We start from the raw sequence: 57671 nt of genomic DNA, 5'->3' as shown, positions 1-57671 counted from the left end.
AAAAGCCCGTACGCCACAAGGGCATACGGGCTTTTCAAGCACGCGATTATGGAGATGCGCTTATTTTTTAAGCTCTTCCACCAACTGCGGCACAACCTCAAACAGATCGCCCACAATACCGTAATCCGCCACCTGAAAGATGGGGGCTTCGGGGTCTTTGTTCACGGCTACGATCACGCGGCTGTCCTTCATGCCTGCCAGATGCTGGATTGCGCCGGAAATACCAAACGCCATGTACAGTTCCGGTGCCACGATCTTGCCGGTCTGGCCGACCTGCAATTCGTTGGGCACAAAACCGGAATCGACTGCAGCGCGGGACGCACCAACAGCAGCACCCAGCACATCGGCCAGCGGGTCCAGCGCGTGGAACTTTTCCTCACTACCCATGCCACGACCGCCGGACACCACAACGCGTGCCGATTCCAGATCAGGGCGGGCGGAGTCAGACAGCTGAACGGCCTCAAAGCGGGACACGTCAGGGCTATCTACCGCTGCAACAGCCTCAACCGGGGCGCTGCCACCTTCGGCCGGGGCAGCATCAAACGATGCACTGCGCACGGTCAGGACTTTTTTGGCGTCGGAGGAACGCACGGTCGCCAGTGCGTTGCCAGCGTAAATCGGGCGCACAAAGGTTTGCGCGTCCACAATGCTCACCACATCGGGGATGGGCTGCACGTCCAGCAGGGCAGCTGCACGCGGCAGCACGTTCTTGCCCGTGGCACCCGCAGCGGCCACGATATGGTCGTAGCTGCCAGCAAGGGAGACAAGCAGGGCTGCCAGAGGCTCGGCCAGTTCATGCGCATAGCGGGCATCTGCCGCATGCAGCACCTTGGACACGCCTGCAATCTGGCTTGCAGCCTGTGCCAGAGCGGCATCCCCGGCGACCAGCACATGCACATCACCCAGACGGGTTGCGGCGGTTACAGCAGAAAGGGCTGCCTTCCTGATCTGGCCGCCTTCATGATCCAGAAGAACAAGAGCGGTCATGTTCAGATCACCTTTGCTTCGTTACGCAGTTTTTCTACCAGCTCTGTTGCAGAGCCAACCTTGATCCCCGCCTTACGTTCTGCGGGTTCCGCAACGGAAACAACCGTCAGGCGCGGGGCCATGTCCACACCAAGGTCAGCGGCAGGAATGGTTTCCAGCGGCTTTTTCTTGGCTTTCATGATGTTGGGCAGGGAGGCGTAGCGCGGCTCGTTCAAGCGCAGGTCGGCCGTGATAATGGCTGGCAGGGTAAGGGAGACCTGCTCCGTGCCGCCATCAATTTCACGGCTGACATTCACGCGGCCATCGACCACATCAACCTTGCTGGCAAAGGTGCCCTGACCCCAGCCCAGCAGGCCGGCCAGCATCTGGCCCGTTGCATTCATGTCATCATCAATGGCCTGTTTGCCCAGCACAACCAGCGAGGGGCCTTCTTTTTCGACCAGTGTTTTGAGCACCTTGGCAACAGCCAGAGGTTCGGGGCTTTCATCGGTCAGCACCAGAATGGCCCGGTCAGCGCCCATGGCCATGGCGGTACGCAGGGTGTCCTGCGCCTGCTGCACACCAATGGACACAACCACGACTTCCGAAGCAGCGCCTTTTTCACGCAGGCGCACGGCTTCTTCCACCGCAATTTCGTCAAACGGATTCATGGACATCTTGACGCCAGCGGTTTCCACTCCGCTGCCATCCGCCTTGACGCGCGGTTTGATGTTGTAATCAACAACCCGCTTTACAGGTACGAGTATCTTCATGACTTCTTTCGCTTGCAGACGCAGGATGGTTCGGACGGTTCTTTATCGTACTTTGACCGAAATTCACATACCAGCCGGATAATTCGGCCCACCACCTCCTTCGGGCGTGGTCCAGTCTATATTCTGGGTGGGGTCCTTAATGTCACACGTTTTGCAATGTACGCAGTTCTGGGCATTGATTTGCAGATGTGGTGCTGTCTGCTCATCCGCCACTTCGTACACACCTGCCGGGCAATAACGCGCCTCTGGTGCGTGGAACACATCCCAGTTGACCGTTTTCCACAAGGACGGATTTTTAAGCCGCAGATGCACCGGCTGATCCTCCTCATGGTTGGTGGCTGACAGGAAGACGGAAGACAGACGATCAAACGTCAGCTTGCCATCGGGCTTGGGGTAAAACGGCTTTGCGCACAGATCAGCCGCGCGCAGTGTTTCGTTATCCTGATGTTTGAAGTGGAGCGTCCATGGGGCGCGTCCACGCAGCACCATGGCATCCAGCCCCGCGTACACCGCGCCACCCATAGCTCCAAAACGGGCAAAGGCGGGGCGAATGTTGCGTGCGGTGCGCAGTTCCTGCCACAGCCAGGACTGCCGGACCTTCTGCGTATAGGAGCCCGGCTCTACGCGGTCGGTTTTCATGGCATCCACCACGGCTTCCGCCGCCAGCATGCCCGACTTCATGGATGTATGCGTGCCCTTGATTTTTGGCACATTCAAAAACCCTGCCGAATCCCCGATCAGCGCACCACCGGGAAAGGTCAGGCGCGGAATGGACTGCAAACCACCCTCGGACAGGGCACGCGCACCGTAGGAAATACGCCGCCCCCCTTCCAGATGCTGGCGGAAAGCCGGATGCAGCTTGACGCGCTGCATTTCCTCAAACGGGGAGAGCCATGTGTTGGCGTAATCCAGCCCGATGACAAAGCCATAGGACACAAGGTTTTCGCCAAAATGGTACAGCCACGCGCCACCATACGTACCGTTGTCCAGCGGCCAGCCAAAGCTGTGCTGCACCAGACCGGGGCGATGGTTTTCTGCCGGGATTTCCCACACTTCCTTAATGCCTAGGCCGTAGGTCTGCGGGTCCGCATCCTTGCGCAGGTCGTAATGGGCCATGACCTGCTTGGTCAGGGAGCCACGGCAGCCTTCTGCAAACAGGGTGTAGCGCCCACGCAGTTCCATGCCGGGCTGGTAGTTGGGGCCGGGTTTGCCGTCACGCCCCACACCCATATCCCCCGTGGCCACACCCACCACGCGGTTGCGTTCGATCAGCACTTCAGCCCCGGCAAAACCGGGGTAGATTTCCACCCCCAGTTCCTCGGCCTGCACGGCCAGCCAGCGGCAGACCTCGCCCAGACTGACAATGTAATTCCCGTGGTTGGCCATGTGCGGCATGACCTTGTCGAGCATGGGCACCCGAATACTGCCTGTTTCGGTCAGGTAGAACATATCTTCCGCCGTTACAGGCGTATCCAGCGGCGCACCGCGTTCGCGCCAGTCGGGCAGCAGTTCGGCCAGTGCGCGCGGCTCGATCACGGCGCCGGATACAATATGCGCCCCGATCTCGCTCCCTTTTTCAATCAGGCAGACACTGGTTTGCGGCGAAAGCTGGCGCAGGCGAATGGCGGCAGCCAGTCCGGCGGGACCACCGCCAACAATGACAACATCGAACTCCATCGACTCACGCACAGGTTCACTCATTCCCGTTTTATCCCCGTTGAAATTTCTGTAGCTTTCCTAAACCCGATTTGTCACAGAATTGCAAAAAACGGGCACCCCGGCCCGTTTTGCGCCTTTTCCGCCAAACAGGAAAGGTCAGGCCCGGGCCATACGCGGTCCAAAGGCCAGTTCGTGCACGGCACGCCAGTTTTTATCGACAAAATTGACGATCAGGGTCCGCCGTGTACCCCGGATCGGGCGCTGCACAAAGCCATGCCATGTCTTGTCTGAAGGGATGAACAACACCCCCGAATTGAACACGCCAGATGCACGGGCAACAGATTCGCCCTGCGGTGTCATCAGGTCCGTGCCCCATTGCTGCGCGTCCTCCCCTGTAGAAAGGGAGATAAGCAGGGTCAGTTTTTTGGCCCCGATGTCGGTATGGGGTTCAAGCCAGAATCCATCCGTATCCAGACACAGTTCCAGCCTGAGGGCGGCCTCATCCAATGGGCTGCCGCATATGGCTTCAAACGTCTGGCGCATGGGGTCGCTATCCAGCAGCGTGGCCATACGGTCCAGCCGGGCATCCCTTGCGCGCACGGCCGGGTCCACAAAAACGCGGAAGGCATTGCGCGTTTCCCGCCGCCCGCCAACATCCCCCGCGATGGCGCTCTCCCCCGGGTTCCAGTCCACAAGGGCGTCGCAGGCAGGGGGTTCCAGAACGTTTTCAAGCATCCAGTGCGCGAACGGATATGTGGCCGCGGGTGTGTGGCGCAACCTGTCCGGCAGGGTAAAAGACCCGGTCTGGCCGGGCAAAGGAGCATCAGGACGCATGTTGTCCGATCCTTCCGATAAAACAGAAATATGCTGGAGAACCAGAGGTGCCGGGCTTTTTGCAGCATTGCCTCTGCGGTTCAGAAGCTGTTCTTCCATGCGCCAAAACAACCCGATGATCAAGTTGCATGGCAGAAATGCCAATTTGAACGGCCTGCCTTACAGCGCGCCAGAAAAACGGGGAGCAGGCGCTTTGCCTGTGCTTGCAGCGGCCAGCTCTTTCTGCCGCGTGTCAAAAACAGCGGCGACATTCCGCAAAAACGGACGCCCTTTTTCTGTCACCTCTATACGGCTGTCAGCGCGGGTAATCAGCCCATCCCGCTCGAACAGATGCAGGCTGGCCAGCTCCTCCACAAATCCATCCATACCCGGGTTATCGGGAATGTGGTTTGAGCGCAGGTCCACCGCCAGATCGCACATAATACGTTCGATAATGGCCCCGCGGTAGCGGTCCTCCGCTGTGCAGGCCACCCCACGCATAACCGGCAGTTCCGCCGAATCGGCCAGTGCGCGGGCATAGGTTGCAACGGTAGGAATATTCTGGGCAAACCCGGCGGGGGTCATGGAAATGGCCGAAGCCCCCATACCCAGCAGCACCGGGCAGGAATCCGTTGTGTAACCCTGAAAATTGCGGTGCAGAGTGCCGGCATTGGCAGCTTTGGCCAAGGCATCATCCGGCAGGGCGTAATGGTCCAGCCCAATGGCCTGATACCCGGCCGCCTGCAACACGGCATCAATCTGCGCACGCTGGGCCAGCCGCTCCGAAGAGGACGGTAGCGCGCTTTCAGGAATAAGCTTCTGGCGCTTCTGCTTCCACGGAATGTGGGCATAACCAAACACGGCCAGCCGGTCGGGGCGGAGCAGGGCAATCTGGCGGGCCGTCTCACCCACGCTTTCTACCGTCTGGTAGGGCAGGCCGTAAATCAGGTCGATATTAACGCCCGTAACGCCCGCGGCGCGTACCTGCTCAATACAGCTTTTGGTCTGCGCAAAGGACTGGTGACGACCGCAGGCTTCCTGCACCTTTTCGTCCAGGTCCTGCACGCCAAGACTGATGCGGTTGAACCCAAGATCACCCAGGAGTGCCGGATAACCTTCGGGCACATGGCGGGGGTCCATTTCCATCGCCAGTTCGGCATCATCGGAAAAACGGAAGAACGTGCGTACGGCACGCATAAGCTGCCGGAGCGAGGCCGGCGGCAATGTGGTGGGCGTACCACCGCCAAACTGGAGATGATGCACAACGCGCTGCTCGCCCGTTAGGGCTACAACCCGGCGCATTTCCTCGCGCAGCAGGTCACCATAGGCCACGCGCCCGTCCTCATGCCGCATGACTGAGGTATTGCACCCACAGAACCGGCAGAGTTCATCACAGAATGGAACATGAAAATACAGAGAAACAGGCAGGTCTGCTGGCAGCGTACGCAGCCAGCTTTCCACGTCCTGAGCCCCGACCGCATCCGAAAAACTCGCAGCGGTCGGGTAACTGGTATAGCGCGGCAGATTCCCGCCGTAGCGGGAAATCAGGTCAGAGACGGGATCCGCGCTCATCAGCTTAGATCAGAAGCGGTATGCAATACCGGCGGACACCACGGTGGGGTCCAGGGATTCATGAGCACGAACCTTGAGGGTTTCGGCTTTGTTTTCAGCCCATGCGTGCATACGAACGAACATCTGCTTGACGTCGGCGTTGAAGAACCAGTTGCCGACCAGCTGATAGTCGAAACCAACGTTCACAGCCGGGCCACCGGTGAAACCACCATTCAGTTTGGTCAGCCCAAGCTGGCCCGACCCACGTGCGTTATGGAACCACATAGCCGTTGCACCCACACCCACATACGGGTTGAAGCGCTTGTGCGGACGGAAATGCCAAGCGAAGGTCAGAGTGGGGGGCAGCACCCAAGCGGAACCAACGTCCGTTACCTGCCGGCCGCTCACACCAGCAAGCGCGCCACCAACTGCGTTCACACGGTGGTGCGTGCTGGTTGCAATCAGGTCAACAGACAGGTTGTCGGTGATGAAGTATTCAACCGTCAGTTCCGGCATAGCCTGGTTGGTGGTGGACAGGTGCGTGCCGTTCATGTGACCAACGCCAGCGACCTTCACGCTGCTGTCACGGTCCTGCGGCAGAACGCCAACGCCGGACAGACGCACCATGAAGTCACCCTTGCCCAGACCGATTTTGGTGCTGGCGCAGGTTTCAAAGATACCGCAGTGGCCAGAGGGCTTCTGCGCGTCCGGGATGTGGTTCATGACCGGGGCATTGACGTAAGCAGCATTGGGGGTTGCTGTCTGCGCCTGTGCCGCACCGGTCAGGGCGGCCACACCAGCCACTGTGGCTGTCAGAAAGGAACGGAACTTGACCATTGTGTTTTGTCTCTTCCACTGCACTGTAATTCTGTGCCGGAAAGACCACGCCATCGCTCATGCAACCTTGATTTAGATCAAGTCTGGCGCATACTGGTCAAAGATGAGTCAAAACTGTGTCATTTTAACCACAGACCCCGGTTTCGACTTTTTTGCAGTTCTGGCCTGCAATTAAAATAATCCCTTGGCATGATTGATTTATGTCAACAAAAGCTCAATGCTGCGGGGCGACCTTTTACGGCCCCAACCGTTATAACAGACCGCAACCGGTTAATACTAAACGGTTTTCTGGATTTATCGCATGACATCTTCTCCCCAGACATCTGCCTTCGCGCCCGCTGGCGGGGCAGTTCATACCCCCAAAGCGGATATGGATGTCATGCGTTGCCTTGTGTGTGACATCCGGAACAAAAGCCTGTGCAGCAGCATGGATGAGGAAGGACTGGCCGCACTGGCCCACTCCTCCCGCCAGTTACTGCTGCCGCCGGGCACAACAATTGTTGAAGAAGGGGAGCCTGCACTGGCGTTTTTCAATGTCACGCGTGGCACGGTCAAACTCTTCAAATCCCTCCCCGATGGACGCAGGCAGATTACGGGCTTTGCCGATGCAGGCCAGTTTTTGGGCCTGAGCACAGCGCAGACATACTCTTTTGGGGCAGAAACGGTGGATAATGTGCGGCTGTGCCGCTTCCTCCGCCCCCAGCTTGAGGCATTGCTGAGCGATTACCCAACATTTGAGCGCCGCCTGTTAGCCGCCGTAACCGACAAACTGGCCGAAGCGCAGGAACAGATGCTGCTGCTGGGCCGCAAAACCGCGCGCGAAAAAGTTGCCACCTTTCTGCTCGACCGGATGCGCGCCTTCCACCAGACCGCAAACCGACGGCAGGAGGCGGAAAACATGGCTTCTGTCCCCATGACACGGGTGGATATTGCCGATTATCTGGGCCTGACCATTGAAACCGTAAGCCGGACCATTAGCGCTTTCCGCCGCAGCATGCTGATTGCCAGCGCGGAAAACCATCGCATCCGCATTCTTTCGGTTGCGACTCTGCTCAATATCGCCTCGGGGCAGAAAGCGGACTGAGCGGGCCGCCTAACCTCATAGGATTAAAGTCTTAAAAAAAGGCCGACTCCACAGGAGCCGGCCTTTTTTGGCTGATAACTCAGGACAAGTCTGCCTCAGTTATCATCATCATCACCGCTACCAGCACCGTTATCCGCTGGCAGGCCTGCGGTACTGCCATCGGGCGAAATGGCAATGAACAGGGATTGCCCGTCCCGCAGAATACGCAGCAGCACCGGTTTTTTGGCCGCCATAGCCGTTTTGACCAGACTGACGGCCGCCTTGGGCATATCCACCTGCTGGCCACCAACAGACTGAATGACATCCCCCGGACGAATCCCGGCCTGATCCGCAGGAGAACCTGCCTCCACATCGCTCACCACAACGCCGTGCGTATCCTGCGGCAGACCAAGCTGCTGGCGCGTATCGCGGTTAAGCGGGGCAAGAGCCACACCCAGATGCTGCCCGCCTGCGGTACTCGCCGTTTTGCCCGCATCCCCCGTAGCACTGGCAAGATTGCCAATTTTAGTGGTGGCGGTCTGTGCCTTACCTGCACGCACAAAGCCGATTGTTACCTGCGTGCCCGGCGCCACTGCCGCCACACGCACGGCCAGATCATGCGGGGAGGCAATTTTCTGACCGTTAAAGTCGGTAATCACGTCCTCCGCCTTGAGACCCGCTTTTTCGGCCGGGCTGTCCTGGCTGACACTGGCCACCAGCGCACCTGCGGGCGGCGTACCCGCAACAGCGGGGGCAGGCAGGTTAAGCGCGCTGGCCATAACGGGGGAAATAACCTGAGCATTTACGCCAAGGTAGCCGCGCACCACATGGCCGGTCTTGCGCAACTGGTCCACAACGCTGCGCACCGTATCGGACGGAATGGCAAAACCAATACCAATCGACCCCCCGCCAGAGGGGGAGAGAATGGCGGTGTTGACCCCCACCACCTTGCCGTCCTGCGTAAAGAGCGGGCCACCGGAGTTGCCGCGGTTAATGGGGGCATCCACCTGAATGAAGTTGTCGTATGGGCCTTCGTTGATGTCACGCCCACGGGCGGAGACAATACCAGCCGTAACCGTGCCACCCAGACCGTAGGGGTTGCCAACGGCAATCACCCATTCCCCAGGCTGTACGTCATCGGACTCGCCGAGTTCAATAAAGGGCAGTTTTTGTGTGGGCGTAACCTTGAGCAAAGCCAGATCGGTCTTGCCATCGCGGCCGACCACCTTGGCAGGCAGGGTTGTGCCGTCATCCAGTGTGACGCTGACCTTGGTTGCCCCTTTGACCACATGGTTGTTGGTCACCACGTACCCATCGGCCGAGATGACAAAGCCAGACCCGCGCGCCTCAATCAGCTGCTTGGAGGGCTGGGGCATCATCTGGAACGGGAAAGGGAACGGAAAAGGCCCGCCACCCATGCCACCGCCTTCACCTTCCATGGTGTCGGAGCGGATCATGGAGGTAATGGACACCACCGCCGGTTTGACCTGTTTGACCAGCTCCACAAAATCGGGAATCCGCTGGGCAGGGCCGCTGGGCTTGATCATGCTGGACGTATCCGCCCAGGACACACCGCCAGCCCACGGCCCGGCGGCGGAAACCAGCATGCAGCCAGCCAGCAGAGCCTTGGTCCAGTTGCGGCGACCGCCACGCGTGCAAACGTTTGTCACAGATTTTTCCGACATCACGATCTTGACTGTTCCTTGTTGTACCCAAGCAGGACTCGTTTCGGGTGACCACGGCCTGCTCTGGCGGCCACCTGCACCAGACGGCTGCCAAAACCTGCATCACCTTACGCCCTGTAAGCTAACATGGTTTCCTTTTCGGAAAAAAAAAGCCTTTAACCCACCCTACCCACAGGGTTTTATGCAGGGGGCAGAGGCTCCTCGCCCCGCAGGGTCCGGAAAAAGCTTTTCAGCAACTCTCCGGCCTCACACTCACGCACGCCGCCTATAATTTCCGGGCGGTGCAGGGCCTCGGCCCGGTAAGGCAGGCGGGGGCCGTGTTCCACCGCTCCGCCCTTGGGGTCATACGCCCCAAAAACCAGCCGCCCTACCCGAAAATGCGCCATGGCCGCCGCACACATCGGGCACGGCTCCAAAGACACAACCAGAGTGCAGTCCGCCAGCCTGCGGCCCTGCCGCTGGTGCACGGCGGCACGCATGACCAGCATTTCCGCATGGGCAGAGGGGTCTTGCAGTTCTTCCACCCGGTTACCGGCTTGTGCCAGCACCGTGCCTTGCGCATCCAGCAGCACGGCACCCACTGGCACCTCCCCCCGTGTGGCGGCCATACGGGCCTGCTGCAAGGCCAGCTCCATACCCGACTCCCTGCCGGAATGGAGGGGCGTATCACGCACCATTGCAGCGCCTTTCATGGCTGGGTATCCGCATGTCTGAGCAGGTCGGGGGCTGCACCATCATATTCTTCTTGCAAACCTCACCATAACTTTGTCATCCTGCCTTAAAGTCGCCATTATCCGTGCACAGCGCAATGCACTTTGCGTGCGGTGCGGATTATGGCCTGACCGTCTCTCAACTCTTGGCTGGAAAGGTCGGAACCATGCATTCTCTGTCTTTCATTCTGGCCGCGGCTGCAATGGGGTTTGGTCTTGCTGTTGCAGACAGGCTCCCCGGCGAATCCTCCCCCCCTGCCACCAGGCCGGTTGTGAGCAGTCATATGATGCCCCATAGCATTCCGGTGTTTCTGACCCGCTAGAAGCGGCTCCAAAGCACCAGCCCCGGCACGGGGCAGACGGGAAAAGATGCAAAATTTACGCACCTGTGGCACCTGACACGAAGCAGTTCCAGTTTTCCAACGGCTTTTTGTGCAGGACCACAGGCTTATGGCAGCAGAGCGCCCCGTTATTGGCATTACCCTTGATCTGGAAGACGGCGGCGCGGAGCGTTACTCCCGCTTTGCGTGGTGCGCCCTGCGCGAGAATTATCTGAGCGCCGTAGCCACCGCAGGTGGCCTGCCGGTAGCCCTTCCCCTGTTCCCGCAACTGGGGCTGGAATACGTGGCCAAGCTGGACGGGCTGCTCATAACCGGTGGCGCGTTTGATATTGATCCCCTGCTTTATGGTGCGTCCGAGCGCCACCCCAGCGTAACCCTGCGCCCGCGCCGCACGCGGGCCGAAAGCGCCCTGCTGGCCGCCGCGTTGCAGCGCAACATACCCGTGCTGGGCATATGCGGGGGCATGCAGTTAATTGCCGTAAACCTTGGTGCAACGCTCATCCAGCATCTGCCCGACACAAACCCCACAACCTTGCCACATGAGCAGCCCAACCCGCGGGATGAGGCAAGCCACGGCGTGGACATCCAGCCCGACACCCTTCTGGCCCGCATAACCGGCGGGGCCACACGCATTGCCGTTAATTCCGCCCACCATCAGGCCGTTGGCACCCCCGGACGCGGGCGGGTGAATGCCATTGCCGAAGATGGCGTGATAGAAGGCATAGAAGACCCGGACCACCGTTTTTGCCTTGGGGTGCAATGGCACCCGGAATTTGGCATAGACCCGGCAGACAGAACACTTTTCAAGGCCTTCGTACAGGCAGCAGGAGAACAGGCGTGACACAGGAAGCGCGGGGAGAACGCATTGCAAAATGGCTGGCCCGTTCAGGGGTAGCCAGCCGGCGCGATGCAGAGCGCATGATTGAGGAAGGGCGCGTGCGGCTGAACAGTCAGGCTGTTACGCACCCGGCAACCTTTGTCACCGATGGCGATATTGTTCTGGTGGACAACCAGCCGGTTGCAACCCCGGAGCGCACAAGGCTGTGGCGCTACCACAAGCCCGACGGGCTGGTAACAACCCACAAGGACCCCGAAGGACGGCCAACCGTTTTTTCCTCCCTGCCAGAAGGCATGCCCCGCGTGATCAGCGTCGGGCGGCTTGACCTGAACAGCGAGGGGCTGTTGCTGCTGACCAATGATGGTGAACTGGCCCGCAGGCTGGAACTGCCCTCCAACGGCTGGCTGCGGCGCTACCGCGTGCGCGTGTTTGGTGTGGTGGACGAGGCGCGGCTGGCCTCCCTCGCCCATGGCTGCGTGTTTGAAGGCGTGCGTTACGGCCCCATTATTGCAGCCCTCGACTCGCGCAAGGGCGATAACGCGTGGCTCACTGTCTCGCTCAAGGAAGGCAAGAACCGCGAGATCCGTAAGGTTATGGCCGGGCTTAACCTGCATGTCAGCCGCCTGATCCGCACCAGCTACGGGCCGTTCCCCCTTGGCACGCTGCAAAAAGGTGAGCTGGAGGAAATTCCGCCCCGCGTCCTGCGTGACCAGTTGCCCAAAGCGCCGGAAAAAACCGCCCAGCAGACCGCCCCTGCCCGCCACAAGGTCCGCTGATGGTGCGCATTATTGCCGGGGCACGCAAAGGCCGGGTGCTGGCCGCACCCTCTGGCGGCACCACACGCCCCACGGCAGACCGTGTGCGCCAAGCTCTGTTTGACGTACTGGCCCATGCTCCGTGGGGTGGAGCGGCCCTGCTGGAAGGTGCCCATGTGCTGGACGCCTTTGCAGGCACGGGCGCTCTGGGGCTGGAAGCTTTGTCCCGCGGGGCGGAAAGAGCCGTTTTTTTTGAAACCGACCGTCAGGCCCTCACCGCCCTGCGCGCCAATATCCATGCCTGCGGGTGGGAAGAACGCTGCACGGTGTACCCGCGGGATGTCACCGTTCCACCAGCCGCCCGCGCAACGCCTGCAACCTTGGTGTTCCTGGACCCACCTTACCACAAGCACCTGCCCGGCACGGCCCTGGCCGCCCTGAAAGCCAGAGGCTGGATTGCCCCCAACGCCATAGCCGTGATTGAAACCGAGCGCGACGAACCCCTGCCTTTTGCAAATGACGCCGAAGACGCCCCCGCCTGCCCGCACGAACTGCTGGCAGAACGCCAGCACGGTGCCGCGCGCCTGTCCATCTGGCGGCTGGCGTAAAGTATGGCGTGAGCCACCCGCACAATAGGTGGACCACGCCCCCCGTGCTGCGCTACACAGACCGGAACAAAACGAACTCACAGGTTACAGAAGGCGAAGAGAACCATGGCTGGAAGCGTTAACAAGGTCATTCTGGTCGGCAATCTGGGCAAAGACCCGGAAGTCCGCTCCAGCCAGAGCGGGCAGAAAATCGTGTCCTTCTCCCTCGCTACCAGCGACACATGGAACGACCGCGCTTCGGGCGAAAAGCGCGAGCGGACCGAATGGCACCGCGTTGTCATTTTTAACGACCGGCTGGCCGACGTTGCCGAACGCTTCCTGCGCAAAGGCCGCAAGGTGTACCTTGAAGGCGCATTGCAGACCCGCAAATGGACCGATCAGGGTGGGCAGGAACGCTACACGACCGAAGTGGTTGTGGACCGCTTCCGTGGCGAACTGGTTCTGCTGGACAGCCGCAACGGTGGTGAAGGCGAAGGTGGCGGCGGCTTTGGCGGGGGTGGCTTTGGTGGCGGCAATGGTGGCAGCAGCTACGGCGGCTACAACACCGGCGGTGGCTCGGACTATGGCAATGGCGGTAACGGCGGCGCATCCTCCCGCCTGCCTGCCCCGCAGCGTGGTGGTGGCGGTGGCGCACCGTCTGGCGGCTGGGATGCTTCCGGCGGTGGTGATCTGGATGATGAAATCCCGTTCTAATCGGGCAACATACGCCAGAGTGTCTGCAAGGGGTCGTGTGCGCACGGCCCCTTTTTTATGCGTGGAGGTAAGGGCCTCCCCCGCGCTGGGCCAGTTGTTGCGCCAAAGCAAAAACCTGTGTGGCAGGGGTAGCGCGCCACATATCGGATTTTATTGAAATTTTAATAATCGGATGTTTTCTGTTTATTACTTTTTCCGAATATCAGTTTTTCTTTTATCTTACTGACCGACCCTCCTGCTTTTCTTCTGGCATCTGTGCATAAAATTCTTGGCGCACGGGCATGATGCCGCTATAAGCCGCGTCATTCTTTCAAGGCAGGTTTCCTGTCATTGCAAAGGCTGACGACTGACATGATTACTTTACCGCCAGATTATCGCCCGTCAGAAGAAGAAGAGTTCATGAACCCTCTTCAGACGGAATACTTCCGGCAGAAACTGCTCAAATGGCGCGCTGACCTTTTGAAAGAGGCGGGGGATACCCTGGCCAGCCTTTCCGAAGGTGGCATTCATGAAGCCGATATTACCGACCGCGCAAGCGTGGAAACGGACCGTGCCCTTGAACTGCGCACCCGTGACCGTGCCCGCAAGCTGATTGGCAAGATCAACCTTGCTCTCCAGCGGGTTGAAAACGGCAGCTATGGCTACTGCGAGGAAACCGGTGAGCCCATCGGCCTGAAGCGTCTGGAGGCCCGCCCGATCGCTACCTTGTCCATTGAGGCGCAGGAACAGCACGAGCGTATGGAAAAAACGCATAGGGACGATTAATTTTCGTCTTTTTTTGTTCACCCCACTCTTGCGGTGGTGCGCCCAAAAGGCTAGAACCCCGCAAGCAGTGCTGCTGTAGCTCAGTGGTAGAGCACTCCCTTGGTAAGGGAGAGGTCGACAGTTCAATCCTGTCCAGCAGCACCAGCAACTCCCCCACGCATATGGCATGGTTTTTTTTCAGGCTTCCGAGCGACCTGAAAGAAAAGTAGCCCGCCTGCCCCTCACGGGGTTTGGGTATTCCCCCCTCCCATACAAAAAAGGCCCCGCACTCTGGCGGAGCCTTTTGCAGACATACTCCAATCAGGCAAAGCCCAAAGTGGCTCAGCCGCGCGGGGGGCCTTTATTGGGGCCACCCCCACCGCCGGGACCACCCTGACCGCCGCCATGGCCACCACCGGGCGAACCACCCCCGGATGGACCACCGCCACCTTGTGCACCGCCACCGGGGCGCTGGCCGCCACCGCCGGGGCCACCTCCCCCCGGACGACCGGGACGACCGCCACCATCCGGGCGACCACCCCCGCCGGGGCGGGACCAGCCCCCTCCATTATTATTGCCACCACCGGGGCGGCCAGGCCCCATACCCGGCCTGCCCATGGGTGGGCGCGGTGCAGGGCGGGACCAGCCACCACCAGCATACCCACCGCCATATCCGTAATAGTCATCATACCGTATGCTGGAACCAGCATAGCCATACGGATAGTACGGGCGTGGCCGTGGGCCGGGGCCACCAGGGCCTGCACACCCTGCCAGAACGGTTAAAGAACCCAATGCTGCCAGAGCGCACACAAGACGTTTCATAACATTGTCTCTCCTGCTGGTGGCTTGGCGTTCAGGACCCTACCTTCACCAGCACATGATGTTTTTTGCCAGCAGAAAGCCTGATGGCGCCATCTACACTATCGTGCTCCACAATCAGGCGATTTTCATCCGCTATCACGGCATTGTTGAGGCGCGCGCCCCCGCCCCGTACCAAACGCCGGGCCTCGCCATTGGTTTTGGCAAGCCCTGCCTCCACCAGCAGGCGGAAAACGGGAATCCCTGCGGCAAGGTCAGGCTGGGCCACTTCATGCACAGGCAGGTCAGCGGCTGTCAGCGCACCTTCCTCAAAGGTCTGGCGGGCGGCTTCGGCTGCGGCCAGAGCGGCCTCGCGCCCGTGGCACAGGGCTGTGGCTTCGGTCGCCAGCACCTTTTTGGCTTCGTTAATCTGCGCGCCCGGCAGGCTCTCAAGCCGTGCACATTCCTCAAGCGGCAGGTCCGTGAACAGGCGCAGGAAGCGCCCGACATCGGCATCCTCGGTGTTGCGCCAGAACTGCCAGTAATCAAACACAGGCAGACGTTTTTCGGACAGCCACACAGCTCCACTGGCCGTTTTGCCCATTTTTGCGCCGGAGGAGGTGGTAAGCAGCGGAGTGGTCAGCCCCATGACGGATTTCTGATCCGTCCTGCGCACCAGTTCCACGCCAGAGATAATGTTGCCCCACTGGTCGGAGCCGCCAAGTTGCAGCACCAGCCCGTATTTGCGGCTGAGTTCGCGGAAGTCATAGGACTGGAGAATCGAGTAGTTGAACTCCAGAAAAGTCAGCCCCTGCTCACGTTCCAGACGATTCTTGACGGAATCGAAGGCCAGCATGCGGTTAATGGAAAAATGCACCCCCACATCGCGCAGCAGGTCAATATAGGCCAGCTTGTCCAGCCAGTCGGCATTATTGACCAGCAGGGCATCCGAAGGGCCCGTGCCAAAGGTCAGGAACTGGCGCAGACACCCTTCTATGCCGGCAAGGTTGGTCTGGATGATGTCATCCGTCATCAGCCGCCGCGCTTCCTCCCTGAAGGAAGGGTCGCCAATACGGGCAGTGCCGCCGCCCACAAGGGCGATGGGGCGGTGGCCATGCTTTTGCAGCAGGCGCAGCATCATAATCTGGATCAGCCCGCCCACATGCAGGCTGTCTGCCGTGGGGTCAAAGCCGATATAAGCCGAGATGGACTCCCGTTCCATAAGTGCGTCCAGTGCCTGCGCATCCGTGCACTGGAAAATGAAACCGCGTGCCGCGGCCTCGCGCATGAAAGAACTCCGAAATCCGCTCTCGACCATTTTCCTGTCCCTATCCTTCGGCCCGCATCAGGCGGGCAGAACCCAAGGCACACGCTCTAGCATGAGAGGGCGCGCAACAGGAACAGCCCACCGCAGGCCATAACCAACTGGTGCAGCCCTTACGCCGTGCCGCCCACGGTCAGCCCGGTCATTTTAAGGGTGGGTTGCCCAACACCTACCGGCACGCCCTGCCCGGCCTTGCCGCAGGTGCCAATGCCGGGGTCTAACTCCAGATTGCCCCCGATCATGGAAACCTGGGTCATGGCCTCTGCCCCGCTGCCAATGAGCGTTGCCCCCTTGACCGGGGCCGTAACGCGCCCGTTTTCGATCAGATACGCTTCGGAGGCAGCAAACACGAACTTGCCCGACGTAATATCCACCTGCCCGCCACCAAAATGCACGGCATACAGCCCACGCTTGACCGAGCGGATCATCTCCTCCGTGGTGGCGTTGCCTTCGAGCATAATGGTGTTGGTCATGCGTGGCAGGGGCATATGCGCATAGGACTGGCGGCGGCCATTCCCCGTAGGGGCAACCCCCATGAGCCGTGCGTTCAGCCGGTCCTGCAAATAGCCTTTGAGAATACCATCCTCAATCAGCACCGTGCGGCCTGTGGGTGTGCCTTCATCATCTATGGTCAGGCTGCCACGGCGGTCCGGCATGGAGCCGTCATCTATGACCGTCACCCCGGGGGAGGCCACGCGGGTGCCAATACGCCCGGCAAAAACGGATGTTCCCTTGCGGTTAAAATCGCCTTCCAGCCCGTGGCCTACGGCTTCGTGCAGCAGAATGCCGGGCCAGCCAGCACCCAGCACCACTTCCATTTCCCCTGCCGGGGCGGCCTGTGCCTCCAGCGCCACCAGCGCCTGACGCAGGGCCTCGTCCACCGCACCCTGCCATGTTTCCTCATTCAGAAGGCGGTTAATCTCATAACGTCCGCCAAGGCCGTGGCTCCCGCTCTCGCGCTTGCCATCATGCTCCACCACAACCGACACATTCAGCCGCACCAGTGGCCGCAGGTCGGCCACGCGCGCGCCATCGGCACGGATGATCTGCACGGCCTGCCACTCGCCCGAGAGCGAGGCCATAACCTGCACCACGCGCCTGTCCTTGCCCCGCGCGTAGGCATCCATGCTGGAAAGCAGACCGGACCGGGCGGCAAAATCCGTATCCCCCAGCGGGTTGGCATCCGTATAGAGCCGCTGGTTGGTGGGGCGTGGTGGGGGGGCCATAACCCCCGAGCGGCCCGCACGCACCGCACCCACAGCACCGGCCGCACGCAGCAGGGAGGAGCGGCTCATCTCATCCGAATGGGCAAAGCCTGTCTCTTCCCCCAGCACCGCGCGCAGGCCAAAGCCCGTGCTGGTGTTGAAGGAGGCGGAGCGGATAACCCCGTCATCCAGTGCTATGGATTCGCTCTCACGGTATTCAAGGAACAGTTCGCCATCGTCCATGCCGTCCAGCGCCGTGCGGGTCAGCTTTTCGGCGTCATCCCGGCTAAGCTGGGCCTGCTCCTGAGCAAAAAACAGCTGGTCTGTGGCGGCCAGCGCCCCGGCGTGTGAGGGAGAGAAAGACATGGACCAAAGCCCTCCGTCTGGGAAATATCCGTCTGGGAATAACGGCTGCCCGCACGGCCAGCCACCTGTTTGACCTGAATGCCAGAAACCGCGGTGTTCAGATACCCGGCAACTCGTTTACCGTGACCACCCGCCAGCCCGTATCCAGCCGCTCCAGAATGGTCAGGGAGAGGTTCTGGACCGAAAAATGCAGCGCGGTTTCGGCGTGTATGCGCAGCGCATGCGCCAGAGCCGCACGAATAACCCCACCATGGGCCACGGCCACAATGTTGCGCCCTGCATGTGTTCTGGCCAGCCGGTCCAGCAGGCGGCCAACACGGCTGCATACCTCAATCACGCTCTCCCCCTCCGGGGGGCAGTCACTGGCGGCAACGGGCCAGAACGGGTGGGGGGGCAAGGTCAGGTGCGCAGGCAGGGCCTTGTATTCCAGCCCCTGCCATGTGCCCAGATTCTGCTCGATCAGGTCCAGCTCCACAGTGAGCGGGCGGGGGCCGTACCCGGCCTCCTCAATCGCCTGTGCGGTACGCCGTGTGCGAGAGAGCGGGCTTATGAACCACTGTGCGTCCTGCGGCAGACGCTGGGCCAGCGCACGGTACATGGGCTTCTGGGCAATCAGGCTGTCGGGGCAGAGCGGCACGTCCATGCTGCCATACATGCGCATACGGGCGTTTTCTTCCACCAGAGCATGGCGGATCAGCCAGAAGCGGGTAATACCGGTTGGAAGTTCAGGCCCATCCAGAAAATGGTCCTGAGAAGAGGATGAGGCTTTTTCGGCAATCATGTGTTCGCTCATGCCTCTGTTGTGGAATCAGCTTTGCCCGAGCGCAAGAGCAGAAATGCCCAGCCTGCCCAAAGCAGGGGCCTGCCCGGGCATACACCCACCGCCGGACAGGCTGGCACGGGCGGCATGCGGGTGGCACGGTGGCTGTGCATGGGCAAGGTCCGCCCAATACCGCAGGATCAGGCCCAGCTTGGCCAGCATCCACGCTACGGGGTGGTCTGCCGTGGAGGCCCCTTTTGCCACGGCGGGGGCAGCCGCATAGCTCCATCCCGTGCCCGAAATATGCCGTGCAGAGGCCGAAACACGGAGCGCGCCCATGCCTGCCTCAACACCCTGCGCCGTGGTCAGGGCAACCGGTTGCCCCACATGGCAGGGCAGGGCCGCAAGGGCACGTTCCTCCCCCCGCAGGTCCATGGGCAGGTAGGGGGTCAGATCCGCCAGCAGCCAGCCATGCACCAGCCTGGCCTGTGCAAAATCCAGCGCACAACCATCGTGCATTACAGTAAAGGCAAAAATGCCCGGCAGGCTGTCCCACGCATCTGCCTCCGGCTGGGTGGACAACGCCACCGAGGGCAGCAGGCGCACAAACGGGCAGGCACGCAGCGCCGCCGTGGCCCCCAGCATGAACTGCTGCAACCGCTCTGCCTTTTGCGCATCCGGCACGGCGGCAAATGCCTCCATTTCGGCCCGTGCTCCACTCCAGCGCACGAACAGGCCCGTGTTCAGGCCCGCAGGCAGGGTGCGGCAGGCAGGCAGGTCCGGCCATTCAGCCCGCGAGGCATATGCCGCAAGACCGGCGGGCAGGCTGGCTGTGCCGTGCAGGCGGCCCAGCCAGCTATCGGGCAGGAACAGTGCGCCACTAAACGGTGGGCCGGTAAAAAACTTGGACCCCGTAACCATAACCGCCCAGCCCCACGCCACGTACTGGCGCACAAGCTCTGGCCGCAGGCGGGCCTGACAGGCATCCACCAGCACATCCACCTGACCGGGGTATTGCGCACACAGGGCGCGCACCCTGCTGGCGGGCAACACAAGCTGCCCGGTTTTGGAAACATGCAGCATGTAAAGCAGCACGCGCCGCCCCGCCCCAACCGCGCGGGCTACATGCTGCTGGCAGGCGGCAAACAGGGCGTTATCGGGCACACGCTCCGCGTTGCTGCCACGCAGCTCCAGTGCAACATGCTCCGCATCCCGCATAAACCCGTCTATGGGCATGCCCTTCTGCACAGCCAGCCCCCGCGCGGTGCGGTGGGCAAAATGGCGGCCACAGGTCGCCAGCGGCACGCCGCTCCCGGTTTCTTCCACACCGGGGACGATGGTTGTCAGCGGTGTGTTCAACAACCCCATGACCGCCGTGGCGGCCAGAGCGCAGTCGGTCCCTGATGGCGCGAGCACAACCCGCCCGGCTCCATCCAGATGGTAAAACCCCGCCAGAAAGGTCTTGGCTTCTTCCACAACGGCTTCGGCTCCCTGCCCTTCCACCGCAAGGCGGATCAGCCGGGTAGCCGCCTGATGCATGGCCCGTGCCGCGGGCAGTGTTGGGGTGGATGCGGTGGAGGAGGAAAAATCCAGCTCCCCATACCGGGGGAGAGGCTGGCACCCATACCGGTTAAGGCCGGTTTGCGCACCGGGGTCCAGCCGTTCGTCCCCTCCGCTTACAACCAGCCATTCCGCAGGTTGCAACACCGGCCATGCGGCACAGGCCCATGCCTGCAGGGCGGGCACATCCACCCCATGCGGGCGCAAGGCGGGAGCTACAAAAAAAGCCAGTTCCGGAAAGCACTGTGCAAGCTGGGTGGCATCGGGCGCTGTGCTCCCCGCCAGACCATGCCCCCATGTACATGGCATGGGTACGGCCCCACCGGGGGGGCAGAATGGCCCCGTCTGCCAGGCACAGGCCGTAACCCTTGCCGCAGCCAGCAGCAGGCGCGCCATGCACTGCCCATTGCCCCCCTCCGCCAGACCTGCCCCCGCAGGCGGGCAACAGGCACGCACAAGGGCGGACAGTTCCAGTGCAAACCGGGCGTAAAACCATGCCTGAGCAGGCTCAACCGGTTCGGCAGAGCAGGCAATGCTCCCATCGGGCTGAACACAGACAGGCCGCCCGGAACCGGGTTGTTGCAGAACAAAACAGGGTGCCAGCATATGCCGCAGGAAGGGGGAGGACTGCATAGCCTGCAAAACACTGGTCAAATTACTTGCATCCATTCACACGGCACACCCTGGAGCGGAAGATAAACAAGGAACAGACATCCGCCATGATACTGGCCTGTGCACGCGACAATCCCTTACCCAGACCACCACAGCCCCGCCCCAGACTGCCCGGCCCCATGCGGCATACACCCCACACAGGCCAAGGCGCAAAGTGCCAGCCGTATCCGCACAATGGGTATGAGCTGCCTAATATTGTCGATCCCCCGCCGCGGAACAAGCCGTACACACCCCATACGCCCATGCCTGCCACGCCGGGTGGCCATGCTCCCACCTGTGGGCATGCCTCTTTAACATGGGTTCAACACCGCCCGCCTCTGGCCGCAATCTTGTGCAAAGGATGCGGTTCGCAATACGCGGCAGGGCTGCTAAGAAGAAAGCAGTCACCCTTTACAACCACCCGCGCACACGATTCCTGCCCAATGCAGGGAGCAGGCGCGGCCTCTGGAGTCAGGACCGGCACCCTTGGCGCGCACAAGCCCTTTAAATACCACCAGTTCCCCCGCCCCCCACAAAAGTACCCTGCGCCTGCGCATGGAGGAAGGGGGCGGCATTGCGCTCTGCATTCTGGCCTGTGCCCTGCTGGCAGCCCTGCTGACCTACAACCCGACCGACCCCTCCTTTAACACCGCCACCAACCAGCCCCCTACCAACCTGCTGGGCATAACCGGCGCGTTTGTAGCCGATACGCTGTTACAGGGAATCGGGCTGGGGGCCACGGTACCGGTGCTTATTCTGCTGGCATGGGGGTGGCGCTTTATGGGTCACCGCCTGCTTGGGCATGAAACATGGATGGTCTTTGGCATGCGGGTGGCTGCCATTTTATGCCTGCTCCCCGTAGCCGGGGCCCTGCTTGCCGCCATTCCGCTGCTGTTTACTGCCCTGCCCAACATGGAATGGCCCACACAGGCCGGTATTGGCGGGGGTGTCGGGCATTCCATTGCCCAGACCTCCATTGCCGCAGGCATGGCCGCCATAGGGCCTGCGGGGGGCATGGTTATCTGGCTGCTGGGCGGGTTGCTTGCCGGGCTTCTGCTTGCCCTTGGCACCGGCCTGCGGCGTGATGAATGGTATGCCATCTGGCGGGCATTTGTGTTTGTTGTGTGCCTGCCGGGCAGGCTGGGCAGGCGGTTTGTCCGCTACTATGCCAGCCACAAGCCACACCCCGCCGCCCCGGCAGCCAGCGCACAGCCCAGCGCCTACACCGCACAGGCCGCACAGCCTGCGGCAGACGCATTTTATGGCAGCACCCTGCCCTCCGGCCCGCTGTTTGATGATGAAGAGGACGAGCACGACCTCGCCCCCTATCACGCTCCGCAGCCCGCCACCCACCATGCCACAGGCACGGCACTGGTGCTGCACGGCACGCAGGACAACAGCCAGCACAGCCCGCATGCCCTTACCCCCGCACCACTGGATGCACCGCCGGGCACCCCTGCACGGGCAACGGCCATAACCCCTCTGCCAGCCACAAAGGCCGAACCCGCCTTTACCCTGCCCACCGCCACAACACCGCACCCCGCACCGGAAAAACCCGCCAAAAGCGGGTTGCTGGGCCGCCTGTTCTCCGGTGCAAGCCAGCCCGAAAGCACGCACGCCACCCCCGAACGCAGCACTCCCACCCGCAAAGGCGGGTGGGAACTCCCCCCCATGAGCCTGCTGCGCGCAGCCCCCAGCAACGCCCATACCGGCCCCTCGCCCGAGTTGCTCAACGCCACCGCCCGCATGCTGGAGCAGGTTCTGGCCGATTACGGCGTGCAGGGCCGCATTGTGGGCATGAGTGCAGGCCCCGTGGTCACACTGTATGAACTGGAACCCGCACCGGGTATCCGCTCGGCCCGCATTATCGGGCTGGCGGACGATGTGGCGCGCTCGCTATCCGTGCTGAGCGTACGCATTGCCACCGTGCCGGGCCGCAACGTGATGGGGATTGAAGTTCCCAACCAGACGCGTGAGACGGTTTACCTGTCCGAACTGCTCAACCAGCCCACATGGCGGGAAGATACAGGCCAGCTCCCTCTGGCACTGGGCAAGGATATTGCGGGCGAACCCATGTTCTCCGACCTTGCACGCATGCCCCACCTGCTGGTGGCGGGCACCACCGGCTCAGGCAAATCGGTTGGCGTGAACGCCATGATCCTCTCCCTGCTCTACCGGCATTCGCCCGATGAATGCAGGCTGATCATGATTGACCCCAAGGTGCTCGAACTCTCCATTTACGATGGCATCCCCCACCTGCTCACCCCGGTTGTGACCGAGCCCCCCAAGGCGGTTAACGCGCTCAAATGGGTTGTGCGGGAAATGGACCGCCGCTACCGCACCATGGCCCACCTGCAGGTGCGCAACATTGCAGGCTACAACGCCCGTGCGGCCGAAGCCCGGGCAGACGGAGAGGTAGTCGTCCGCCGCGTACAGACCGGCTTTGACCCCGAGACCGGCAATCCGGTGTTTGAAGAACAGTCCGTCGCTCTGGACCCCATGCCCTATATTGTGGTCATTATTGACGAAATGGCCGACCTGATGATGACCGCAGGCAAGGAGATTGACGCCTGCGTGCAACGTCTGGCCCAGAAGGCGCGCGCGGCGGGGATTCATGTCATCATGGCAACGCAGCGCCCTTCGGTGGATGTGATTACCGGCACCATCAAGGCCAACTTCCCCACCCGTATTTCGTTTCAGGTGATCAGCAAGTTCGACAGCCGCACCATTCTGGGCGAGCAGGGGGCCGAGCAGCTTCTGGGGCAGGGGGACATGCTGTTCATGCAAGGTGGTGGGCGCATTACCCGCGTGCACGGCCCGTTTGTGGCCGACAGCGAAGTGGAGCAGGTTGTCAACTTCCTCAAGGAACAGGGCGAGCCGATTTATGATGAGGACGTTCTGGCCGAACCCATGGAGGAAGGTTCCTCCTCCAGCGCTGGCAGCCGTGCCAGCGGGAACGAAAACGCCGAAGCCGACATGTACAGCGAGGCGGTAAGCATTGTCACGCGTGAGGGCAAGGCATCCACCTCCTTCATCCAGCGCCACCTGTCCATTGGCTACAACCGCGCGGCCAAGCTGATTGAGCAGATGGAAAAGGAAGGAATTATCAGCCGGGCAGACAATGTCGGCCGCCGCAAGGTGCTGATCGGCTCCAACCGCGAAGAAGACTAAAACCCCGTATGTCTGCCCCCCTGCCCCCCCTGCTCTACCAGAGCAGCCATGTGGTTATTCTTGACAAACCCGCGGGCCTGCCCGTGCACACCGGCCCCGGTGGGGGTGCCTGTGTGGAGGACTGGTTCCCTCAGCTTTCCCGCCGCAAGGATGGCCCATGGCTTGCCCACCGGCTGGATGCGGATACATCGGGCTGCCTTGCCATAGCCCTGCGCAAACAGCCCCTGCTGGCCATGCAGGAAGCCTTTGCCAACAAAACCGCACGCAAAACCTACTGGGCTGTGGTGGATGGTGGACCACAGGCACCCACCGGGCGGATTGACCTGCCACTGCTTAAAACCAGCACCAGAGCGGGCTGGTCCGTGCAGGTAGCGGACAAGGGGGCTCCTGCGGCCACCACATGGCGGGTTCTGGGCCGGGACGGGCAGACAAGCTGGCTGGAACTGGAGCTGGAAACAGGGCGCACCCATCAGGCCCGTGTCCATTGTGCCGCCATGGGCTGGCCCATTGTGGGGGACGCGCTTTACGGCAAGCCCCACGCGGCCGGGCTGCACCTGCTGGCCAGAAGCCTGTACCTACCCATTGATAACGGTGTTACCGTAACCGCACCCCCACGCGCGGGCATGCGCCCCGCCCTGCACGCCTGCGGCTGGCGCGCAACCGAACAGGGCTAAAAAACCCACTCCACGGCACACCGCCCCTTAAGGCTGCCCGAGTGCTCCTGTATCGGGCCAGACCTGCACAAGCCTTGCATGCAGGTTGTGGCGTCTGGTGCGGAGCACTGCACTATCAAACATCTGTGCCCGCACACGCCCGGCCTGCCCCATGCGGCTGCGCAGTTCGGTATCGGACATCAGGCGGTCAAGCGCCTCCACCATGGAGGGCAGGTCATCGGGGTTGGCGTAAAGTGCTGCCTGCCCGGCCACATCGGGCAGCCCCCCTTTGCGTGATGTCACCAACGCGGCCCCACAGCCCATGGCCTCCAGTGCGGCCATGCCAAAAGGTTCGGCCCACCGGCTGGGCACGGCCACAATGGCCGCGTGACTCATGGCCTGCAAAACCTGCGCATGGGGCTGGTAGCCTACCATCTTCACCCCCGCAGCCTGAGCCTGCGCCTGTATTCTGCTCAGGAATTCGGTTTGGGGGGACATACAGCCAAACCTGTCTGCCCCTATAATTTGCGCCTGCCATGTGGGGTAGCGGGGCAGCAGGGTGGCGCAGGCCTGCACAAAGGCATCCACCCCCTTGTCTGCCACAACGCGGCCAGCAAACAGCACAAGATTGTCCCTTACAGGGGCGGGGGCTGGCAATGCCGCAAGGTCCAGCCCATTGGGCAGCACGCTAACCTGCGCCTGCACGCCCTGCTCCAGAAAACGGTTCCGCAACCACTCGGACACCACAACAACAGCCACCCTGCGGGCCAGCAACATGCGCTTACGGGCCGTTTTGATCAGGCGCATACTGCACGGGTCATTGTGCAGTACCAGCACCAGCGGCAGGTGGGGAAAGCGCCGGCTTATGGCCCACGCCAGATCCGGGCGGTTATGCACCTCCACCAGATCGGGGCGCAGCCTGCGAACCAGCCGCACCACGCCCGCCCGGTAACGCCCCGCATGGCTGAACGGGAACAGAACAGGCGGCACGGGCGCAAAAGGCACATCATCATACGGGCTGGTTGCGGGGGGGCTGCCCGCCACCACTTCGCCCGCCCCGGCCATGCGGTGCACCAGCAGGGCTATGGCCCCGGCCTCATCAGGGGCAAAACATTCACGCGGGGGCAGAACAGTCAGCACCTGCAAGGGGGGAGTGGACACTGCGGGGGAACCACCCACTCCGTTGCCCTGCTGCGGGTTGCGCACGCTCATGCCTGCTGCCCTGCTGCCCGCCATGGTGTGTTCAGGCCAGGGTTTCGTATATATCCAGTTGCCATTCCACCGGCTCACGCGCAGCAGCAGCGTACCATTCCACCATCAGCGGGTGCTGGCGCACGGCCTGCATGTAAGCCTGCGCCGTGCTGGAAAGCCCCGGCACATCGTAGGACAGAAAACGGCAGACAACAGGGGCAAACATGGCATCCGCATTCCCCATGCCCGACCCGCACAGGAACGGCCCGCCGCGGCCGGCCCCTTCGGTCCAGATGGCGTTAATGCGCGCTATATCCTTGTGCACATCTTCGGCCAGAGGCGCAGCCAACGGGCGATTACGGCCCAGATTCATGGGCAGGGCAGAACGCACGGCCCTGAAGCCGGAGTGCATTTCCGCCGCTACCGAGCGCGCCCATGCCCGCACTGCCCGGTCCTCCGGCCATAAAAAGGCGTGGTGCTCGGCACAGTATTCAGCAATGGAGAGCGAGTCCCACACCACGGCTCCCCTGTGTTCCAGATACGGTACGCACCCGTTGGGCGAGAGGGTTTTAAGGGCTGCGGTCTGCCCTGCGCCGGCCAGCGGCACAACTTCCACCCCCACATCCAGCCCGGCCAGACGCACACACAGCCAGCCGCGCAGGGACCATGACGAATAACGCTGTGTACCAATAACCAGACGACCTTCCGCCATGTGCGTGCTCTCCTGTTCTGTTTAAGCCGTAGCCTGCTGGTCCGTCCGGCGGATAAACCCGCCGCCCAGAATGCGGCTCCCCTGATAAAACACACAGGCCTGACCGGGGGCGGGCATGGCGGGTTCGTCCAGCAGCACGGTTGCGCCATCGGGGGTTGGGACCACACGGGCCGTGCGCGGCTCTTCACGCGCACGCATCTGCACCTTGCAGACAAGGCCTTCGGCCGGGGGGTCCAGCAGCCAGTTGACATCCCGCACGGACAGGGAGCTGACAAACGCATGCGCACGCGGGCCAATAATAACACGCTTGCGGCCCGGCTCCACGCCCACCACCATCTGGCGTTCGCCCTGCAGGCGGGCGGCATTCCCCAGCCGTTTGCTCTGGCCCACGGTAAAGCGCATCACGCCCTCATGCGCGCCCACAACATGGCCGGACTGGTCCACAATCTCGCCCGGACCAGCCATTTCGGGGTGCATGCGCTCCACCAGATCCACGTAGGAACCATCGCTGACAAAGCACAGGTCCTGGCTGTCTGGCTTGCCTGCCACAACAAGCCCGTACCGCTCGGCCTCGCGCCGTACGGCGGCCTTGTCTGGCATGTCCCCCAGAGGGAAGCGCAAAAAATCAAGCTGGTCGCGTGTTGTGGCAAACAGGAACCAGCTCTGGTCACGCGCCTCGTCCACCGGGCGGTGCAGTTCCGCACCCTGCGGGCCTTCCACACGGCGAACATAATGGCCGGTGGCCATGGCATCGGCCCCGATTTCCTTCGCCAGTCCCAACAGGTCGGTAAACTTGACGCCCTGATTGCACGCAACACAGGGGACCGGGGTTTCCCCCGCCGCATAGGCATCGGCAAAGCGCTCGATCACGCTATCCTGAAACCGGCGTTCCGCATCAATCACATAATGCGGGAATCCCAGACGGTCGGCCACGGCGCGGGCGTCGCGGATATCCTGCCCCGCACAGCACGCGCCCTTTTTGGCCGCCCCTCTGGAATCGTAAAGCTGAAGGGTCGCGCCCACAACCTCGTGCCCTTCTTCCAAAAGGCGGGCAGCCACCACGGAACTATCCACCCCTCCGGACATGGCAACAAGAATACGCATGGGCGGGCTTTCCTTCCCTTTTTGCTATCAGGCCTTGCTGGGCAGGCGCACGACCAGACCATCAAGGGCTTCGGTCATGACAATCTGGCAGCCAAGGCGCGAGGTTTTTTCCAGCCCGAACGCAAGGTCGAGCATGTCTTCTTCATCATCGGTCGGGGCATCCAACCGGTCCGCCCATGCGGGGTCCACCACAACGTGGCAGGTCGCGCAGGCCAGCGATCCCTCGCACGCGCCCTCAAGGTCCACATCGTGCTTATGGGCAATTTCCAGCACGGACAGGCCAACCGGGGCATCGACCGTGCGTTCTGTTCCGTCCTGCTCAACAAACGTCATCTGGGGCATTGGTTTTCATCCTGCCAAAAAATATCATGGCGGCGGCGGCCTGTATGGTCCGGGCCTTAGGCTGCGGGCATGGGCCGCCGGGGTGTGGCCCGCACCTGCAGGGCAGCCTGTGCCAGACTGTCCGCCGCGCGTTCTGCTTCGGCGGTGGAGGTAAAACGTCCGGGGGACAGACGCAAGCTTCTTCCTGCTTCATCAAAGCTCAGCCCCATGGCCTCCAGCACGTAGGAGGGGGCCAGTTCGGCCGAAGAGCAGGCCGAACCAAGGGAAACCTCAAGCCCGGGCATAACCGCCAGAACCTCTGCCGCGCGCAGGTCAGGCGGCAGGCGCAGGCTGAAAATACCCGGCAGGCGCGCAGCCTCCTGCGCATTGACCACACATCCGGGCAACTGCGGCCCCAGACGGGCCAGAAACACCGCCTGCACGTCGGCCAGATGTGCACCATCACGCGCCATATCCATGCTGGCAATCTGGCAGGCTTCCCCAAATCCTGCCAGCAAAAAGCCCGGCAGGGTGCCAGAACGCAGCCCCCGTTCCTGCCCACCACCAGAGAACAGGGGGGTCAGGCGCACACGCGGGCGGCGGCGTACAAACAGTGCCCCCGCCCCCTTTGGCCCATACAGCTTATGGCTGGAAATGGAGGCCAGAGCCACGGGCAGGGCATGCAGGTCCAGCGCAATTTTACCTGCCGCCTGCGCCAGATCGGTATGCAGCAGCGCCCCCGCCTGCGCGACCAGCGCACCCAGCGTGGCAAGGTCCTGCAGAACCCCGGTTTCGTTATTAGCCGCGGCAATGGACACAACAGCCGTGGGGGCCTCTGCCAAAGCGCGGGCCAGCACCTCCGGCTCCACCTGCCCAAGGGAGTTAACCGGCAGAACAACCGGCTCAAACCCTTCATGCACCAGATCCGCCACACTTTGCAGCACGCATTTATGCTCGGTCGCGACAGTTATAACCCGGCGGCGCGGGCTGCCCTGTGCCGCCAGATGCCGTGCCGCTCCCTTGATGGCAAGGTTATTGGACTCGGTCGCCCCCGAGGTAAAAACAATCTCACGCGCCTCCGCCCCCAACAGGGTGGCAACCTGCGCGCGGGCATGTTCCACCATATGGGCCGCCCGGGTGCCGCTGGCATGGGTGGTGCTATGCGGGTTGCCGTTTTCCTCCGCCAGAGCGCGCAGCAGAACCGCCTGCACACGCGGGTCGCATGGCGTGGTTGCCGCGTGGTCAAAATACAATGCCGCCATACCCGGCCCCCTATTGCGCCAGAGCCAGACCAGCCCCGGCCGCCATGCGTGCGTAACTTTGCACAAACCGCTCCACATCCGCCTCCCGCACGTTCCATGGCAGGGACACGCGTATGGCCTGCCCCGCCTGTTCCCCCAGCCCCATGGCCTCCAGCACATGGGAGAACGCTACCTTGCCCGATGAACAGGCCGAACCTGCGGAAACACAAAGCCCGTCCAGGTCCAGCCGCATAAGCTGCCCCTGCGCGCGCCGACCGGGGAGCACAAGGGATGCTGTATTGCCCAGCCGTGGAGCCCCTGCGCCACACACCAAAGCTCCTGCGGCCTGTGCAGCCTGCTCCAGCCGGTTGCGCAGGGGGGCCAGATCACGCGGGTTGTCCAGAGCATCACACAACGCTGCGGCAAGACCTGCTATGGCGGGCAGGGGCTGGGTGCCCCCCCTGCGGCCCTGCTCCTGCCCGCCGCCTTCAAACACCGGGGCCAGTGGCCTTGGGGCTGGGCCGCGCAACAGCAGGGCACCAGCCCCTTTTGGCCCACCCATTTTGTGACCGGAGCAGGCGAGACTATCCGCCCCCAACTCTTCCACATTCACAGCCATGCGGCCTGCGGCCTGCACGGCATCCACATGCAGATGTGCACCATGCTGGCGGCACAGGCGGGCAACCTCGGCCATGGGGTGGAGCACGCCTGTTTCGTTATTAGCCAGCATGAGGCAGACAAAGGCGGGAGCGCCCGGTGCACTCAGGGCTGCCTCCAGCAGGTCCAGACGGACCTGCCCGTGGCTGTCCACCTCCAGCCATGCCCGGTCTGCCCCATCGGGCACACCCTTGCGCACAGCATCATGCTCGGTGCGACCAACCAGAAAACGCCGCCCCTGCCCAAACCCGTGCATGGCCAGCACATTGGCTTCCGTGCCGCCAGAGGTGAACACGCAGTTGAGCGGAGCCACACCAAGCCGGTGCGCTACCGTGTTGCGCGCCTCCTCCAGCACGGCGCGTGCGCGCCGCCCCGCATGGTGCACGGAAGATGGATTCCCCGTAAGGTCCGCCGCCTCCAGCATGGCCGCACGCGCCTGGGGCCGCAGGGGTTCGGTCGCGTTGGCATCCAGATAGACGGGTTGAGGAAAATCCTTTGCCCTATCGTCTGTTTTATCATTCATGCTTTTTTTCTACCCGTAACCATACCAGAACTGCGCTTTTTGCAGGCCGTGCAGTACGGCCATTGTCACGATTTATGTGGAAATTCTGGCCCCCAAGCCGCTATAGAGTGCCGTATGGTCAGCACCACAGGGCACAATGGAGACGGCAGGCTGGAAACGGGTTTTCCCGCATGCGCAGCATTCACGGACAACAGCCCGCACGATTATGCCTGCGTTTTGCGCAAGGTCAACGCCGGAGTGTGCCGCACACCCTTTTCTGGTCGTGGGACGGACACCATGTGTCTGTAATGCGCTCCTTTTTCCGTTTTCCCCCAGAAACGGAAAAGGGAGACAGGCTGACTGAGAGTTAAAGTTTGCGGGCCTTTGGTCTGCCCGCATGCTCCGACCCGGAACGTGGCATCGTTCCCCGCCGGGGCAATTATCAAACCCGGAAGCGTCATGCCCGCGGACGCCCTTCCCAGATCAAGCGGAACCTACATGCCTGAGGTTATGTTTGCCGGCCCGGATGGACGTCTTGAAGGACGTTATCACCACTCAAACGAGCCCAACGCCCCGCTTGCCCTCGTGCTGCACCCCCACCCGCTGCACGGCGGCACCATGAACAACCGGATTACATACGCCCTGTACCGCACGTTCGAGAACATGGGCTTTTCCGTCATGCGCTACAATTCCCGTGGGGTTGGCCGCTCGCAGGGGCGGTTTGACGGGGGCATTGGCGAAATTTCCGATGCCGCAGCAGCCCTTGACTGGATGCAGATGATCAACCCCAACGCCAGCGGTCTGTGGATTGCCGGGTATTCGTTCGGGGCGTTCGTGGGCATGCAGCTGCTGATGCGCCGGCCAGAAATTACCGGCTGGATCAGCATTGCGCCGCCAGCCGCCCATTATGACTTCGGCTTTCTGGCCCCCTGCCCGTGCGGCGGGCTGATGATTGCCGGTGGCAAGGATGACATGGCCCCCGAGCCCGCCATCCACAAACTGGTTGATAAGCTGAACACCCAGAAAGGTGTTGCAGTGGACTACCGTGTTTACCCCGAAGCAGATCATATTTTTGCCAAACAGGCAGACAAGATTACCGCTGCGGTGGAAGACCACGTAACCCGCGCCATGAGCCAGCAGCACATGGCACTGGCCGCAGACTAACACCTGCGCGGTAACCGGGTGTGGGCTGTAACAGCAGGCCGCACCCACAACCCCCTACCCGCTGCATAACCTGCGACGGATAGGGGCCAACCGCCCCCTTGCGGGGTGGTCAGTCCTCCGTCCGGCGGGGGTGTGCCAGTTCGCGCACAACACCATGCAGGGTGCGCAGTTCCTGCTCTGTAACTTCCCCACGCGTAAAAAAGTGACGCAGGTTGCGGACCATACCGGGGCGTTTTTGCGCGTTCCGCAAAAAACCGCATCCATCCAGCTCACGCACAAGATGGCTCATAAAGTTCTCAAGCTCACCTTTGGTGGCTACGTGGGTCTCGTTGGTCATGAGCGTGCGGGGGGGTGTTGCGTCTGCCGCCATCCACCATTCATACGCCATGATCATGACCGCCTGCGCCAGATTGAGCGACATGAAGGTCGGGTTAAGCGGGTAGCGGATCAGCGCGTCCGCGCGTGCCATGTCCTCGTTATCCAGCCCGGCGCGTTCGGGGCCGAACATCAGCCCGACCTTGAGCCCGCGCTGGGTTGCCGCACGCAGTTCCGCCGCACCGCCACGCGCGGTCATGACCGTTTTTACAATATGGCGTGGCCGTGGGCAGGTGGCGTACACATGGTGCAGGTCGGCTATGGCGTCATCCACACTGTCATGCACCGTGGCGGCTTCCAGAATCCGGTCTGCACCCGAGGCCGTACGCCATGCCCGGTCCTGCGGCCAGCCATCACGCGGGCTGACAAGGCGCAGGTGAAACAGGCCACCATTGGCCATGGCACGGGCCGTGGTGCCAATGTTCTCGGCCATTTGCGGCCTGACCAGAATAACAACAGGTGTGTTGCCCAAAGGCTCCAGCGGTGCCCCGCCGTCCCGCCCGGTCATGCGCGCCTCCAGTTTGTGCCGTCTTTTGTATCTTCAAGCACAATACCCTGTGCCTGCAACTGGTCGCGCAGGGCATCGGCCCTTGCAAAATCCCGCGCTTTTTTGGCGGCCAGCCGCTCCGTTATCAGGTTTTCAATCGCGGCATCTTCCTCGGCAGAAGACTCTCCACGGAACCACTGCGCCGGGTCCCCCTGCAACAGACCCATTAACGCCCCACCGGCTTTGAGCGCGCCTGCGGCCTCGCGGTCCCCGCCCATGGCCTGGTTAGCCAGCACATGCAGTTCGGCAATGGCCTTGGGGGTATTCAGGTCTTCCTCCAGTGCGGCCAGTACGGTTTGCGGCACAGGAGCTGCGGGCACATCCGGCACGCTGGAGAGGGCGCGGTAGAACCGGTCCAGCGTCTTGCGGGCCTCATTCAGCCCGGCCTGCGTGTAATTCAGGGTGGAGCGGTAATGCGTGCCCAGCAGCAGCAAGCGCAATGCCTCCGCCGGAGCCTGCGCCAGCACATCGCGGATGGTCAGGAAATTGCCCAGTGACTTGGACATTTTCTCACCTTCCACCAGAAGCATGGCGTTATGCACCCAGTAATTGGCAAACTGGCTATGCGGGAAGCAGCACAGGCTTTGCGCGCGTTCGTTCTCATGATGCGGGAAAAGCAGGTCCGACCCACCGCCATGAATATCAAAACTATCGCCCAGATAACGGTGCGACATGGCCGAGCATTCAATATGCCACCCCGGACGCCCCCTGCCCCACGGGCTATCCCACCCCGGCTGGTCTGCATCTGATGGTTTCCACAGCACAAAGTCACCCGGTGCTTTTTTATAGGGTGCCACTTCCACACGTGCGCCCGCTTCCAGCTCATCCGGGTTACGGCCGGAAAGTGCGCCATAAGAGGGGAACGACCCGACCGAAAACAGCACATGCCCCTGTGCTGCGTATGCGTGCCCGTTTTCAATCAGCCGGGCGATCATGGCCTGCATCTCGCCAATATTATGGGTCGCGCGGGGTTCTATGTCGGGGGGCAGCACGCCAAGGGATGCCAGATCCTGATGAAACTCCGCCGTGGTGCGCTGGGTAAGCGCGCCAATATCTTCCCCATTGGCGCGGGCGCGGGCGGTAATCTTGTCATCCACATCGGTAATATTGCGCACGAATGTAACACGGGGGTAGAGCGTGCGCAGCAGCCTGACCAGCACATCCGCCGTAAGCATGGCGCGCAGGTTGCCAATATGGGCCAGATCATACACCGTGGGGCCACAGTAATAGACCTTGATATGCGCGGGATCGAGCGGCTGGAACGGCACGGTCGCGCGGCGCTGGCTATCGTGCAGAAACAGAGCGGGAGCGGGGCTTGGGGAAACGTGCGGCATGTCCGCCTAGATGCGCCACCCACGAAAACGATGCAATATGTGTATGGGCCAAAAAAACCGCGATTATTCCAAAAAACAGGACTTGACGCTCTTACCCTTTTATCGCTTATAGTCCGGCCTTAGCGCAGAATATGTGCATGTGCCCTTATAGCTCAGTGGTAGAGCAACCGCCTTGTAAGCGGTAGGTCTTCAGTTCAAATCTGAATGGGGGCACCATTCTTTCCCGTAAAAAACTGTTCGCACCTGACCACTCAGGCATTTGCCACTACTGGCAGCGCGGCAAATGGCAGTGTGGGCAATATACCCCGCTTTTATACTGCACACGCCACAGGTCTGTTGTGCCGTTTACCTGCCTGGCAAGCACTGCCACCAGAGCGGCAGGTCTTATGTCATGACCCAGCCATCCTGCCGGAGCGCCACACCCGCCAGATACAGGCTGCCACAGATCAGTACGCGTGCGGGTTGGGGGCTGGTTGCCGCATTTGCAGCCAGTGCGCTCAGCGCGCGGGCAAGCGTGGGGCCGGTATGGGCCTTGCCGCCTGATGCGTCCACAATAGCTTGTGCAGGCAGGGCCAGATGCTGCTCGGGCTCACAAATGGCCCACAGGTCATCCGCATAAGGCAAAATCGGACCAAGAAAACCCGAGGCGTCCTTGGTCTGCTTCATCCCCACCAGTATGTGCAGGGGCTGGTCCTTCCAGCGGCCCAGCTCCTGCGCCAGAGCGGCACCGGCTCCGGGGTTGTGCCCTCCGTCAAGCCATAATTCCCATCCGGCGGGCAGCAGGGCTGCCAGTTTGCCGTGCAGGCGCTGCATGCGGGCAGGCCATTGCACCTGCCCCACACCCTGCCATGCGGCCTGTGGCACATCCAGCCCGGACAGGCGCAGAGCCTCCACCGCCAGACCGGCGTTTTCCATCTGCCACGGGCCGGTCAGGGCGGGCATAGGCAGCGCGAGCGTGCCTTTGGCATCGTTCAGGCACAGCCCGGCGGGTTTGTCCGCATTGCCCTGGGAGGGCTGGGGCGCAATCGTCCATTCCACGCCACGGCGGGCCAGAACAGCCCCCACAGCCTGCGCCTGTTCCTGCAGAACCTGCATGACCTCGGCAGGCTGGCAGCCCGTAACCGCTGGCACACCGGGTTTGAAAATACCCGCCTTTTCCCCCGCGATTGCTGCCAGAGAATCCCCCAGAAAAGCCTCATGATCGCGCGAGATGGAGGTCACAATGCAGGCTGCGGGGTGTTCCAGCACATTGGTAGCATCGTACCGCCCGCCAAGGCCGACCTCAATAATGGCCAGTTCCGCCGGATGGCGGGCAAACAGCATAAAGCCTGCGGCGGTCAGCACCTCGAACACGGTAATGGGGGCACCATTGTTGATGCGTTCGATTTCCTCCAGCGTGGCCACAAGTTCAGCTTCGCTGACCAGCTTGCCTGCCACACGGAACCGCTCGGTTACATCCACCAGATGCGGGGATGTCATGACATGCACGCGCCACCCTGCTGCCTCGGCTATGGCGCGCAGGGTCGCACAGGTGCTGCCCTTGCCATTGGTACCGGCCACATGAATAACCGGCGGCAGCTTGCGCTCCGGGTGCCCCAGACGGGCCAGCAGAGCTTCCAGCCGCCCGAGGGAGAGGTCGATCAGCGCGGGGTAAAGATGGTTCAGCCGTTGCAGAACCTCCCCCGTGCGACCGGTAAATTCGGGCACCGGGGCTCTCTCCCCAGCCTGCACCTGACCCACGGAGGGGCTTACTCGGCTGCCGCAGCAGGTGCTGCAACGGGCTTGGGCGGGGGAGCCTTAACATCGGCCGGAGCATGGGTAAGCAGGCCGATCAGGCGCGACAGGGTGGCGGGCATATCCTTACGGGCCACAACCATGTCGAGCATACCGTGCTCAACCAGATATTCGGAACGCTGGAAGCCCTCGGGCAGTTTTTCGCGCACCGTGTCCTGAATAACGCGGGGGCCGGCAAAACCGATCAGGGCGTTGGGCTCACCGATCTGCACATCCCCCAGCATGGCGAAGGAGGCCGTAACCCCACCCGTTGTCGGGTTGGTCAGCACCACAATGTACGGCAGGCCCGCATCACGCAGCATCTGCACCGCAACGGTTGTGCGGGGCATCTGCATCAGGCTCAGCACCCCTTCCTGCATGCGTGCACCACCGGAGGCGGTAAATACCACCAGCGGGGATTTTTGCAGGATGGCCAGACGGGCAGCAGCCACAAACCGCTCACCAAAAGCGGCCCCCATGGTGCCAGCCATGAACTCGAACGCCATCACGCCCACAACGGCGTTATGCCCGCCAATGGTGCCATGCGCGACAACAAGGGACTCGTCCAGATGGCTCTTGGCGCGTGCATCCTTCAGGCGGTCGGTATACTTTTTCTGGTCCCGGAAGCCGAGCGGGTCCACGGGAGCCAATGGCAGTTCAATACGGGTGAACTCACCGTTATCAAAGGTCCATGCCAGCCGGTCATTCACCAGCACGCGCATGTGGTGCCCGCAATGGGGGCAGACATTCTGCGCCTTGCGCAGCTCCTTGGTCAGGACCATCTGGGAGCACGAATCACAGGTGGTCCACAGGTTATCCGGCACATCACGGCGCAGAAGACCGCGGATTTTAGGACGGACGTATTCGGTGATCCAGCTCATTTTGAACCCTGTGACTGCACGAGACTAACGATGCGGACCCAGCCCGCCTGCGTGGTTGCATTACGCGGGCGGCGCCAATCTGCCAAGTGATTATGAAAAAACGCGACCATATCCACGCAGGCGGGCACGCGTTTGAACGTGCACCACCTGCGCATATGGATGTGGCTTACAGCGCGCCTTCAACCCATGCCTTGAGCTGGCTTTTGGGCAGTGCGCCAACCTTTGTGTCCACAACCTTGCCATCACGCACCAGCATAAGGGTGGGGATGGACCGCACACCGTAGGTGTTGGGGGTTACGGGGTTGTCGTCAATATTGACCTTGGCAACCGTCACCTTACCCTGCATGTCCTTGCCGATTTCTTCCAGTGCCGGGCCGATCATTTTGCACGGGCCGCACCATTCGGCCCAGAAATCGACCAGAACAAGGCCAGACGCCTTGAGCACGTCAGCATCAAAGCTGGAATCGCTGACAGCAAGCGTGTGTTCACTCATGACATGTTTTCCTTAACTACCGGGTGCCTGCGCACCCCATGCTGTCCTAGTTAACAGGTCTGCGGGCACTGCACAGAGTGCGCACCAGCAGACCGGGCTTAGCTAACACTTAAGGTGGCCTGCGCCGTGGTCAAGATGCCACGCCCGCGCAAGGTTGCGGAGCATGCTTGTCCAGCAGGTGCTCCGGCAGCCGGTCGGCACGGGGCAGTTCGGTCCAGACCAGCACGCACACAACCTCCCGCCCCGGCCACAACCCTTGCAGCAGGGCGCGGTACGCCGCCATCTGGCGCAGGTACAGCACCGGCGTCTGCTCCACCGTGGAGGGCGCGTGGCGACCACTTTTGTAATCGCACACAATAACCCGGTCAGGCATGACACACATGCGGTCCACCTGCCCCACAATAACCTGCCCGCCAGCAATACCCGCCAGCCGCTGCTCCGCCCGGGCATGGGGGGCAAACAGGTCCACCAGTGCGGGCATACGCAGCACTGCCACAATCTGTGCGGCAAGCCGGGCGGCCTCCGGCATGGACAACCCCGATGCCGGGCGGGCCAGCCAGTCCGTGGCAAGCTGCTCCTGCGCACTGGCAGGGTGGTCAGGCAGGAACTGCAAAAGCGCATGCACCAGATTCCCCCTGCGCAAGGCCGCCTCCCGCGCCTTGAGCGGGGTAATGGCCGCCACATCCAGCGGGGAACGCGCGGGGGGGAGCGGGCCAAGCATGGTATCATCCGGCCGGCTTGGGGCCAGTGGCCGGGCCAGTGGTTCTTCCGCTTCCGGCAGGCCGGGCCGCCAATGCGGGGCCTGCCCCATCCAGCCGGGGAGCGGCGGGAGCACAGGAGCATCCTGCGCGGCAGACGCAACAGGGGCTGCTGGGGCGGACAGGCTGGCGGGGGCTGCGTGCTCCTCCAGCACCAAAACCCTGCCCGACCAGTCCCCCACGCTCCAGTCACGCGGCTGGGCACCTGCGCGCTCAAAACCAAGGCGGCAACATTCGTACCAGCTTTCTGGCGGTACGGTGCGGCCGGGTTTCCAGCCACACACGATCAGCCTGTCCGCCGCACGGGTCAGGGCCACGTAGAGCAGGCGGTTGTATTCCTCTATCGTCTTTTCACGCAGGGTTTCGTACAGGCTGCGGGTCAACCCGACCGACAGGGCGTTGCGCGGCACGTAAATGGGCACCTGCACCCCTGTTTTTTTGTCCGTGCTCCAGAACAGCCTGTCCTCAAACCGGGGCAGGCCCACCGTATCGGGCAGAATAACCAGCCGGGCCTGCAACCCCTTGGAGCCATGTGCGGTCATGACCCGCACGGCATTGCCACCGGCCTCGGCCTCGCGCTTGACACTCTCCTGCGAATGTCTGAGCCAATGCACAAACCCCTGAAGAGAAGGTGGGTGCTGCTCCTGATAACGCAACGCGGCGGAGAGCAGCTCGTCTATTGGTTCCGCGGCCTCTGGCCCCAGCCGCGCCAGCAGGCGTGCCCGCCCGCCCTGCTGGCCCAGAGCCGCGCACAGCAGTTCATACGGGGTAAGGTAATCCACCCGGCCAAACAGGGCGTTGAGCATCTGCCAGGCCTGCGTCCAGTCCGCCTGCTCCGCATGGCGCTCACGCAGGATGGTCCACAGGGGGGCACCGGGCGAGCGCCCTACGGCAAGGGCCATCAGGCTGTCATCGGACAGGCCACCCAGCGGGGAGGTCAGCACACAGGCCAGTGTCAGGTCATCCTGCGGGAGCAGGAGCGCAGCACACAGGGCCATAAGGTCCTGCACCGCAAGCTGGTCGGCAAGGCCCGTGCGCACCAGTGTAGCCACGGGAATGTTATGCCCTTTAAGGGCGCGCACCAGCAGCGGCACAAAGGAGGAGCGGCGCGGCACCAGCACCAGCACGTCCCCCGGTGTCAGCGGTTTTTGCCCCGGCTGGGGGGGGGCTGCCAGTTCACGCGCAATGGTGCTGGCCAGCGCATCCGCCAGTTTTTGCCGTGGGCTCTGCCGGGTGGCGTTCACTGCGGCTGGCTCCCACGGGCTTATGCTGTCCTGCGCATCCTGTGCCTCCGCCAGAGGCCAGAGTTCCACCCGCCCCCCCTGACCGGGGCGGGCCGTAATATGGCGCAGGGGGCGGCCCTGCTCCTCCGCCACGCCACGCGCGGCCTGTGGGTCGGCAAAAACCGCATCAACCAGTTGCAGGACTGGCGCTGTGGAACGGAAGGAGACGGTCAGTTCCGGCTCCCGCCAGGGCAGGTCCGCCGCCTGCGCACGCTGTTTGAATGTAGCCCGCCAAGCCCGGAACTCGTCCGGGTCCGCGCCTTGAAAACGGTAGATGGACTGTTTGTAGTCCCCCACGGCAAAAACCGTTCTGGGGCCTTCCTCCGCCGCGTGTGCGCCTTCACCTGCAAAAAACTCTTCGGTCAGGTCCCCTGCAATGCGCCACTGCTGGGGGGAAGTATCCTGCACCTCGTCCAGCAACAGATGATCTATGCCGCCATCGAGCTTGTACAGCACCCATGCGGCCCCCGGCTCACGCAGGAGCAGGAGTGTACGGTGGATCAGGTCATCATACTCCATCTGGCCCTGCATGGCCTTGCGCTGGTCAAACATGCTGGCCACGGGAGCCGCCATTTTGAGCAGCGCCACACCAAGGCGGGCCAGCTGGCGGGCGTTCATGCCCTCCTCCACCGCCAGTATGCGCTCGGCCTCCTTTTGCAGCGCATCGGCCAGATCGGTATATTTTTCCGCCAGTTTGGCCGAGAGCAGGCCACGGCTGCGCAGTTTACCATCCTTGGTCAGCAACCCGTTGCGCCATACCGCCCATTGCGCGGCACGCTCCGTGGGGGGCAGGGCCAGCCAGTCCAGCAGGGCGAGTGCGTTGGTCTTGACTGTGGCCGATCCCTCCTCCGCCATGGCCCGCAGGCCCGCGCGCAGGGTAGGCTCGGCCGCAAACCCGGTGCAGGAGGCCAGCAGAAAAGCCTCATCGGGCTGCCTGAGTGCTGTTTCCGGCAAAGCCAGCACCCGGCACATGAGACCTTCCGCCTGTTCGGGGTGAGCGCTTACGCGTGCACGCACGGCCTGTGCGTGCTCATTGCGCCGCAAGATACCCGCAAGGGCAATAAAATCTCCAAGCCCGATCTGCCCGGCCAGCGGAGCCACCGTGCTGGCAGGCTGCCCGCCCAGAACACTCTCCACACAGCCCTGCAACGCCAGAGCCGCGTCTGTTTCCTCCATGACCGTAAAATGCGGGTTCATGGCGGCTTCCAGCGGAAAACGCCGCAGGAGCGACTGGCAGAAGGCATGAATGGTGCCAATACGCATACCACCGGGCAGGTCCAGCACCTCCGCAAACAGGGCGCGTGCCTTGCGCCGGGTCTGCTGGGTGCAGGGCACGGCCAGAGCGGCCAGTTCCGCATTCAGCCGGTCATCCGGCAGGGTCACCCACCGGCCAAGGCGGGTTTGCAAGCGAATAGCCATTTCCGCCGCGGCAGCCTTGGTAAAGGTCAGGCACAGAATGCGCGCAGGGTCGCTGCCGGGTACAACGTCACCCCCCGCTTCCACCCGTGGCAGCATCAGCCGGAGCAGGCGGTCTATCAGCAGTTTGGTTTTGCCACTCCCCGCAGAGGCGGACACAAAAACCGATGCCGTGGGGTCGGACGCCATGGCCTGCTGCTGGTTGGCCTGCGCAATGGCGGCATCCAGCGCGCCCTGAGCCGTATGGTGGGTCATGCTTCGGTCTCCATACGGCCGGTATTCCACTCCGGCACACGGGCCAGACGGGCATAATCGGCAAAGCGTGGTTCCTGCCCCGGATGGGGGTGGGAGAGGTAGGGTTGTGTAGGCTGGTCGTACGCGGCAATGCGCGCCAGCAGGCGCTGCCATGTCTGTTCGGCCAGATCAGTCAGATTGTCGTGCTCCTTGGAGGATACGGCCACCTCCTCCCCCGGTTCGGCCCCGCCGGTCAGACGCCAGTAGATCAGCCCGGCAATGTCGGCCACATTGGGAGCATCGGCAAAACCTCCGCGCAGCAGCATGGCGGCCTCCAGCGGCAGTTGCGGGCTCCAGCCGGACAGAACATCGCGCATGGCTGGCAGCATGCCGGTTTTGTAGTCCTGCACAATCACACGCCCCTGCGCACTCAGTTCCACCCGGTCTGCCCGCCCGACAAGGCGGAACGCCCCCCCCGGAGCATCGGGGACCAGCACGCTGCCTGCAATTTCGGTCAAAATAGCTTGCGGCACGCCGTGGGTGGCACGGCGCTGCTGCTCCGCATGTGCAACCCATGCGGCAATGCGCTCCAGCCGGGGCGCCCACCATGCCTGCAAAGCCGGGCGCAGGGCCTGTTCGGCCAGGCAGGTTTTGAACACCTCCGCCAACTTGCGCTGGGCATCTACCGGCCAGTCCACGCCGTGGGTTTTAACCCAGCGTTCCAGCGCGTCATGCACGATCATGCCGTAATCGGAGGCATCGGCCCCTTCCTCCAGCTCGGGCAAAGGCTCAAGCCGCAGGATGTGCCGGGCGTAAATGGCGTAAGGGTCGCGCATCCATGTTTCTATTTCCGTCACGCTCAGGCGGCGGGGGCGCAAGGAAACATCCGGCGTGGGCCGGGGTGGGGCCACTGGCAATGCCGGCCCCTGCGGCTGGTCCAGCCGTGCAAGCCAGGACAGAACCGGGTGCTCGGGCACACTGCCCCCCCAGCCAGCCAGAAAAGCATCCAGCCGGGTTAACCAGCGCGCAGGCACCACAGGTGCGCCATCACGCCTGCGGGCGGAGGACAGAACAACATGTTCCGCCGCGGCCGCCATGGCAAAAAAGTCGTGTGCCGCCTGCCCCACGGCCTGCTCGGGCGGGGGTAGGCCAACCCGCTTGCGCATGGGGCGGCTCATCCACGGCCCGGCATCGGGGGCGGGGGGCCACACCCCTTCGGACAGACCACCCAGTATAACGGTTTCCGCCGTTTGCAGGCGCGCTTCAAACAGGCCCCAGATCAGCACCCGCGGGTGCAGGGCCTGCGGGTTGTTGCCCCGGCGGGTGGCAACACGCTCCTGCGCCAGAACCGCCGTAAGCAGCCCGTCCAGCACAGCAGGCGGCTGGGGGGGCAGCAGGGCGGTTGCCAGCATAAGCTCGCTCAGCCGGGAGGCCAGCAGGCTGCCGTCCTCCCCTTTCCACAACCGGACGGCGGCGGGTTCTTCCTCCGTGCTGGCAAGGCGTTCCACCGTGGCAATCAGGGCTTCGAGCAGGTCGGGCACGCTGGCCTGATGCCGCGCCCCTTCCCCCCCGGCCAGCACCGCACCTTCGGCTTGCTCCCAGCCCAGAACAGGGGCCAGACAATGGGCCAGACGCTCCATAAAGGCCGGCAGGGGTTCGGGGCCAAAGGGGCGGTCCGCGCTCTCGCCCTGCGTCATGCGCTGGCGGTCTTTTTCGCGCTTTGGTTCCAGCCTGTCCCTTACGGCAGCGCAAAGCCCCGCAAACCCCGGAGCGGGAGAAGGACCACGCAGCACCACACGCTCGAGCAGGCGGGCCGAGGCACGGCAGACGCCCGGAGCCAGACCACACGCCACCAGCGGGTGCTTGAGCACGGATAAAAGAGCAACAGGCGCAAACTGGCTATCCACCATCTGCGCCACCAGCCGCAGCAGCACGGCGGGGGGCGTATCCGCCAGTGTGGCGCCTGCGCTGTCATCCGCCAGAATGCCCCATCGCTCCAGCTCTGTGGCCACGCGGGCCGCCAGCCCACGGTCGGGCGTGACAAGGGCCACGCGGTGGCCGGGCTGCTCGATGGCGTTACGCATGACCATGCTGATGGCCACGGCCTCTTCCTGCTGGTCTGCGGCCTCAAACCGGCTGACATGGGCCAGTGCGACCGGGCCGGGCTTTGCCCAGTCATCCAATGCTGCGGCAGGCAGCATCACGCGGGAGAGCACGGCCGCGCGTTCGGGTTCCCCCCCTTGCGCATTCCAGACCTGCACATCCTCCCGCCGGGCCTGCAATGCCGCGAGCAGGTGGCTCATGCCCGCCTGCGGGTGGCTGTCTGGCAGGGCGGCAAACACCTCCTCAGGCATGAGCGTATCCAGCCCCGGCAATACGACCCTGCCCCCCGGACAGGACAGAATAGCCTGTAGCGCATTGGCCGTGGGCGCCATGGCATGCGTAAACCCGGCCGCCCAGAGCGGAGCGGTGTAACCCTGCTCCCCCATGTTCCGCCACAACCGCGCCTGTGCGCCCAGAAGGGCCACCTGCCGGGCCACGGGGTTGATCAGCCCCTGCTCCTGCAACCACACAGGCCATTGTGCGGTAACAATGTTCAGAAAACCCAGAATGGTCTGCCAGTGCTGGGCGTAATCCTCCTGCACGGCATCGGGCAGGCGCTCGAGCAGGTTGACACCAGCCCATTCCGCCTCGTCCATCAGCTCAGCCAGAGCGCGGGCCAGTGGCCATGCCTGATCCAGCGTGGGGCGGGTACCAAAGGCGTTATCCGCCTTTAAAACAAACAGTGTCAGCACGGCCAGACGGGTCATGGCTGGCACGGCGGGGGGGAGCGCCAGCGCCTCTGCCCCACCACAGGCGGACAGGCCCAGTTCGGTCTCGTCCAGAGCGCCTATGGGCATGATGCGGGGCAGGAGCATGCTGCGCCCATCCATACGCCGCAGAAAAGCCTCGGTTAACGCACGCGCGGCCCGGCGGCCGGGGAGCACAATGGTTCCCTCGCCCATGGCCTCCGGGTCATGCCCGGCGGCCTCTATCCAGCGCGCCGCCAGATGGTCCAGAAAAGGCAGATGTGCTGGAATGGTTGCGAGCTTCATACCCCGGGCTCCAGCAGTGTGGCCGGTTGCGGGGGAAGGCGGTCCGCCCAGCCAGCCAGAGTGACACGGCGGTTTCCATCCGCTCCGACCATAAGGGTGATGTGCAGCGCATCGGGGGGGGTCATGTCCTCCAGCCGTTCGGGCCATTCCACCAGCATGACGCCCTCGCACGCATCATCCCACCCCAGTTCGTCCAGTTCCTCCACACTGCCCAGACGCCACAGGTCAAAATGGTAGGCCGTGGCCGTGGGGGAGTCGTAGGCCTGCACCAGCGTATAGGTGGGGCTTGGCACCTCCATATCCGGTGCGGCGCAGAAGTTACGCAAAAACGCGCGTGCAAACACGCTTTTGCCCGCCCCCAGCGGACCAGAGAGCAAAATGGCATCCCCCGCACGGGCAAGGCCTGCCAGAGTTCTGGCCAGTTGTACCGTATCGGCTTCGGTTTTCAGCAACATGACCGATTCCTGCTCCTGCTCCGTGGTGGGCGCGTGCCCTCTGCATCGGGTCCAAGACTGACCTTTTCCATATCAAGCCGGAAGCGGGAAGAGTGAAGCACTGAATTTGTAAACTTTTTATAAACACAGATTTTGTTAGGAAATAATAAATATACTCAACATGACTATTTATTGTTCGCAAAAAAATTACTTTATAATACTTTATTATTTATCCCATAGGGAACTTTTTGCCCGTATAGTCTGTTCCAAAGAACGCTATGTTTTTTTTCCGATATGTCGGGTCAAGCTATACGCCAGTCACATATCTGTTATTATCGAAATAATAAAAATAATATGAATTTGTGTTTATTTTTTCAGAAAAACACGTAAAAGTATCATCAGAGCGAGCCAATACAACCTCAAGGTGTATCACCCCATACCTGCAGCTATGTGAGGCCAGTCATGCGCATTCTATTTGCCGAGGACAAATTTACCTCCAGCCGGGCCATTCTTTCCGCCCTGAAAAAAGCAGGTTTTGCGGCGGATCTGGCCCGCTCTGGCCAAAACACCATAGAATTGCTGCGAAATTACGATTATGGGCTTGCCATTATTACCATGACCCTGGCGGACATGGACGGGTACACCATTCTCAACACCCTGCGCACGCTCAAGATCACAACACCCGTTATCATTCTTTCCAACGTTGATACGCCAGACGCCAAGATACGGGCCTTTACACTGGGGGCTGATGATTATCTGGCCGAACCGTTTGAATCCGCTGAGCTGATTGCCCGCGCACAGGCCATTCTGCGCCGCTCCAACGGATACGCCCACCCGGTTGCCCAGGTTGGCGCGCTGACCCTGAACCTGAACAACCACACGGTTACAGTCGGCAACCGCCCCATCCACCTGACCGGCAAGGAATTTGCCATTCTGGAACTGCTGGTGCTGCGCAAGGGCATTGCCCAGACCAAGGAAACATTCCTCAACCACTTATACGGTGGCCGGGATGAACCAGACATCAAGATTATAGACGTCTTTATTTGCAAACTGCGCAAAAAACTCCAGACCGTGGGTGCGGAAGACCTTATTTCCACCGTATGGGGTCGCGGGTACATTCTGCATGACCCGCAGGCACAGACACAGCCTGTTCCCACCCCCTTGATGGCCCCCCTTGCACACCGGCCTGTGCTGCCCGAGCCTGCTCTGCTGCAGGCTGTTGGGGACTAATAAACCACCTGCTCCACACTGGGTGTTCCCATAGGGAGCCAGCATTCTTCAGGACCGGGTTGCAGGGTACCAGGCATGGGCATGCCATAATGGCCCCGCCCCCCTGCCAAGTTCGGGGGCCTGCTCAATAGCATCATGCACATACAGGCAGGACTGCCGGACCGCATCTGGCAGAGCGAGTCCCTGCGCCAGTGTTGTTGCCAGCGCGCTGGCCAGCGTACAGCCCGTGCCATGGGTGTGCCGGGTTGCAATACGCTGCCCCACAAACTCGCGCGCTCCCGCCCCATCCAGCAGCACATCCACCAACGCTTCCCCCGCCAGATGCCCGCCTTTGAGCAGAACCGCCGCCCCCGTCTGCTGGTGCAGCCATAGGGCTGCGGCCTTCATATCCTCCACCGTATGAATAGTAAGCCCTGTCAGCTTTTCCGCCTCAGGCAGGTTGGGGGTAATCAGGGTTGCAAGGGGCAAGAGCGTTGTGCGCAGGCAGGCCAGAGCATCCTCCGCCAGCAGGGCTGCGCCCCCCTTGGCCACCATGACCGGGTCCACCACCACAACAAGATCAGGGGTATTGTCGCGAGTCCGGGCAATTTCTGCCGCCACGGCCTGCGTTTGCACAACACCCCCCAGCATGCCGGTTTTAATGGCATCCACCCCCAGATCATCCACAACACAGCGGATCTGGTCGCGAATAAACTGTGGCGGCACAGGCAGAATATCCTGCACGCCCTGTGTGTTCTGGGCCGTCAGGGCGGTTAGGGCGGTCATGGCATAACCACCCAGCGCCGTAATGGTTTTGATGTCGGCCTGAATACCCGCCCCTCCGCCAGAGTCGCTCCCTGCTATGGACAGAACTCTCGGGCGCTGGGGGGCGGGGTGGGTCATGCAGAGGGGCTTTCCGGCTTCAGGCTGGCTGGGTTGCTTTTTCCAGCACAGCGCACATTTTGCTTACGGCCTCATCCACAAGGGCGGCATCTTCCGCCTCGGCCATAACACGCACCAGCGGTTCCGTACCGCTACGGCGTAACAGCAGGCGGCCCTGACCGGCCAATATACGTTCCACCTCATGCTGGCGTTCACGCACTTCATCCGTATCCAGCGGGCAGGCTCCTGCGTAACGGACATTACGCAGCTTTTGCGGGAAGGGCTGGAAAAGACGGCAGACCTCGCTCGCGGGGCGTCCGGATTCGACCAGCACGGCCAGAATCTGCAAGGCGGCAATCAGGCCATCACCCGTTGTGGCAAAGTCGGTCAGCACCATATGGCCCGACTGCTCGCCCCCCACATTCACCCCACGCTCCCGCATGCGTTCAACCACATGGCGGTCGCCTACGGCGGTACGTTCAAGGCCCACGCCCATTTTTTCCAAAAACCGTTCAAGCCCCATGTTGGACATAACCGTGGCCACCACGGCATTACCCACCAGACGCCCTTCCGCTGTCCATGAGCGGGCGATAAGGGCCAGAATCTGGTCCCCATCAATCAGACGCCCGGTTTCATCCGCGATCAGCACACGGTCGGCATCCCCGTCCAGGGCAATGCCAATATGTGCACCATGCTGCACCACGGCCTTACACAGGGCCTCGGGGTGGGTGGAGCCACACTGTTCGTTAATATTCACACCATTGGGCTCACACCCGATGCGAATAACCTCCGCCCCCAGCTCCCACAGCGCTGTGGGGGCAACCCGGTAGGCCGAGCCATTGGCGCAGTCGATCACGATTTTCATGCCGTCCAGCCGCAACTTGCGGGGGAAGGAGGATTTGGCACTTTCAATATACCGGCCTGCGGCATCATTCAGGCGTGAGGCGCGGCCGATCTGGGCCGGGTCTGCCATATCCGCATGCAGGTCGGTCACCATCAGGTTTTCAATCGTGCGCTCATCCTGATCGGAGAGCTTGAACCCGTCGGGGCCGAACAGTTTGATCCCGTTATCACCAAACGGATTATGGGAGGCGGAGATCATGACCCCCAGATCGGCCCGCAGGGAGCGGGTCAGCAGGGCAATGGCGGGGGTGGGCAACGGCCCAACCAGAGTGACATCCATACCAGCGGACAAAAAGCCGGAAACCAGAGCACTCTCGATCATATAACCGGATAATCTGGTATCCTTGCCCAGCAGCACGCAGTGCCGGTGGTCCCCACGCCGAAAATGCAGCCCCGCCGCCTGCCCCAGCTTCTGGGCAATTTCCACCGTCATGGGCGCAACATTGGCAGTGCCGCGAATACCGTCTGTTCCAAAAAATCGCTTCATAATACTCATTCCATTCCGCAATCGGCAATGGACCTGAATACTCTGGCCGTTGCTGGCGGAAACTTCTGTCCTGTCCTGCTGCTCTTTCCTAAAACGGTTTTGGGTTGGAAGAAACCGTGTTCAGGCCACAAAAAACATTTTTGGCGCACCATGCTTACCCACCCTGCACCCCCTGCCAGACCCGGACACCCTGCGCCATGCTGGCCACAGCGTGCACCCGCAGCAACGGGTTGCCAAAGGGCATGGCCATAAGGGAGGCCGCCACCGTGCCGCTATCACGCTGGGCGGGGTCTGCCACACCTGTTAGCGTACCAATCATGCGTTTGCGCGAGAGAGCGCACACCACACGGCACCCCAGATTGGCCAGCAGCAGAATGCGGCGTAGCAGAACAACATTCTGCTCCTGCGTTTTGGCAAAGCCAAACCCCGGGTCCACCATCAGCCGCTCACGGGCAATGCCCGCTTCCACCGCGGCCTCCACCCTCTGCCCCAGTTCCCGCACCACATCGCAGGCCACATCGGTATAATGGGTGTGTTGCTCCATGGTCTGGGGGGTGCCGCGCATGTGCATGAGCACAACGCCACACTGCTGCTTTGCCAGCAAAGGCAGGGCAGTCGGGTCGTGCCCAAGGGCGGAAACATCATTGATCACGCGCGCACCCGCAGCCAGTGCACGCTCCATAACCAGACTATTCCGCGTATCGACCGAAAGCGGCACATCGGGCATGCTCTGGCGCAGCCCCTCCAGCACCGGGCCAACCCGCTCCCACTCCTGCTGGGGGGAGACAACTGCGGCACCGGGGCGTGTGCTTTCACCCCCAATGTCGAGCACACCGGCCCCATCACGCACCATCTGTTCGGCCGCCTGCAGGGCAGAACCTGCATGGTAGTGCTGGCCTGCACAGCTAAAGCTGTCTGGTGTTGTATTCAGGATTCCCATAACCAGCGGCCCCGCAGGCAACCCGGCATCGGGCACGGGGGAAACAAGGCGCTGCATCACGGGTAGCCACGCATGCGGTACAGCGCCCACAGGCACGGGGCCAGAAGCGCTATCCCCTTCAATCAGCAAAACGGCTGTAAACGCGGCAGTACTGTTCTGGAATGGCAGGGCCACGCCTTGCCGTATGGCCTCCTGCGCCATTGGTCCAAACAGGAACCCCATGGGTTCAACCAGCCTGTGCCACATCGCCTTATCCTTTTTTACTGTCCCCACCATACAAAAGAGGCGGCACCGGGTGCCGCCTCTTCTGCTTCATATCCGTTTACTGCCGCACCCTGCCATTAACCGGCCTGGGGGGCGGGAACAGCGCCGCCATCTTCCGCCGGGGTGGGGGCTGGCGCTTCCCCCGTAACCTGCGGCACGGAGGCGCGGCGGTTAACCGGGCCATCATCTGCTTCTTCCGGCCGTTCAATCGGCTGGCCGCGCATGATCTGGCGGATTTCCTCACCTGTCAGGGTTTCGTATTCCAGCAGGGCTTCGGCCAGACGGTGCAGCTCGTCCACATGGTCATGCAGGTAGTTGCGGGCCTGCACGTAGGCTTCATCAATCAGGCGTTTGACTTCAACATCAATATCGCGCGCCGTCTGTTCAGAAAAATTGCGGGCGGCCCCAAAGAAGCTGTTGCCCTGATCTTCATCCGCATAGGCGATCATGCCCAGCTTGTCGCTCATGCCCCATTCGGTCACCATGCTGCGGGCAACACGGGTGGCCATTTTAATGTCCCCCATTGCGCCGTTGCAGATGTTGTCCTTGCCATAAACCACTTCCTCGGCAACACGCCCGCCCATCGCCACCACAAGGTGGGCAATGGCGTTCATCTTGCTCATGGAGAGCCGGTCGTCCTCAGGCAGACGCATGACCATGCCAAGGGCACGCCCACGCGGGATAATGGTCGCCTTGTGAATGGGCTCGCTCTCGGGCACCAGCACGGCGGTAATGGCGTGCCCGGCCTCATGGTAGGCGGTGCGTTTTTTCTCGTCCTCGCTCATCACCAGCGAGCGACGTTCAACGCCCATCAGCACCTTGTCCTTGGCGTCTTCAAACTCGCGCATGGACACCGTGCGGCGCCCAAGGCGGGCAGCGGACAGTGCGGCCTCATTGACCAGATTGGCCAGATCCGCGCCGGAAAAGCCGGGGGTACCACGGGCAATAATGCGCGGGTCCACGTCGGATGCCAGCGGCACCTTGCGCATATGCACCCGCAGGATTTTTTCACGCCCGCTTACGTCGGGGTTGGGCACCACCACCTGCCGGTCAAACCGGCCGGGGCGCAGCAATGCGGGGTCCAGCACGTCGGGGCGGTTGGTGGCGGCAATCAGGATCACGCCCTCATTGCTTTCAAACCCATCCATTTCCACCAGCATCTGGTTCAGGGTCTGTTCGCGCTCATCGTTACCGCCGCCCATGCCCGCACCACGATGGCGGCCAACGGCGTCGATTTCGTCAATGAAGATAATGCACGGTGCGGATTTTTTGCCCTGTTCGAACATATCCCGCACACGCGATGCGCCAACACCGACAAACATTTCCACAAAATCGGACCCGGAGATGGTGAAGAAGGGCACATTGGCCTCACCCGCAATGGCGCGGGCCAGCAGGGTCTTACCCGTGCCGGGGGGGCCAACCAGCAGCACACCTTTGGGGATTTTGCCGCCCAGCCGCGTGAACTTCTGCGGGTCCTTGAGGAAATCCACAATTTCCTGCAACTCGCCCTTGGCTTCATCAATGCCGGCCACGTCTTCAAACGTTACGCGGCCATGCTTTTCGGTCAGCATCTTGGCGCGGGACTTGCCAAAGCCCATAGCACCACGACCACCCGCACCCTGCATCTGCCGCATCATGAACAGCCATGCCGCGACCAGCAGGATAATGGGCAGGGAGTTCAGGAAGTAGCGCAGCAGCGGGCTGCCATCCTGCTCCAGTGGCTTGGCCACAACCTCCACCCCTTTACCCACCATGCGCGAGACAAGGGAGGGGTCCATGGGGGCATAGGTCTCAAACGCGGTGCCGTCGGTCAGCGTGCCGGAAATATTGTGGTTCTGCATGACAACAGACCGGACATGCCCCGAATCAATATCGGCCACAAAATCGGAATATGCCAGTTGCTGGGCGGCATGCTGCGCCGTGCCCGGCTGGAACATGTTCACCAGTAACAGCAGTAGCAGGATAATGCTGACCCAAAGCGCCAGATTGCGACCTAAATTGTTCATCTTGCCCGAGTGTCCATACTTCTAGTGCGTAAAGCGCCGGAGTGTCCTGCCATCTTGCCCGGCGCCTGGGGAAAAAAGCAACCTTTGCTCTTATAAATGGGATGCCTGAACCGTTTTCCTAGCCCACGGGCCCCACATAGTCCTTGTTGTGTACTTTTTTGCACCCGTACACACCCATTCCCGTTACGGGAACAGGCGGTCTGAACTCAAAAAAAACATCCGCCCAGTCTGCCGTGCTGCACCACCCCAGATGCGGCACCGCAACCCGCTGCCCCTGCCACCACAAGGCGGGCAGCCCGGCACAGAACAGGGCTGGCCACCCGGCACGGACCTTGCGCGCCAGCCCGTAACCGGCAGCCCCCACATATACCCCGCAACGCAGCAGGGCAGAAGGGGCGCGCAGCACAAAGCGGCCATCCCATACAACGCCGGGGCTGGCCGCTACCGGCGCGCTCACGCCAGCGTGCTCCCGGATGAGAAACCACTCATCGCGCCATCTGGCAAGCTGGGTGCCAGCCAGTGTGCCCGCTCCCCCGTTTTTGCACAGCCGCGCTACGGCAGCCGGTGCAGGGGGGTACTGCTGCGCACCAACCGTGCGGATCAGCCCCGACAAAGTAGCCGCTTCGGGCAGGTTTTGCCCAAGCCCAACCCAGCCATGGGGGTAAAATGCGCAGGTCTGCGCCAGTGCCATGGCCTGCGCCCTCTCACGCGCCATGCGCTGCGCGCCTGCATCCATGGCAAGGCACCAGAACTGCTCGGACAGGCCATTTTCCTGCAAGGCAAAGCGGACCCGCACACGCTCGGCACGCAGGTCCTGATTAGACGGGTCATCCACCCAGGCCAGCCCGGCCGCACGCAATGTCTGGCGCAAAGCCACGCGGGAAACGCCCAGTAATGGCCTTACCAGCCGCACATCCGGCGTGTGGCTGACCCAGCCCATGGCTGCCAGCCCATCCGGCCCGCTCCCCGCGTTAGAACGCATCCATGCGGTTTCGGCCTGATCATCCGCCTGATGACCAAGGAGTAAATCCACACAGCCAGCCTGCTGGCAGGCCTGCACCATGCGCGCATAACGGGCCTTGCGCGCCCGTGCGGCCATGGCAGGGCCTTTGGTCAGGTCTGTCAGGGTTATCAGGCGGGCGGGCACGTCCATGGCGTGCAGGCGCTCCACCGTAAGCCGGGCCTCTGCCCCGGATTCGGGGCGTAACCCGTGGTCCACCACAAGGGCCAGCAGATTGCACCGCCAGCGCCGGGCCAGCCATGCCAGCGCCAGACTGTCCCCCCCACCAGAAACAGCCAGTGCAACCGGGGGGCTCCCCGGTGCATCTGCACCCCACGGGCCAAGGGTGTCCAGCAATGCGGCAAACCATTGCGGCGGAACCGGCTGGTCAGAAAAAACCGGGCGCTGTTCAAACCGGACCGGCAATCCCCCTACCCCCGATAACCCGAGGGTACGTGCTGGAGCATTAGTTACAGCCACCCTTACGCCCGTATATTTCCGCCGCATGGGCCACGCGGGGTGCGGGGGACGGGAACTCGTTATTCAGCTTGCCCAGTGCTTCACACGCGGATTTTTTGTCTCCCAACGCCAGAAGCGAGGCCGTTACACCCAGCAGGGCATCAGGGGCCCGAGCGCTTTTGGGTGACTGACGATACGCATCGTAATACGCCACGGCAGACTGCCGATACTGCTTTTGCCCGGCAAGGGACTGGGCCAGCAGGAACTGCGCATCCACCTTGAATGCCCCTTTGGCACTTTTAAGGGCGGCCTCGGCATTGTCATGCGCGGTATCGTAATCCCGCTTTTGCAGGGCCGCCTTGCCCGCGCTCAGCAGGGCATCGGGTGTGGTGGGGCGTGCCGCAGGCTCTGCAGAGGCTGCGGCTGCCGGGGCAGCACTGCCCCCTGCCCCAGCCTGCGCGGCAAACTGGCTATCCGCCACCTGCTTGGACAGGGCTGCTGTTTTTTGCTGGAGGTCATTGGTCAGCTGGTCAATTTCGCCACGCATGTCGCGCTGCTGCTGTTCCAGCGTGCTGACCCGCTCCAGCAACTGGGAGACCAGATCCCCATTCACAGCCGATGACCCACCCGCAGAGGCAGATGGGGGGGGAAGTGCCCCGCCCTCGCTCTGGGAGGCCTGCATCTGGCTCATGGCCTGCTTGAGGGCAAGAATCTGGTCCTGAAGGGCAATGCCTTCCCGGCTGGTAACATCCTGTGCATGGCCCATGGGGCTGGTTGTGCCCATAAGCACGGCCACCAGGCCCGAAAGCACCAGACCATGGCGGACAACGCGTACTGCTTTAACCCGGGACTTCATTGAAAACCTCACCCCATCGATAAGAAACGGGCAAGAATTCCATCATTCCGTCCCGCAAAACAAGACACGAAATACAAAACAGGCCGGGCTTTGGGGCCCGGCCTGTTCCGTTTAATCAGTCAGATTTCAGATAATGTCTGAAAATCTTACTTCACAGCCGTAATGGCGTTACGGTTCTGTGCCCATGCTTCTTCGGTGTCGCCCAGAGCGGTGGGGCGGTCTTTACCGTAGGAGATGGTGGAGATGCGCGAAGAGGTCACGCCTTTTGCCACCAGGTAGTCACGAGCGGCGTTTGCACGGCGCTGACCCAGAGCAATGTTGTATTCTTCGGTGCCGCGGTCATCGCAGTTGCCTGCAACTTCAACGTTCACCTGCGGATACTTTGCAAGCCAGTCAGCCTGCTTCTGCAGGGTGGTCTTGGCGTCTGCGCTCAGGCCGCTCTTGTTCAGGTCATAGAATACGCGGTCCCCCACGTTGGCGACCAGATCAGCTTCGCTGCCCGGCACCGGGCCAGACGGCTGAACAGCCGCGCCGGTGGAAGCACCCGTGTTTGCATTTTCGTGCGCACAGGCTGACAGAAGAGCAACCATACCAAGCGCAGCAACAACTTTCAGTCTCATGTGTCGGATCCTGAGAATTAGCCTTAGGGCTATTCGGAGAAAAAGAAGTTAATAACCTTGTATCTCCGCGTATTCTTCTGCTCCCCTCCGAACCCTTCGAAGAGCCGACGAATTTTGGAGACCATTCCGCCGTAAGCCATAGCTTATGCGGTCGGTCAAGCATGTTCTCTGTTTCTCATACCAGCCATACCTTGACTGATACCCAAACAACACACCCCGGCCCCAAGCACAATAACCCTAAATTACGAAATTATAAAGAAAATTAGGGCGGAATTATGAAAACTTCTCCCGCCCCAAAGCCGGGCGGGAGAATAATCCTTCACCCGTTCAGGGGGGACCATGCCGGGTCGGATGCCCCTTCTGGCGTCGGAATAACGCGGTCGTTAAAGCCCGTAATATCGACCATGCCGATAATGGAACTGAATCCGCTCCCACCCGCGCCGGCGCGGCTCTGGCGGCAATAGGCCAGCACGCGCCCGTTGGGGCAGAAGCTCGGGCTTTCCACCGTAAAGCCCTCGGTCATGATCCGCTCACCCGTGCCATCAGGCTGCATGACCCCAAGGGAGAACATGCCCCCGGCAATGCGGGTAAAGGCGATCAGGTCCCCACGAGGGGACCATACAGGGGAGCCATAAGTGCCCTGCCCGTAGGAAATGCGCTGCGCGTTCCCCCCGCCTGCTGGCATGATGTACAGCTGCGGGCTGCCGCCCCGGTCGGAGTTGAAAACAATCTGCGAGCTGTCCGGGCTGTAGCACGGGCTGGTGTCAATCGCGCCCGAAGCCGTAAGCTGCCTGCGCGCGCCCGAGGCCAGATCGACCGAATACAGGTCCGACCCACCATTACGGGTGACGGACAGCAGGACCGAACGCCCATCGGGCGAGAAGCGCGGCGCGAACGAAATCCCCTGAAAATCACCCAGAATCTGCTGCCGACCTGTGTTGAGGTCGAACAGATACACCCGCGGCCGGTTATTGGCGTAGGACATAAAGGCGACCTGATCCTTGGCGGGGCTGAAGCGGGGCGTCAGCGTCAGCCAGTTCCCGGCCGTGAGCATGCGGGCATTGGCGCCATCCTGGTCCATAATGGCCAGCCGTGTGCGCTGGTGCCCACGCGGACCAGAGCGGGAAATAAAGGCGATGCGGGTATCAAAATACCCTTTTTCACCCAGCATCCGCTCGTAAATCACATCACCCACAATATGGGCGATACGCCGCCAGTTGGCGGAGGATGTTGTGTAGGCCGTACCCTGAATCTGCTGCTGGCTCAGCACATCCCACAGCCGGATTTCCACCCGCACGGATGCGCCACTCCCCGTAACGCTCCCCGTAACCTGCGCATGCGCGCCAAGGCCCTTGGCGGTGGCAAAATCGGGTTTGGCGGCAGTGGATGAGCCGGGAATAACCTTGAACAGGCCCGTGTTGTTCAGGTCGTTGGTCAGTACCTCGGCCATCTGCTGGCCAAGACCGCCCCCAAAATCGGGGATGATAATGGGGATAGGAGCCGTGCGGGCCTGATCCACCGTAATTTCCGCTTCTGGCGCGGCTGTGGCGGCAAAAGCAGCCAGCGGAGTGGCCAGAATGCCCCCTGCGGCAACGCTTGCGCCAAGCAGGGTACGGCGGCGCAGCGCGCCCACCAGAGCATCTGCTTCCTGATCGGAAATAAGAGGCCGGGTACTCATCAGCATGTGTTTTCCTCCGTGTGGCCTGCTTTTAAGGCCTGAAGACAAATTTGAGTTGCCGGGGCTGCCCAAGAAGCTCCTTGGGAATCGGCAGTTTGGCGCATGTGGGGCTTAACACGGCCGCGCGGGCGCGCTCGGCCAGAGCACGGTAGGACGCATCCGCACTCATACGGGCCTGTGTTTCCGGGGCGAACTGCACAATCCGTGCCTCGCCCGTTGCATCCACGGTTACAACCAGATGGGCCACAAAACTGGCATAGTCCTTGGCCGCCGTATCTTCCGAATAGCAACGGCGGACGGATGCCCCAATGGCCTTTTGCTGCCCAACGCTCAGGCTGCCCGTAATGTTACTGCCCACGGGTGATCCCCCCCCGTTAGGGGCCCCACCGGCAAGCGGGTTGGCCCGCGCCTTGGGGGCGTGTGTCTGCTTCTGGTCCGAGCGGAAGGTATCCAGCGTTTCCAGCAGCGAATGTGTGTCCGGCTCGCTCTTTTTGGCCTTATTGGACTGCGTCAGGTGCGAGGGCACCACCATGTCGGGCAGCGTATCCGTCTGCTGCGTCATGGGGGATGGGGGTGCCACGCTGGTAGACGGCTTGAGCGGCGCCGGGGGGGATGGGGGCGTCTTGACCGCCTCTGGCGAGGGTTCCTCCGCCTTGGGGGGCAGGGGCACGTCCGGCAGCGGTTCAGCCTCCGCCTGGGGCGGGGGCGGCACAGCCTGAGGCGGCGGGGGCGGTGGGGGGGGCTCCTCGTTCGGCACGTCCTTGGGCGGCTCGGGCGTGGGAGGAGCATCCTGCACGGCGGGAGCAGGCGGACGCGGCTCATCCGCAGGCTTTTCAGCCTTGGCAGAGGGGCCTCCATCCTGCGCGTCTGATGGCTCGAACTCCATCTCGACCGTTGGCTGTGGCGGTTCTTCCGGCGGCTTTGGCGGCGGCAGGGAGATCAGCAGTGCCACAAGTGCTGCGATATGCGCCGCACCTGACACATAAAGAGACCGCCTGAGCAAAAGCTGATCAGACCGGCGTGGCCGTGCCATAGGCATCGTGTTCGTACCTCTCCACCCGACCGGATGGCTTATTGCCCGGAGCTGGCGGGTTGCTGCGCCAGCAGAGCCACATGTGTAAATCCACCTGCGGTAATCTGACCCATGACCTGCATGACCTGCCCATAATCAATATGGGCGTCACCACGCACAAAAATGCGGTGCTCGGTGTCATTGTTCGCAGCTGCCTTGAGCTGGGCCACAAGCTGTTCCGCTGTGACCGGCTCATCCCCCAGAAAAAGGGCCCCATCCGCCTTGATGGACACCGTAATCGGCTTTGTATCCGAGTTTACGGGCCGGGCGTCGGTTTTGGGCAGGTCAACATTCACGCCGCTGGTCATCATGGGGGATGTGACCATGAAGATGATCAGCAGCACCAGCATGACATCGACCATGGGCGTTACGTTAATATCGGCCATCGGACGCCTGCGGCGGCGCCCGCTCCCACCAGACGACATAGCCATGCTCAGACCCTTTCTTCAGACTGGCGGGAGAGAATGGCGGCAAACTCGGTGCCGAATCCTTCCAGGCGGTCCTCAAACAGGTCCATGCTGTTGCTGATCACGTTATAGGCCACATAGGCGGGTATGGCGGTCAGCAGGCCAATGGCGGTTGCAAACAGCGCCTCGGAAATACCGGGGGCCACAACGCTCAGGTTGGTGTTGTGTTCTGCCGCAATGGAGCTGAAGGAATGCATGATCCCCCACACCGTGCCAAACAGGCCCACAAACGGAGCGACCGGCCCCACGGTTGCCAGAAAGATCACCCAGCGGCGCAGGCGATCCATCTCCCGCGTAATGGTAATGCCAATGGCGCGGTCCACGCGCTCCTTGACCCCGCCACGCACCAGGTCCACCCCCGGAATGCGGGCTGAACGCCGCCATTCCCCCATGGCTGCGCCAAACACGGCGGCCATCGGGCTTACGGGCTTTGCGCCATCGCTTTCGTACAGGTCATCAAGGCTGCCACCGGACCAGAACCGGTCCTCAAACCCCGAAGCCGCGCGGTTGATCCGCCGGATTGTCACAAACTTGTCGATAATAATGGCCCAGACCATAATGGAGCACAAAAGCAGCCCCAGCATAACCAGCTTGACCACAAGCGAGGCGTTCATAAACAACGCCCAAACCGACAGGTCTCCCGCCGCGCTTACGCCGAGATTTGCCGCATCAACCGCACGATCCAATAATGCCTCCTGCCTCTGCACCCGTTGCGGGCCACCAGTCTCCGACTCGGGCGAGATTCCTCACGGCCCAACACTGCTGCTTCTTACTGTTTTCCGTAAAAAA

48 protein-coding genes and 2 tRNA genes are annotated in these 57671 nt (G+C 62.1%); 12 read left to right on the top strand and 38 right to left on the bottom strand.

Features of this window, described 5'->3' with window-relative positions; translation table 11 throughout:
* Positions 1-60: 60 nt before the first annotated feature.
* The 6 genes from GOB83_RS08660 to GOB83_RS08635 all read right to left on the bottom strand — a co-directional run bounded on the left by GOB83_RS08660 (position 61) and on the right by GOB83_RS08635 (position 6599).
* On the bottom strand, positions 61-987 hold the full coding sequence (locus GOB83_RS08660) for an FAD-binding protein (protein ID WP_165925765.1): 927 nt from the start codon (positions 985-987) through the stop codon (positions 61-63).
* Positions 988-989: 2 nt separating this feature from the next.
* Positions 990-1739, bottom strand: coding sequence for an electron transfer flavoprotein subunit beta/FixA family protein (locus tag GOB83_RS08655; protein ID WP_165925764.1), 750 nt, complete (start codon positions 1737-1739; stop codon positions 990-992).
* A gap of 63 nt (positions 1740-1802) precedes the next feature.
* Positions 1803-3440, bottom strand: a complete 1638-nt coding sequence (locus GOB83_RS08650) for an electron transfer flavoprotein-ubiquinone oxidoreductase (protein WP_086647039.1) — start codon at positions 3438-3440, stop codon at positions 1803-1805.
* Positions 3441-3554: 114 nt separating this feature from the next.
* Positions 3555-4232 (bottom strand): 2OG-Fe(II) oxygenase, encoded by a 678-nt coding sequence (locus tag GOB83_RS08645; protein ID WP_086647074.1) that lies wholly within the window; start codon positions 4230-4232, stop codon positions 3555-3557.
* Positions 4233-4391: 159 nt separating this feature from the next.
* On the bottom strand, positions 4392-5783 hold the full coding sequence (gene hemN / locus GOB83_RS08640) for an oxygen-independent coproporphyrinogen III oxidase (protein ID WP_095349453.1): 1392 nt from the start codon (positions 5781-5783) through the stop codon (positions 4392-4394).
* 9 nt (positions 5784-5792) lie between these two features.
* A complete protein-coding gene (locus GOB83_RS08635; RefSeq protein WP_165925763.1) occupies positions 5793-6599 on the bottom strand; it encodes an OmpW/AlkL family protein in 807 nt (268 codons plus the stop codon).
* A gap of 301 nt (positions 6600-6900) precedes the next feature.
* On the opposite strand from GOB83_RS08635, the gene GOB83_RS08630 reads away from it, so the two are divergent.
* Entirely contained in the window at positions 6901-7683 is a 783-nt protein-coding gene (locus tag GOB83_RS08630; protein WP_233129184.1) for a Crp/Fnr family transcriptional regulator, read from the top strand.
* Positions 7684-7778: 95 nt separating this feature from the next.
* Here GOB83_RS08630 and GOB83_RS08625 read toward each other — a convergent pair whose 3' ends face one another.
* On the bottom strand, positions 7779-9347 hold the full coding sequence (locus GOB83_RS08625) for a Do family serine endopeptidase (protein WP_165925773.1): 1569 nt from the start codon (positions 9345-9347) through the stop codon (positions 7779-7781).
* A 179-nt stretch (positions 9348-9526) separates the two neighbouring features.
* Positions 9527-10024: a nucleoside deaminase gene (locus tag GOB83_RS08620; RefSeq protein WP_086647076.1), complete on the bottom strand. Its 498-nt coding sequence runs from the start codon at positions 10022-10024 to the stop codon at positions 9527-9529.
* A 483-nt stretch (positions 10025-10507) separates the two neighbouring features.
* Here GOB83_RS08620 and GOB83_RS08615 point away from each other — a divergent pair, with 483 nt between their 5' ends.
* The 6 genes from GOB83_RS08615 to GOB83_RS08590 all read left to right on the top strand — a co-directional run bounded on the left by GOB83_RS08615 (position 10508) and on the right by GOB83_RS08590 (position 14201).
* A complete protein-coding gene (locus GOB83_RS08615) occupies positions 10508-11239 on the top strand; it encodes a gamma-glutamyl-gamma-aminobutyrate hydrolase family protein (RefSeq protein WP_086647044.1) in 732 nt (243 codons plus the stop codon).
* The gene (locus GOB83_RS08610; protein WP_264802496.1) at positions 11236-12012 is read left to right on the top strand and encodes a pseudouridine synthase; all 777 of its coding nucleotides are present in this window, start codon (positions 11236-11238) and stop codon (positions 12010-12012) included. Before GOB83_RS08615 ends, GOB83_RS08610 begins: the two co-directional genes overlap by 4 nt.
* On the top strand, positions 12012-12599 hold the full coding sequence (rsmD, locus tag GOB83_RS08605; RefSeq protein WP_165925761.1) for a 16S rRNA (guanine(966)-N(2))-methyltransferase RsmD: 588 nt from the start codon (positions 12012-12014) through the stop codon (positions 12597-12599). The genes GOB83_RS08610 and rsmD overlap by 1 nt, the downstream gene beginning before the upstream one ends.
* 105 nt (positions 12600-12704) lie before the next feature.
* Positions 12705-13292 (top strand): single-stranded DNA-binding protein, encoded by a 588-nt coding sequence (gene ssb, locus GOB83_RS08600; RefSeq protein WP_086647047.1) that lies wholly within the window; start codon positions 12705-12707, stop codon positions 13290-13292.
* A gap of 351 nt (positions 13293-13643) precedes the next feature.
* Positions 13644-14057, top strand: a complete 414-nt coding sequence (dksA, locus tag GOB83_RS08595) for an RNA polymerase-binding protein DksA (protein ID WP_086647048.1) — start codon at positions 13644-13646, stop codon at positions 14055-14057.
* A gap of 69 nt (positions 14058-14126) precedes the next feature.
* Positions 14127-14201, top strand: a tRNA-Thr gene (locus GOB83_RS08590).
* Between the two features lie 177 nt (positions 14202-14378).
* Here the strand turns inward: GOB83_RS08590 and GOB83_RS08585 are convergent.
* From GOB83_RS08585 to GOB83_RS08565, 5 genes are all read right to left on the bottom strand, one after another.
* A complete protein-coding gene (locus GOB83_RS08585) occupies positions 14379-14858 on the bottom strand; it encodes a hypothetical protein (protein WP_095349459.1) in 480 nt (159 codons plus the stop codon).
* 31 nt (positions 14859-14889) lie between these two features.
* Complete coding sequence (tyrS, locus tag GOB83_RS08580) at positions 14890-16152, bottom strand: tyrosine--tRNA ligase (RefSeq protein ID WP_095349460.1); 1263 nt, start codon at positions 16150-16152, stop codon at positions 14890-14892.
* Between the two features lie 119 nt (positions 16153-16271).
* Positions 16272-17729 carry a metalloprotease TldD gene (gene tldD, locus GOB83_RS08575; protein ID WP_095349461.1) on the bottom strand — a complete coding sequence of 486 codons (1458 nt, stop codon included), beginning with the start codon at positions 17727-17729 and terminating at the stop codon, positions 16272-16274.
* Between the two features lie 97 nt (positions 17730-17826).
* Positions 17827-18522: a histidine phosphatase family protein gene (locus tag GOB83_RS08570; protein WP_165925760.1), complete on the bottom strand. Its 696-nt coding sequence runs from the start codon at positions 18520-18522 to the stop codon at positions 17827-17829.
* A 15-nt stretch (positions 18523-18537) separates the two neighbouring features.
* Positions 18538-20718: a GMP reductase gene (locus GOB83_RS08565; protein ID WP_165925759.1), complete on the bottom strand. Its 2181-nt coding sequence runs from the start codon at positions 20716-20718 to the stop codon at positions 18538-18540.
* Positions 20719-21186: 468 nt separating this feature from the next.
* On the opposite strand from GOB83_RS08565, the gene GOB83_RS08560 reads away from it, so the two are divergent.
* Positions 21187-23871, top strand: a complete 2685-nt coding sequence (locus tag GOB83_RS08560; RefSeq protein ID WP_264802745.1) for a DNA translocase FtsK — start codon at positions 21187-21189, stop codon at positions 23869-23871.
* Positions 23872-23879: 8 nt separating this feature from the next.
* Complete coding sequence (locus tag GOB83_RS08555; RefSeq protein WP_165925758.1) at positions 23880-24545, top strand: RluA family pseudouridine synthase; 666 nt, start codon at positions 23880-23882, stop codon at positions 24543-24545.
* A gap of 27 nt (positions 24546-24572) precedes the next feature.
* Here the strand turns inward: GOB83_RS08555 and GOB83_RS08550 are convergent, their stop codons facing one another.
* From GOB83_RS08550 to GOB83_RS08525, 6 genes are read right to left on the bottom strand one after another with little or no spacing between them, the layout of a single operon-like run.
* Positions 24573-25760, bottom strand: a complete 1188-nt coding sequence (locus tag GOB83_RS08550) for a glycosyltransferase family 4 protein (protein ID WP_242005791.1) — start codon at positions 25758-25760, stop codon at positions 24573-24575.
* A 7-nt stretch (positions 25761-25767) separates the two neighbouring features.
* A complete protein-coding gene (locus GOB83_RS08545; RefSeq protein ID WP_165925757.1) occupies positions 25768-26427 on the bottom strand; it encodes a glutathione S-transferase in 660 nt (219 codons plus the stop codon).
* A gap of 21 nt (positions 26428-26448) precedes the next feature.
* A complete protein-coding gene (mnmA, locus tag GOB83_RS08540) occupies positions 26449-27531 on the bottom strand; it encodes a tRNA 2-thiouridine(34) synthase MnmA (RefSeq protein WP_086647056.1) in 1083 nt (360 codons plus the stop codon).
* 27 nt (positions 27532-27558) lie between these two features.
* The gene (locus tag GOB83_RS08535; protein ID WP_086647057.1) at positions 27559-27873 is read right to left on the bottom strand and encodes a ferredoxin family 2Fe-2S iron-sulfur cluster binding protein; all 315 of its coding nucleotides are present in this window, start codon (positions 27871-27873) and stop codon (positions 27559-27561) included.
* Positions 27874-27929: 56 nt separating this feature from the next.
* A complete protein-coding gene (locus GOB83_RS08530; protein ID WP_165925756.1) occupies positions 27930-29114 on the bottom strand; it encodes a cysteine desulfurase family protein in 1185 nt (394 codons plus the stop codon).
* A 10-nt stretch (positions 29115-29124) separates the two neighbouring features.
* Positions 29125-30273, bottom strand: coding sequence for a cysteine desulfurase family protein (locus GOB83_RS08525; protein ID WP_165925755.1), 1149 nt, complete (start codon positions 30271-30273; stop codon positions 29125-29127).
* A gap of 477 nt (positions 30274-30750) precedes the next feature.
* Between GOB83_RS08525 and GOB83_RS08520 the strand changes: the two genes are divergently transcribed.
* A complete protein-coding gene (locus GOB83_RS08520; protein ID WP_086647060.1) occupies positions 30751-31416 on the top strand; it encodes an alpha/beta hydrolase in 666 nt (221 codons plus the stop codon).
* A 109-nt stretch (positions 31417-31525) separates the two neighbouring features.
* On the opposite strand, the gene GOB83_RS08515 is transcribed toward GOB83_RS08520, so the two are convergent.
* Complete coding sequence (locus GOB83_RS08515) at positions 31526-32299, bottom strand: RNA methyltransferase (RefSeq protein WP_086647061.1); 774 nt, start codon at positions 32297-32299, stop codon at positions 31526-31528.
* Positions 32296-33672, bottom strand: coding sequence for a cysteine--tRNA ligase (gene cysS / locus GOB83_RS08510; protein ID WP_095349468.1), 1377 nt, complete (start codon positions 33670-33672; stop codon positions 32296-32298). Before cysS ends, GOB83_RS08515 begins: the two co-directional genes overlap by 4 nt.
* Positions 33673-33813: 141 nt before the next feature.
* On the opposite strand from cysS, the gene GOB83_RS08505 reads away from it, so the two are divergent.
* Positions 33814-33888, top strand: a tRNA-Thr gene (locus GOB83_RS08505).
* A 168-nt stretch (positions 33889-34056) separates the two neighbouring features.
* On the opposite strand, the gene GOB83_RS08500 is transcribed toward GOB83_RS08505, so the two are convergent.
* The 6 genes from GOB83_RS08500 to tsaE form a co-directional block, all read right to left on the bottom strand.
* Positions 34057-35379, bottom strand: coding sequence for a bifunctional folylpolyglutamate synthase/dihydrofolate synthase (locus tag GOB83_RS08500; protein WP_264802744.1), 1323 nt, complete (start codon positions 35377-35379; stop codon positions 34057-34059).
* Positions 35380-35420: 41 nt separating this feature from the next.
* On the bottom strand, positions 35421-36326 hold the full coding sequence (gene accD / locus GOB83_RS08495; RefSeq protein ID WP_086647063.1) for an acetyl-CoA carboxylase, carboxyltransferase subunit beta: 906 nt from the start codon (positions 36324-36326) through the stop codon (positions 35421-35423).
* A gap of 166 nt (positions 36327-36492) precedes the next feature.
* A complete protein-coding gene (gene trxA, locus GOB83_RS08490) occupies positions 36493-36819 on the bottom strand; it encodes a thioredoxin TrxA (protein ID WP_059022710.1) in 327 nt (108 codons plus the stop codon).
* A 130-nt stretch (positions 36820-36949) separates the two neighbouring features.
* Positions 36950-40531 carry a double-strand break repair helicase AddA gene (gene addA, locus GOB83_RS08485; RefSeq protein WP_165925754.1) on the bottom strand — a complete coding sequence of 1194 codons (3582 nt, stop codon included), beginning with the start codon at positions 40529-40531 and terminating at the stop codon, positions 36950-36952.
* Positions 40528-43605 carry a double-strand break repair protein AddB gene (gene addB, locus GOB83_RS08480; protein ID WP_165925753.1) on the bottom strand — a complete coding sequence of 1026 codons (3078 nt, stop codon included), beginning with the start codon at positions 43603-43605 and terminating at the stop codon, positions 40528-40530. The genes addA and addB overlap by 4 nt, the downstream gene beginning before the upstream one ends.
* Complete coding sequence (gene tsaE, locus GOB83_RS08475; RefSeq protein WP_165925752.1) at positions 43602-44060, bottom strand: tRNA (adenosine(37)-N6)-threonylcarbamoyltransferase complex ATPase subunit type 1 TsaE; 459 nt, start codon at positions 44058-44060, stop codon at positions 43602-43604. Before tsaE ends, addB begins: the two co-directional genes overlap by 4 nt.
* Before the next feature lie 441 nt (positions 44061-44501).
* On the opposite strand from tsaE, the gene GOB83_RS08470 reads away from it, so the two are divergent.
* Positions 44502-45269: a response regulator transcription factor gene (locus GOB83_RS08470; protein ID WP_095349471.1), complete on the top strand. Its 768-nt coding sequence runs from the start codon at positions 44502-44504 to the stop codon at positions 45267-45269.
* A 48-nt stretch (positions 45270-45317) separates the two neighbouring features.
* Here GOB83_RS08470 and thiD read toward each other — a convergent pair whose 3' ends face one another.
* The 11 genes from thiD to tolQ form a co-directional block, all read right to left on the bottom strand.
* On the bottom strand, positions 45318-46151 hold the full coding sequence (gene thiD / locus GOB83_RS08465; RefSeq protein WP_165925751.1) for a bifunctional hydroxymethylpyrimidine kinase/phosphomethylpyrimidine kinase: 834 nt from the start codon (positions 46149-46151) through the stop codon (positions 45318-45320).
* Between the two features lie 19 nt (positions 46152-46170).
* The gene (glmM, locus tag GOB83_RS08460) at positions 46171-47529 is read right to left on the bottom strand and encodes a phosphoglucosamine mutase (RefSeq protein ID WP_086647069.1); all 1359 of its coding nucleotides are present in this window, start codon (positions 47527-47529) and stop codon (positions 46171-46173) included.
* Positions 47530-47674: 145 nt separating this feature from the next.
* A complete protein-coding gene (gene folP / locus GOB83_RS08455; RefSeq protein ID WP_165925769.1) occupies positions 47675-48706 on the bottom strand; it encodes a dihydropteroate synthase in 1032 nt (343 codons plus the stop codon).
* A gap of 95 nt (positions 48707-48801) precedes the next feature.
* On the bottom strand, positions 48802-50730 hold the full coding sequence (ftsH, locus tag GOB83_RS08450; RefSeq protein WP_086647070.1) for an ATP-dependent zinc metalloprotease FtsH: 1929 nt from the start codon (positions 50728-50730) through the stop codon (positions 48802-48804).
* A gap of 118 nt (positions 50731-50848) precedes the next feature.
* A complete protein-coding gene (tilS, locus tag GOB83_RS08445; protein ID WP_264802740.1) occupies positions 50849-52210 on the bottom strand; it encodes a tRNA lysidine(34) synthetase TilS in 1362 nt (453 codons plus the stop codon).
* Complete coding sequence (locus GOB83_RS08440) at positions 52197-53045, bottom strand: tol-pal system YbgF family protein (protein WP_369823059.1); 849 nt, start codon at positions 53043-53045, stop codon at positions 52197-52199. Before GOB83_RS08440 ends, tilS begins: the two co-directional genes overlap by 14 nt.
* A 146-nt stretch (positions 53046-53191) precedes the next feature.
* Positions 53192-53665, bottom strand: a complete 474-nt coding sequence (gene pal / locus GOB83_RS08435) for a peptidoglycan-associated lipoprotein Pal (RefSeq protein WP_086647072.1) — start codon at positions 53663-53665, stop codon at positions 53192-53194.
* 319 nt (positions 53666-53984) lie between these two features.
* Positions 53985-55349: a Tol-Pal system beta propeller repeat protein TolB gene (gene tolB, locus GOB83_RS08430; RefSeq protein WP_086647073.1), complete on the bottom strand. Its 1365-nt coding sequence runs from the start codon at positions 55347-55349 to the stop codon at positions 53985-53987.
* 25 nt (positions 55350-55374) lie between these two features.
* Entirely contained in the window at positions 55375-56382 is a 1008-nt protein-coding gene (locus GOB83_RS08425) for an energy transducer TonB (protein ID WP_194301342.1), read from the bottom strand.
* Between the two features lie 32 nt (positions 56383-56414).
* A complete protein-coding gene (gene tolR, locus GOB83_RS08420; RefSeq protein WP_086646555.1) occupies positions 56415-56846 on the bottom strand; it encodes a protein TolR in 432 nt (143 codons plus the stop codon).
* Positions 56847-56848: 2 nt separating this feature from the next.
* On the bottom strand, positions 56849-57589 hold the full coding sequence (gene tolQ, locus GOB83_RS08415) for a protein TolQ (protein WP_025826892.1): 741 nt from the start codon (positions 57587-57589) through the stop codon (positions 56849-56851).
* Positions 57590-57671: the final 82 nt, after the last annotated feature.

The sequence above is a fragment of the Acetobacter fabarum genome (genome assembly GCF_011516925.1).
GTDB lineage: Bacteria > Pseudomonadota > Alphaproteobacteria > Acetobacterales > Acetobacteraceae > Acetobacter > Acetobacter fabarum.
This window is presented reverse-complemented; position numbering and strand designations above follow the sequence as displayed.

Coding starts and splice junctions, on each gene's coding strand:
- thiD (WP_165925751.1), bottom strand. CDS start 46,151: ATGACCCACCCCGCCCCCCAGCGCCCGAGAGTTCTGTCCATAGCAGGG.
- accD (WP_086647063.1), bottom strand. CDS start 36,326: ATGAGCTGGATCACCGAATACGTCCGTCCTAAAATCCGCGGTCTTCTG.
- cysS (WP_095349468.1), bottom strand. CDS start 33,672: ATGCCGCACGTTTCCCCAAGCCCCGCTCCCGCTCTGTTTCTGCACGAT.
- GOB83_RS08565 (WP_165925759.1), bottom strand. CDS start 20,718: ATGGATGCAAGTAATTTGACCAGTGTTTTGCAGGCTATGCAGTCCTCC.
- GOB83_RS08470 (WP_095349471.1), top strand. CDS start 44,502: ATGCGCATTCTATTTGCCGAGGACAAATTTACCTCCAGCCGGGCCATT.
- GOB83_RS08570 (WP_165925760.1), bottom strand. CDS start 18,522: ATGAGCGAACACATGATTGCCGAAAAAGCCTCATCCTCTTCTCAGGAC.
- GOB83_RS08545 (WP_165925757.1), bottom strand. CDS start 26,427: ATGGCGGAAGGTCGTCTGGTTATTGGTACACAGCGTTATTCGTCATGG.
- GOB83_RS08550 (WP_242005791.1), bottom strand. CDS start 25,760: ATGGCGGGCAGCAGGGCAGCAGGCATGAGCGTGCGCAACCCGCAGCAG.
- trxA (WP_059022710.1), bottom strand. CDS start 36,819: ATGAGTGAACACACGCTTGCTGTCAGCGATTCCAGCTTTGATGCTGAC.
- GOB83_RS08515 (WP_086647061.1), bottom strand. CDS start 32,299: ATGACCGGGCGGGACGGCGGGGCACCGCTGGAGCCTTTGGGCAACACA.
- hemN (WP_095349453.1), bottom strand. CDS start 5,783: ATGAGCGCGGATCCCGTCTCTGACCTGATTTCCCGCTACGGCGGGAAT.
- rsmD (WP_165925761.1), top strand. CDS start 12,012: ATGGTGCGCATTATTGCCGGGGCACGCAAAGGCCGGGTGCTGGCCGCA.
- GOB83_RS08650 (WP_086647039.1), bottom strand. CDS start 3,440: ATGAGTGAACCTGTGCGTGAGTCGATGGAGTTCGATGTTGTCATTGTT.
- GOB83_RS08620 (WP_086647076.1), bottom strand. CDS start 10,024: ATGGTGCGTGATACGCCCCTCCATTCCGGCAGGGAGTCGGGTATGGAG.
- pal (WP_086647072.1), bottom strand. CDS start 53,665: ATGAGACTGAAAGTTGTTGCTGCGCTTGGTATGGTTGCTCTTCTGTCA.
- GOB83_RS08535 (WP_086647057.1), bottom strand. CDS start 27,873: ATGCCCCAGATGACGTTTGTTGAGCAGGACGGAACAGAACGCACGGTC.
- tldD (WP_095349461.1), bottom strand. CDS start 17,729: ATGTCTTTCTCTCCCTCACACGCCGGGGCGCTGGCCGCCACAGACCAG.
- ftsH (WP_086647070.1), bottom strand. CDS start 50,730: ATGAACAATTTAGGTCGCAATCTGGCGCTTTGGGTCAGCATTATCCTG.
- tolB (WP_086647073.1), bottom strand. CDS start 55,349: ATGCTGATGAGTACCCGGCCTCTTATTTCCGATCAGGAAGCAGATGCT.
- ssb (WP_086647047.1), top strand. CDS start 12,705: ATGGCTGGAAGCGTTAACAAGGTCATTCTGGTCGGCAATCTGGGCAAA.
- GOB83_RS08660 (WP_165925765.1), bottom strand. CDS start 987: ATGACCGCTCTTGTTCTTCTGGATCATGAAGGCGGCCAGATCAGGAAG.
- tyrS (WP_095349460.1), bottom strand. CDS start 16,152: ATGGTCGAGAGCGGATTTCGGAGTTCTTTCATGCGCGAGGCCGCGGCA.
- GOB83_RS08525 (WP_165925755.1), bottom strand. CDS start 30,273: ATGAATGATAAAACAGACGATAGGGCAAAGGATTTTCCTCAACCCGTC.
- glmM (WP_086647069.1), bottom strand. CDS start 47,529: ATGAGTATTATGAAGCGATTTTTTGGAACAGACGGTATTCGCGGCACT.
- GOB83_RS08630 (WP_233129184.1), top strand. CDS start 6,901: ATGACATCTTCTCCCCAGACATCTGCCTTCGCGCCCGCTGGCGGGGCA.
- folP (WP_165925769.1), bottom strand. CDS start 48,706: ATGTGGCACAGGCTGGTTGAACCCATGGGGTTCCTGTTTGGACCAATG.
- mnmA (WP_086647056.1), bottom strand. CDS start 27,531: ATGCGTATTCTTGTTGCCATGTCCGGAGGGGTGGATAGTTCCGTGGTG.
- GOB83_RS08615 (WP_086647044.1), top strand. CDS start 10,508: ATGGCAGCAGAGCGCCCCGTTATTGGCATTACCCTTGATCTGGAAGAC.
- addA (WP_165925754.1), bottom strand. CDS start 40,531: ATGACCCACCATACGGCTCAGGGCGCGCTGGATGCCGCCATTGCGCAG.
- GOB83_RS08425 (WP_194301342.1), bottom strand. CDS start 56,382: ATGCCTATGGCACGGCCACGCCGGTCTGATCAGCTTTTGCTCAGGCGG.
- GOB83_RS08555 (WP_165925758.1), top strand. CDS start 23,880: ATGTCTGCCCCCCTGCCCCCCCTGCTCTACCAGAGCAGCCATGTGGTT.
- GOB83_RS08440 (WP_369823059.1), bottom strand. CDS start 53,045: ATGAAGTCCCGGGTTAAAGCAGTACGCGTTGTCCGCCATGGTCTGGTG.
- GOB83_RS08655 (WP_165925764.1), bottom strand. CDS start 1,739: ATGAAGATACTCGTACCTGTAAAGCGGGTTGTTGATTACAACATCAAA.
- GOB83_RS08635 (WP_165925763.1), bottom strand. CDS start 6,599: ATGGTCAAGTTCCGTTCCTTTCTGACAGCCACAGTGGCTGGTGTGGCC.
- tsaE (WP_165925752.1), bottom strand. CDS start 44,060: ATGTTGCTGAAAACCGAAGCCGATACGGTACAACTGGCCAGAACTCTG.
- GOB83_RS08585 (WP_095349459.1), bottom strand. CDS start 14,858: ATGAAACGTCTTGTGTGCGCTCTGGCAGCATTGGGTTCTTTAACCGTT.
- GOB83_RS08645 (WP_086647074.1), bottom strand. CDS start 4,232: ATGCGTCCTGATGCTCCTTTGCCCGGCCAGACCGGGTCTTTTACCCTG.
- addB (WP_165925753.1), bottom strand. CDS start 43,605: ATGAAGCTCGCAACCATTCCAGCACATCTGCCTTTTCTGGACCATCTG.
- tolR (WP_086646555.1), bottom strand. CDS start 56,846: ATGGCTATGTCGTCTGGTGGGAGCGGGCGCCGCCGCAGGCGTCCGATG.
- GOB83_RS08625 (WP_165925773.1), bottom strand. CDS start 9,347: ATGTCGGAAAAATCTGTGACAAACGTTTGCACGCGTGGCGGTCGCCGC.
- GOB83_RS08520 (WP_086647060.1), top strand. CDS start 30,751: ATGCCTGAGGTTATGTTTGCCGGCCCGGATGGACGTCTTGAAGGACGT.
- dksA (WP_086647048.1), top strand. CDS start 13,644: ATGATTACTTTACCGCCAGATTATCGCCCGTCAGAAGAAGAAGAGTTC.
- GOB83_RS08530 (WP_165925756.1), bottom strand. CDS start 29,114: ATGGCGGCATTGTATTTTGACCACGCGGCAACCACGCCATGCGACCCG.